A 54,262-nucleotide genomic window follows, 5' to 3' on the forward strand; every position below is an offset into this window, starting at 1 on the left:
AGCACTGGTCCGTCCACTCCGGACACCGCGGCCGCGAGTTCCTCAGGCACGCGAACGGATCCCCACAGATGCGCCAACCGATGTGCGCTGTTCGCCCGTGCGCTCGGCCCACCGGTACGTATCTCACCCAGCAGCGGCAACCGTCCGATCGCCGCGATCCGCGCACCGAAACTTGAGACCAAGTTCGGCCTGCTGCCGGACGCGATCGTCACCACGCCCACCGGCCGCTGCTCCCAGTCCCACGCCGACAACACCTTCACGCACGCGTCGAAAACGTCGTCCGGGATCGGGGCGTCCTCGCCCGCGAAGACGTCCCGCAAACGATTGCCCCAGCCGATGTCGGTGAGCCTGCCGAGCGCGCGCCCGGCCGCCGCTTTGTGGCCCGCCTTGATGTTTCCCGACAGCGACACACCCAGCGTCGCCATGCCTGTCGGCCACTGCTTCTTCGGGGTGATCTCCACACCCGGCCTGCGCAGCCGTTCCCGCGCGGCGTCAACGTTGGCGCCGGAGACCTCGTCGCTCCAGCGCTCACCCGTGCAGTTGTCGCACCGGCCGCACGGCGCCGCGTGCGGGTCGTCCAACTCGCGCAGCAGGAACTCCATCCGGCAGCCGTCGGTGTCCTGGTAGTCCAAGATCGCCCGCTGCTCGGACTCCCGCGCGGTCGCGATCCGCGAGTAGCGCTCCTCGTCGTACTCCCAGGGCTGCCCGGTCGACTCCCAGCCACCGCGCACCCGCCGGACCGCGCCGTCGACGTCCAGCACCTTCAGGACCATCTCCAGCCTGCCCCTGGCCAGGTCGACCCTGGGTTCGAGCGCCTGCGTCGACAGCGCCTTGCCCGCGTCGTCCAACGCTGCCAACACTTCCCGCACGACCCGTTCCGCCGGGAACGCGAGGGAGGCGAAGTACGACCAGATGTCCTTGTCCTCGCGGCCGGGCAGCAGCACCACATCCGCCCGCTTCACACCACGGCCCGCGCGGCCGATCTGCTGGTAGTACGAGATCGGTGACTGCGGGGCGCCGACGTGCACGACGAATCCCAGGTCCGGCTTGTCGAACCCCATGCCGAGCGCCGACGTCGCGACCAGCGCCTTCACCCGGTTGGCCAGCAGGTCGTCCTCGGCCTGCTGCCGTTCCGCGGTGTCGGTCCGGCCGGTGTACGCCGCCACCTCGAACCCGCGGTCGCGCAGGAACGACGCCAACTCCTCGGCCGCGGCCACGGTGAGCGTGTAAATGATGCCCGACCCGGTGAACCGCTCCAGGTTCTCCGCCAGCCACGCCAAGCGGGCCTGCGCGGTCGGCAGGCGCAGCACGCCCAGCCGCAGGCTCTCCCGGTCGAGCGCGCCGCGCAGCACCATCGAGTCGTCGGTCAGTCCGAGTTGCTGCGCGACGTCCTGGACCACCCGGTTGTTCGCCGTCGCGGTGGTCGCGAGCACCGGCACGCCTTGCGGCAACTCGGCGATGAGCGTCCGAAGCCTGCGGTAGTCGGGCCGGAAGTCGTGCCCCCAGTCGGAGATGCAGTGCGCCTCGTCGACCACGAGCAGACCGGCCGACGCCGTCAGCTTCGGCAGCACCGCGTCGCGGAAGTCCGGGTTGTTGAGCCGTTCCGGGCTCACCAGCAGCACGTCGACACTGCCGTCGGCGACGGCCTCGTGCACCGCCTCCCAGTCCTGCATGTTGGCCGAGTTGATCGTCGCCGCGTGCACGCCTGCCCGCGCGGCCGCGTCGACCTGGTTGCGCATGAGGGCGAGCAGCGGCGACACGATCACCGTCGGCCCCTCACCCAGCTCACGCAGCAGCGCGGTCGCGACGAAGTACACCGCCGACTTGCCCCACCCGGTCCGCTGCACCACCAAGGCGCGTCCGCGGTCGGCGACCAGACCGCGGATCGCGGTCCACTGGTCCTCCCGCAGTTGGGCGTCCGGACCCGCGAGGGCGCGGAGACGCTCCTCGGCTGATGCGCGCAATGCCTGCTCGTCCACGTCTACCTGCTTACCCCATTCGGCCGACAGAACCGAACTCAGATCCCCAGCCTGGCCTGAAGCTGTGGATAACTCACGGCCGTCGTCACCGGTTTCGCACCCGTCCGAGCGCAGTCCGCGACCGCCAGGGCCGCGGCCAAGGCGTGCCGGTAGAGCGCCGACCCGGTGCTGATCCGCGCGACACCAGGGGTGGTTTCCAGTCCCGGCTGCCACAGGACGTTGAGCGGAAGCCCGACCCGCTCGGCCACCGCGGCGATCTCGGAGGGATCGGACAGCCCGGGGACGAACACACCGGAGGCGCCCGCGTCCCGGTACGTGAGCAGGCGGGGGATCGTCTCGTCCCGCCGCCCGTCGTCGAGCCAGTAGGTGTCGGTTCGCGCGTTGATGAATAACCCCGGGGCGGCGTCCGCGACCGCGCGGATGATCGCGGCGTGCACCTCGACGGGCCGCGTGCCGTCCTCCAGGTTGATCCCCGCGGCACCGAGCTCGGCCAACTCGACGGCGAGGGCCGCGACCGCGCCCGGGTCGTCGGAGTAGCCGCCTTCGAGGTCGACCGTCAGCGGCACGCTCAGCCTGCCGACCAGCGCCCGGGCCAGGCCCATCGTGAGGTCGGGACTGGTGTTGGTGCCGTCCGGCAGGCCCGCCGCCGCGGTCACGCCGAGGCTCGTCGTGCCGATCGCGGCGAAGCCCGCGTCGGCCAGCAGCAGCCCGGAGGCGACGTCCCAGGCGTTCGGGAGGATGAGCGGGCTCGGACCGTGGTGCAGGTCGGCGAAGGTCATCGGGTCCTCACGATCAGTCGGGCGGGCAGGCGCATGTTCGGCCGTGACTCGTACTCGACGGCCACGACGCTGACCTCGCCGAGTGCGTCCAGCACGCCGTGAGCCAGGGCGGTGGCCAACGCGGAGCCGGGGCAGGCGTGTCGGCCCGCGCCGAACGTCCCGGTCTCCGCGAGCGACACCCACAGCGCGCTACCGGCGGGCAGGACAACGCCGCCGAGGACCGTGTCCTCGACCGTACGGCGCTGCGTGCGGTGCACGGGCGCGCTGCGCACGGCTTGTTCGACTCCGCCCTCCAGCACCGCCGCGGCGATGAGCGCCGCCGTCGCGTCGTGGGCTTGGAACAGCACGCTGACAGCGGCCGGGTCGGAGAGCAGCGCCGCCAACGCGAGGAACGCCTCGTCGGAACGCGACTCGCACAGTTCGCGGGTCAGCCGGACAGCCGCGGCGACGTCCTCGACGTCCAGCGCCTCGGCCAGCACCGCGACCGGCACACCAAGGGCGATCGGCATGAGGTCGAACTCCCCACGCGGGGTTCCTGTCCGCGCCGCCGCAGCCGATCTCAGACCCGACACCTCGGGCAGCACGGCTTCGACCTGGGCGCGCCGACACGCGTGGTCCGCACCGTCGGAGAACCGGGCCATTCGGCCGACCAGCCCGCTCGGCCCCGCGACGCTCAGCACGTCGAGCGCGACCGCCGCATCAGCGGGCTGGTCGACCAGCCAGGTCCCGTCCGTTGATTTCCGCATTCCGCCACGCTAGGCGGAGATCCGTTCGGCGCCCGCCGAACAGTCAGACCCGCACCATCACCTGGTCGAGGTCCTTGCGCACCAAGTCCGGGACGACCGCGTCCTCGGCCGGGTAGCCGACCGGGATCACCGCGAACGCCTTCTCGTTGCGCGGCCTGTTCAACACCTCGGAGAGGAACCGCATCGGGCTCGGTGTGTGCGTCAGCGCCGCGAGACCGGACAGGTGCAGCGCCGTCAACAGCATGCCCACGGCGATGCCCACCGACTCGTCGACGTAGTAGTGCTTGTGCTGCTTGTCGCCGTCGAGGAAGTACCGCTGCTCGAAGACCACGATCAGGTAGGGCGCGTCGGTCAGGTGCGGCTTGTGCTCGTCGGTGCCCAGCGGACGCAGGGCCGAGAGCCACTCGTCGCCGAGCCTGCCGTCATAGGAGATCCGTTCCTCCTCCTCGGCCGCCTCGCGGATTCGCGCGCGAACCTCGGGGTCGGTGACGACCACGAACGTCCACGGCTGCTGGTGGGCACCCGAGGGCGCGGTCGCGGCGATGGCGATCGCGTCGATGATCACCTGCTCCGGGACGGAGTCGGACGAGAACGCGCGCACGGTCCGCCGCGTCTGCATCTTCTCCCGCATGGACGCGGCCGTGCGCAGCGCCTCATCCGCACTGATCCGCTCCGGCCGGTAAGGGACGGGGGTGTACGGGAAATCGTGAATCGGAGCCCAAGCCATGCCCCTGAGTCTGCCGGTCCGGAAGTGTCGGCGGTCATACCGGAAAGGTCATCCAAACCGCGTCATGGACCAGCCCAGGGCTCGTTTCACCAGTGCGCGGCCGCCGCAGGGGAGCGGGCCGTGCCCGGTGGTAACCCCCAGCCCACCGGTCCCCACAGTTGTGCGGCGGCGTCTCACGAACCCCCCTCGCGAGACGCCGCCCACACATCTCAGGACTTTCCCGATACCTGTCCGTACGCTGATCAGCTATGTCGCGGCGAATCGGGATCATGGGCGGGACGTTCGATCCCATCCACCACGGCCACCTGGTCGCGGCCAGCGAAGTCCAGTCCCGGTTCGATCTCGACGAAGTGATCTTCGTGCCGACCGGCCACCCGTGGCAGAAGAGCGACCGCGAGGTCAGCGCCGCCGAAGACCGCTATCTGATGACGGTCGTCGCCACCGCGTCCAATCCCCGGTTCTCAGTCAGCCGCGTGGACATAGACCGGGCAGGCGTGACCTACACCGTCGACACCCTGCGCGACCTTCGCGCGAAATTCCCCGACGACGAGCTGTTCTTCATCACCGGCGCCGACGCGATGCAGCAGATCCTGTCCTGGCGCGACGCGGACGAGCTGTTCCGCCTCGCGCACTTCGTGGGGGTCACGCGACCCGGCTACCACCTTGAGGGCACCCACCTGCCGTCCGGCTCGGTCAGCCTCATCGAGGTCCCGGCCATGGCCATCTCGTCGACCGATTGCCGCACACGCGTGGCCGACGGCGAGCCGGTCTGGTACCTCGTGCCCGACGGCGTAGTGCAGTACATCTCGAAACGCCACCTCTACGTCGCGGAGGCCTGAGCGCCTCCAGGTACCCTCGACGGGTTGTAGTACCCGTTATCACTTGAGGGAGAAACGTGACAGCCACGCACGCCGCACGCGAGTTGGCACTGGTCGCGGCCACCGCGGCCGCGGACAAGAAGGCCAGCGACGTGATCGTGCTGGACGTGTCCGACCAGCTCGTCATCACCGACTGCTTCGTGATCGCCTCCGCGGCGAACGAACGCCAGGTCGGCGCGATCGTCGAGAACATCGAGGAGAAGATGCGCGAGGCGGGCACCAAGCCCGTCCGCCGCGAGGGCGCCCGTGAGGGCCGCTGGGTGCTGCTCGACTTCGTCGACGTCGTCGTGCACGTCCAGCACACCGAGGAGCGGGTCTTCTACGGTCTCGAGGGCCTCTGGAAGGACTGCCCCCGGATCGAGTTCGACGCGGCTCCACCCGCCGACGAGGACGGGGACGCGTGAGTCTGCGGACTCTCGTGCTCTGGCGGCACGGAGAGACCGATTACAACGCCTCCGGCCGGATGCAAGGCCATCTCGACTCATATCTGACCGATGTGGGGTGGAACCAGGCCCGGTTCGCGGTCCCCGCGCTGGCCCGGTTCTCCCCGGACATCATCGTCGCCTCCGACCTGCGCCGCGCCACCGACACCGCCACGGTGTTCAGCGAGGCCATGGGCATCCCGCTGCGCATCGACAAGCGGCTGCGGGAGACCAACCTCGGCCTCTGGCAGGGCAAGACCAGCGTCGAGGTCGACGACGGCTGGCCGGGCGTGCGCAGGCGCTGGCAGACCGACGCGACGGTCACCCCGCCTGGTGGTGAGACCCGGGTCGAGGTGGCCGCCCGCGCCGCCGAGGTCGTCGCCGAACTCGACACCGGCGTCGAGGAGACGGCTGTCCTGTGCGCGCACGGCGGCCTGATCACGGCGCTGACCGGCAGGCTCCTCGACCTGCCCGTGGCCAACTGGTCTCAACTCGGGGGCATCAGCAACTGCCACTGGACGGTCCTCGCGCGCCGGGAGACCAGCGGCCTGTCCTGGCGCCTGATCGCGTACAACGCGGGCATCACCGGATAGCCCCGTGCCCACCGTGCTGATGTTCGGCGACTCGCTGAGCTTCCACGGCCCGGATGGCCCCCATCCGGCCGACGACGCGCGCCTCTGGCCCAACGTGGCCGCCTCGGCCATCGGTGGCCACACCGAACTCTTCGCAGGCTTCGGCTGGACCGCGCGAGACGCCTATTGGTCTCTTACCGGTGATCCCCGTGTGTGGGCGCAGCTGCCGAAGGCCGACGTGCTCGTCCTGGCCGTCGGCGGCATGGACACCCTGCCGTCGCCGCTGCCGACCTACCTGCGCCAGGGCATCCGCTACCTGCGGCCCGACGGCCTGCGCCGTGGCGTGCGCAAGGGGTACAGCGCCGCCCAGCCCATTCTCGCGCGGCTCACCAGGGGACGGCCGGTGGCGCTTCCCTCCGCGCTGACCGTCCGCTACCTGGACATGATCGTCGTGGCGATTCGGTCCCTGCGGCCAGACCTCCCAGTGATCGCCCTGCTTCCCGGGTACCACCGCGCCGCGTCCTATGGCTTCGTCCACACCGGCCGTGAGGCCGCGGTTCGCGCGATGCGGCAGTGGGCGGAGGAAGCCGGGGTGAGCCTGCTCGACTCGGCTGAACTCGTCGGCGCGCACGTGCTGGAGGGCCATGGAAACCCGGATGGCATGCATTGGGGCTGGTCCGGGCACGCCGACGTGGGCAAGGCCCTGGGCGCGCTCATCGCGTCGCTGGTCGAGCCGAACTCGCACTGACTCTTTCGCCCGGTCGGCGTAGCGCCGCGCAGCGGTTGTCGTAGGTTCGAGCGGTCCGTCCGATTAGGCTCCCGTGTCGTGCCGTTCGCCGTTGTCACCGACTCGACCGCCTACCTCCCTGAGGGTTTCGCGGACCGGCACGCGGTCCATGTCGTGCCGCTGTTCGTGCACATCGACGACAGCGAGGGCCGCGACGGCATCGACATCGGGCCCGCCGAACTAGCCGCCGCGCTCAAGGACCACCGCGTGGTCACCACGTCCAGGCCGAGCCCCGCCGAGTTCGCCGCCGAATACCGCAGGCTGCTCGACGAGGGGGCGGACGGCGTGCTGTCGGTGCACCTGTCCAGCGAACTCTCGGGGACCTGGGAATCCGCGCGCCTCGCCGCCGAGGAGGTCGGCTCGGATCGCGTCCGCGTCGTCGACTCCCGCACCACGGCGATGGGCCTGGGCTTCGCCGCCCTCCGTGCCGCCGCCGTCGCCGCGGACGGCGGTGACGGAGCCGCGGTCGAGGCCGCCGCCGTGGAAGCCGCCGCGCACACGAAGAGCTTCATGTTCGTCGAAACCCTCGACTACCTCCGCCGAGGCGGCCGGATCGGGGCCGCGGCGGCCTTTCTTGGGACCGCGCTGTCGGTCAAACCGATCCTGCACGTCCACGACGGCCAGATCGTCCCGCTGGAGAAGGTGCGGACGACCAGCCGGGCCCTCGCCCGGCTGGTGGACCTCGCCGCGGAAGCCGCCGGGGACCAGCCGGTGCAACTCGCCGTCCACCACCTCGCCGCACCCGACCGCGCCGCCGAACTCGCGACGCGCCTCGACGAGCGAATCGGCTCGTCATCGGGGTGCGTGGTGTCCGAACTCGGCGCGGTCATCGGCGCCCACACCGGCCCCGGGGTGCTCGGTGTCGTGATCTGCCCCGGCAGGCTGTAACCGCCCAACATCGCACACGAGCCCGACAATCCGGCCCGCCGCCGACGGTTCATCCACACCCTCCGGCGGGCTGTCCACAGCTCGACCGCGGGGTCTGCCGAAGCCGAGTCGGCGTCCCTAGCGTCGAATCCATGTTCGACACCAAGCACTCCCGGCCATCCCGCACCGACCACATCGACGACGTCCTGCACCGCCTGACCGCGGCCGCCGACCGCCCATGGGACGCACCCGACGCCGGCTATCGCGTTGTCTCCGACGATCCGGAACCCGCCGAGAGCCCCACACCCCGACATCGCCGCGCGGCCCCGGTGTGGTGGCGCGCGGGCAGACTCGGCCGTCTGATCACCCGTTGGACCAGCGCGGAGGGCACGCCTTGGTGGCGCCGACCCGCCATCCGCGACTTCAGCCCGGACGACCGGCCACGCAGGCGTTTCCCGATCGCCATGGTGATCGCCGCCGTGCTCGTCGGCGGGGTGATCAGCGCCTTCGTCGCGTTCTCGGGCAGCCCGACGGTCGAGCTGCCACCGGAGCTCCCGGTGGCCGCGGCGGTCGACCGGGTGAGCAGCCCGGCGAAACCGGGGGTCGTGGTCGACGTGGTCGGCAAAGTCGCTGCGCCCGGCCTGCGGACCCTGCCGGAGGGATCGCGGGTCGCCGACGCCATCCAGGCCAGTGGCGGAACGCTGCCCGCGACTGACGTGACCGGGCTCAACCTGGCCCGCCGCCTGGTCGACGGCGAACAGCTCCACGTCGGAGTCCCGGTTCCGCCCGCCGCCGCGGCCCAGCTCGCGCAGCCCGGGCCGATCGACCTGAACACGGCCTCACCCATCCAACTCGACACGCTCCCCGGGGTCGGGTCGGTCACCGCTCTGCGGATCGTCGAATGGCGGACGAAACATGGTCGGTTCAGCAAGGTCGACCAGCTTCGCGAGGTGGACGGAATCGGTCCCGCCAAATACGAATCCCTGCGCGAACTCGTCACCGTCAGGTAGCGGGGGCCGATCCGATGCCGCCGTCGCCCGTCCGTCCACACGCGACACACGACTGGAGGCTGATCCTCGCGGCGGTCGCATTGTGGCTCAGTGCCGCTCTGGGCTTGTTGGTCCATTGGGTGTGCACGGTCGTCGTCGGCGGCGTGATGCTCTTGGCGGCCATCGCGATCCTGGCGGTGGTCCCGAGAACGAAGCGTCAGGTCTCGCCGGGCGGGTGGCCGGTCCGGCAGGCGGCGTGGCCCCTGTTGCTCTGCGGGGTGCTCGCTTTGTGGCCGGTGACGGGACAGATCCGGGACGCGGCAACTGATCCCTTGCACGAACTGGCCGCCCGAGGTCAGGCGGTGGTGCTCCACGTCGAGGTGCGGGAGCGGCCGAAACCGGTGCGGACGGCGGGATTCGGCGGGATGCAACCGGGAATCGGGTCCGTGGTCATCCCCGCGACAGTCGTCGGCGCCGAGGGCGTCGACAGCCACGCGCAGGTGCTCGTCCTGGCCCCGGTCGAACCGTGGTCACACCTGCTGCCCGGCCAGACCCTCACCGCGCGGGGGACACTTGCCCCTGCTGCGTCTGGTCAGCTGACGGTGGCTGTCCTGCGGGTGCGTGGACCGCCGACATCGGTGGGCGCGGCGCCCGGTTGGCAGCAGACCGCCGACTCGCTGCGGGCCGGGCTGCGGCGGGCGGCAGGCGTGCTCGACGCGGAGGCCGCCGGCTTGCTGCCCGCGCTCATCGTCGGCGACACCGACGGCCTCTCGCCGACCGTGGTCGACGAGTTCCGGGTGGCCGGTCTGGCCCACCTTCTTGCTGTAAGCGGGGCGAACCTGGCGATCGTGTGCCTCACGATCCTGTTCCTTCTACGGGCGGTGCGGGCAGGCCCGTACGGCTCGGCGGCCGGAGCGCTGCTCGGGCTCGTCGGGTTCGTGATCCTGGCCGGACCGGAACCGAGCGTCCTGCGCGCCGGTGTCATGGGCGCGGTCGGCCTGTTGGCCCTCGCGCTGGGCCGTGACCGGTCAGCGCTGCCCGCGCTCGGGACGGCCGTGATCGTGCTGGTCGCGGTCGACCCGGGGATGGCCACCGCGTTCGGGTTCGTGCTATCGGTGCTGGCCACGGGCGCCCTGGTCCTGCTGGCGCCACGGTGGGCGGACGCCCTGGCCCGGAGACGGGTGCCGCGGGGGCTGGCTGAAGCCCTCGCCGTGCCGGCGGCGGCGCATGTGGTGACGGCACCGGTGGTGGCGGGGATGAGTGGCCAGCTCAGCCTGATCGCGGTCGCGGCGAACCTCGTGGTCGCGCCGGTCATCGCCCCGGCGACCGTGCTCGGTGTGCTCGCGGCCGTGGTGATGCGGGTGTGGCCGTGGGCGGCGCACTGGTGTGTCCGGCTGGCGGGCCCGGAACTGGACTGGGTGATCACGGTCGCCAGGCACGCCGCGGACTTCCCCGGTGCGGCGGTGGCGTGGCCGGACGGCTGGTGGGGTGGCGCGCTGCTGGTGGTCGTCGTGATCGCTATTGCTGTGGCGTGGCGTTCTCGACGGGGCCGGTCGGTGCTGGCCTTGGCGCTGGTGGCGGTGCTGGTCGTGGTGGTCCCGGTCCGCGTCCTCACGCCCGGCTGGCCACCTGCTGACTGGGCGGCCGTCGCCTGCGACGTGGGTCAGGGAGACGCCATCGCGCTGGCGGCGGGGGAGGCCGACCGCGCGGTCGTGGTCGACACCGGACCGGAAGCGGGGCCGGTCGACGACTGCCTCGACCGGCTCGGGGTCACCCGGGTGCCACTGGTGATCCTGAGCCACCTCCACGCCGACCACGTCGGCGGCCTGGCGGGTGTCCTCTCGGGACGGTCGGTCGGCGCCATCGCCGTCGGCTCGGGCCGAACCCCGGACTGGGCGTGGCGACAAGTGCGCCGCGAAGCCGAGCAGGCGGGGGTGCCGCTGGTCGACCTGGCGGGCGGTCAGCGGCTGAGCTGGCCCTCGCTGACTATCGAAGTGTTGTCCCACAACAGAAAGGAGAGAGCTGACGACGAGACGACCGGAACCGCGATCAACAACCGCTCACTGGTGTTCCGCGCGTCCACTGCCGCCGGACGGGTCCTGCTGACCGGCGACGTCGAACTAGCCGCGCAAGCCGACCTGATTTCGTCCCAAGTGGACATCTCGGCTGACGTTGTGAAGGTGCCTCACCATGGTTCCCGCACAACGTCGCCGGAATTCCTTGCGGCGGTGGGGGCTCGGGTCGCGTTGGTGAGCGTGGGGGCGCGGAACCGGTATGGGCATCCGAGTCCGCGGACTATGGAGGTGTTGCGGGATCTGGGGACTCTTGTGGCGCGTACCGATCGGGAGGGTGATAGCGCGGTTGTGCCGGGGCCGGGGATTCGGCGGCGGGGTGCTCGTGGGCCGCCTGGATCTCGTTGCTGGGCGCCGGTTTGGGGTGGTTCGCAGGCTGGCTTCGCGGGGTGCCTGTTTGGGCGGCTGGCTGGCTGGCCGGCCGGCGCGGGGTGCCTGTTTGGGTGGTTCGCCTTGATTCGGGGACCCCGCCAAATGGGCCTGGCGCGGGCTCAAAAGGTGGGCACAGTACAGCCCACCCGCGCCGAAAGTTTAGGCCCATTTGCCCCGAATCAAGGCGAACCACCCAAACAGGCCGTTCTGTTCTGCCCCTTGCGTTCTGTGGATGGTGGGATCAATCGGCAGGCTTGGTGAGGGAGCGGTGATCGCGGTCAATGGGGCCTGGGGCCGTGCTCTGGGGATCGAGCGTGCTCGATCCCCAGAGCATCGGAATCACCTACGAGACAGGGCCTCGCGCACGGCGGCGGCTGAGGGTGGGACGGTGGCGAGGGGGCCGATCTTGTCCTGGACGGCGTCCAGGGTCTTGAGGCCGTCGCCGGTGATGAGGAGGACTGTTTCCGCGTCGGGGTCGAGTTTGCCGTTCTCGACGAGCTTCTTCGCGGTCGCGACGGTCACGCCGCCGGCGGTCTCGGCGAAGATGCCCTCGGTGCGGGCCAGCAGGCGGATGCCCTCGACGACCTCTTCATCGGTCACGTCCTCCACGGCGCCGTTCGTGCGGCGGACGGAGTCGAGGACGTAGGGGCCGTCGGCGGGGGCGCCGATGGCCAGGGAGCGGGCGATGGTGTCCGGCTTGACCGGGCGGATCACGTCGCTGCCCGCCTTGTAGGCCGTCGACACCGGGGAGCAGCCGGTGGCCTGGGCGCCGAAGATGCGGTACGGGGTGGCCTCGACCAGGCCGAGGTCGCCGAACTCGCGGAAGGCCTTGTCGACCTTGGTGAGCTGCGAGCCGGAGGCGACCGGGATCACGACCTGCCCGGGGAGGCGCCAGCCGAGCTGCTCGGCGACCTCGTAGCCGAGGGTCTTGGACCCCTCGGCGTAGTACGGGCGGACGTTGACGTTGACGAACGCCCAGTCCTCGTGTTCGGCGGCCAGTTCGGTGGCGAGCCGGTTGACGTCGTCGTAGTTGCCGTCGACGGCGATCAGGGCGCCGTCGTACACGGCGGTGGTGAGGATCTTGGCGCGCTCGAGAGAGGAGGGGATCAGCACGACCGAGTCCCAGCCCGCGCGGGCCGCGGCGGCGGCGACGGCGTTGGCCAGGTTGCCGGTCGACGGGCACGCGAGCACGGAGAAGCCGAGCTGGCGGGCGGCGGCGAGGGCGACGGCGACCACGCGGTCCTTGAAGGAGTGCGTGGGGTTGCCGGTGTCGTCCTTGACCCAGAGGTTCTTGATGCCGAGCGCGGCGCCGAGGCGGTCGGCCTTGACCAGGCGGGTCATGCCGGGCTCGGTGTTGGGGTGGGTGTCGACATCGGCGGGCACGGGAAGGAGCCCGCGGTAGCGCCAGATGGACTGAGGGCCCGCTTCGATGTCCGCACGAGTGATCTTGCCGAACTCGTAGGACACCTCAAGCGGGCCGAAACACTCGGCACAGGCGAATTCCGCGGCGAGCGGGATCTGGTGGCCGCACTCACGACACGACAGAGCGCGCGCGGAACCGAGGTCGAGGGTGGTGGGACGCTGGGCGTCGACTGCCGATGTCATCGCGAGGTATCTCCTCATCTATCCCGCAAGCGGGTCGGAATTGGCACCGTGATCGCGCACACGTCTCCCTTGTGGAAGACATGGCTCACGCCGGTTGCCGGGGCTTCTTCGGGCCGATCCCTCTGCCCCTCTGGATGAGCGGTATTCAGTTATGCCAACGACGCTACGGCACCGTGTCCGGCAGGTGCCACCGAGCGTCCAGTATCCGAGAGTGGTTGCGCGCCCGCGGGTGTCGTCCGTACATGGCAGGATTCCCAGCGTGAACTCGCCCGCGGTCACCCCGGCACCTCTGCAACTCGCGCTGGGGGAGGAGGAATTGCTGGTCGAGCGCGCGATCCGCGCCGCACTCGACTCGGCTCGGCTCGCCGACCCCTCGGCCGACCTCACCCGGGTGCGCGTGGCCGACCTCACATCCCCTGAGCTGGCCGAACTGGTCTCGCCGTCACTGTTCGCCGAAGGCCGGGTGATCGTCGTCGACGCCGCGCACGAGGCCACCCAGGACATCGCGGCGGTGATCATCTCGTACGTGAAGAACCCCGCCGAGGGCATCGTGTTCGTCGTCGTCCACAACGGCGGCGGGCGCAAAGCGGGCAAAGACATCGTCGCCGCGATGCGCAAGGCAGGAGCAGTCGTCACCGAGTGCGCGAAGATCACCAAGCCCGCAGAGCGGGAGGCGTTCGTCCGCAACGAGATCCGCCGGGCGGGCGGCAAGACCGACGCGGCCGCCGTCGCGGCCTTGGTGGACTCGGTGGGCTCGGACCTCCGTGAACTCGCCGCCGCCTCCGCGCAGCTGGTGGCGGACACCGCGGGCGCGGTGACGGAGGAGGCGGTCCGGCGGTACCACCGGGGCCGCGCTGACGTGACCGGCTTCGCGGTCGCCGAGAAAGCCGTGACCGGCGACGTCCCCGGCGCCCTTGAGGCGCTGCGCTGGGCGATGCACCTCGGGGTGCCGCACGTGCTGGTGGCCGACGCGCTCGCCGACGCCGTCCGAACTGTCGCGCGGGTGTCCGGGGCGGGCCGGGCCGACCCGTTCCGGTTGGCCGGCGAGCTGGGAATGCCCGCATGGAAGGTGAAGAAGGCGCTGGCCCAGAGTCGCGGGTGGAAACCCGCCGGCTTGGTCGAGGCGATGCGGGTGGTCGCCGAGGTCAACGCCGACGTGAAGGGCGTCGCCGCCGACGCGGACTACGCCCTGGAACGCGCCGTCCTCCGACTCGCCAAGGCACACCGCCGAGAGTGACCTGAACGCCCCACCCCGGCCAGGTGCCGCCCACCCCACCCGCGAGTCGCCCCTTCCGGCAAGCGAGTCGCCCCTTCCAGCAAGCGAGTTCGACATTCGCGCATCGCGAATGTCGAACTCGCTTGCCTGGTGGGGCGACTCGCGGGGTGCCTGGTGGGGCGACTCACCTTGCCTGGCGGGGTGGCTGGCGGGGTGGCGCGGTTCGATCAGGAAGGCCGCGGTGCGGACGAACCATGGGTGCCGCAGGGTGCATTCGAGCAGGCGGCGGTGGCTGGGCTACTCCGCCGTCGGGGGCTTGGGGGTTCGGCTGGCGAGGATCTCGTCGCGGCGGGCCAACCGGTTCTTGCGCCGGATCTCGGCCTCGACACCGCGGCGTTCGTCTTCCGGGGTTTCGGGCAGCACCGGGGGAACCGCCCGGGGGTTGCCGTCGCCGTCCACCGCGACGAAGACCAGGTACGCCGTGGCCACCCTGGTGGGTGGGACGCCCGCGCGGTCCCACGGCTCCGCCAGGACGCGCACCCCGACCTCCATGGAGGACCGGCCCGCCCAGTTGACCTGCGCGTGGGCGTGGACCAGGTCGCCGACGCGGACCGGGTGCAGGAACGTCATGCCGTCCATGGCGGCGGTGACCGCCGGGCCGCCGGAGTGGCGTTGGGCGACCGCCCCGGCGACGTCGTCGACGAGTTTCATGATGACGCCGCCATGCACCGTGCCCAGGAGGTTCGTCTCCAGCGCGGTCATGATGTGCGACAGCGACGTGCGGGCCGCGGAGGTGGGCTTCGGGTCCAGATCCATGGGGCGAAGTGTGCCCCAGCCGCCGACAGCGCCGCCCACCAGGAAGCGAGAAGGCCAGCCCAGCCTCAAACGCCGACAGCGCCGCCCACCAGTGAGGTGGACGGCGCCGTCGAGAAGGCTTGGGTCAGCCGAGCTTGTTGACCGCCAGGGCCATCGCCGACTTCTTGTTGGCGGCCTGGTTGGCGTGGATGACGCCCTTGCCGGCGGCCTTGTCCAGCTTGCGGCTGGCGTCCTGCAGCAGCTCCTGGGCCTTGGCCTTGTCGCCGGCCTCGGTCGCCTCACGGAACTTGCGGACCGCGGTCTTGACCGAGGACTTGACGGACTTGTTGCGCTGACGCGCCTTCTCGTTCGTCTTGATGCGCTTCATCTGGGACTTGATGTTGGCCATGCGTAACTCCTCGATTCAAAAACGCGGATTGCGCGCCGCTGACTTCGTGTGGCCCTGCTCGCGCAGGTCTCCTCCAGGGCGGAGTGCCGCACGGCGCGTCGAGCAAGGTTAACAGGCCTGGTCCTGGGCTCACCCATCGGCTCTTCCGGTTGCGAGATGACGATCAGTCCCCCGAAATGTCACACCAACAAGTGGCATTCGAGAGGAGACGGTCAGTGAAGGGCCTGTGGAGTGAATTCAAGGCGTTCGCGCTCGGCGGGAACATGTTCGACCTGGCGCTCGGCTTCATCATCGGCACCGCGTTCGCCGCGCTAGTGGAGAGCCTGGCGGGCAACGTGCTGATGCAGCTGGTCGCGGCGATCTTCGGCAAGCCCGACTTCAGCAGCCTCATGTTCACCGTCAACGGCGCCGAGCTCAAATACGGTGCGTTCCTCACCGAGCTGTTGAACTTCCTCCTGCTCGGACTTGTGCTGTTCGGCCTGGTCAAGCTCATGAAGAAGGCGGGCCTGGGCAACTTCCGGGCGCAGGGCAGCCGCGAGTGCCCCTACTGCAAGGAGTTCGTCCCGATCGACGCGCTCAAGTGCAAGTGGTGCACCGCCGACATCGAGCCCGCGCTGCTCGACGAGGAGGACACGGAGCTCATCGCCTCGCGGACGAAGGTCGCCGAGTAGTACTCACTCCGCGTCCTTGGGCGGGCGGCCTCGCCGGGGGAGGCCGCCCGCGCCGTCGGGCAGCCGCCCGGCCTCGGCGAGGGCCCGGCGGAGCATGAACTCGATCTGCGCGTTGGTGCTGCGCAGCTCGTCGTTCGCCCACCGGGCCACCGCGTCGTGCACGGCCGGGTCCAACCGCAGGAGGACCTTCTTGCGCTCGGCCATCAGTGGTAGAGCGACCCGGCGTTCACCACGGGCTGGGCCTCGCGGTCACTGCACAGCACGACCATCAGGTTGCTGACCATCGCCGCCTTGCGCTCCTCGTCGAGGTCGACCACGTCGTTCTCGGCGAGCCGGGCCAACGCCATCTCCACCATGCCGACCGCTCCCTCGACGATCCGTGAGCGGGCCGCGACCACCGCGCCCGCCTGCTGCCTGCGCAGCATCGCCTGCGCGATCTCCGGCGCGTACGCCAGGTGCGTGATGCGCGACTCGATGACCAGCACACCGGCCGCCTCGACCCGGGCGGCGATCTCCGCGGAGAGCTGCCGGGTGATCTCGTCGGCGTTGTCCCGCAGCGACATCGCGTCCTCGCCGTGGACGTCGTACGGGAACGTGTTGGCGATGTGCCGGACCGCGGTCTCGGTCTGGATGGCGACGAAGGCGATGAAGTCGTCGACCTCGAACACCGCGCGGGCGGTGTCCTCGACCTTCCAGACCACCACGGCGGCGATCTCGATCGGGTTGCCGTCGGCGTCGTTGACCTTCATGACCGCGGTCTCGTGGTTGCGGATCCTGGTCGAGACCTTGCGCCGGGTGGTGAACGGGTTCACCCAGCGCAGGCCGTCGATCCGGACCGTGCCCGTGTAGCGGCCGAGGAACTGCAGCACCCGGGCCTCGTTGGGCGCCACCATCGTGAGCCCGCCCGCCGCGATGCCGGCGGCGATGACGGCGACGACGCCCAGGACGATCGCCCCCGCCGCCACCGGCGTGCTGATGTCCACGCCGTGCGCGAGCCCCCCGATGCCGACGCCGATCAGCCCCAGCCCGGCGACCGTCAGCACGAACGCGGCCCCGGCCAGCGGCAGCCCGGTCGCGCCGAACGCCTCCTTCTCGCGCACTCGCGGCGATGGCAGCACTGGGCGCTCGAAGTCCGGTGGTGTGGTCATAGCGTCCTCCCCTGGATATCTATTGCTAAGCAAAGTGATATCACTTTTTCGGGGAGCGTGTCCAGTCAGCGCCAGCCGTAGCGCTCCCGCAGGGCGGCGGCGACGAGGGTGAACCGGTCCGCTTCGAGGATCGAGCCCTCACGCCGGAGGTCGTCCTCGCCGAGGTCGAAGAGCCGGTCCAGCCGCAGGTACGACACCCGGGCGTCGCGGTCCCAGCTGCCGGAGCCGACTTCGAGCCAGTCGTCGCGCTCGCGATCGTGCGGAGTCTTGCTCGACAGCATCAGCGCCCGCAGCCGCGATCCCTCCCGTCCGACGACCAGCAGCGGCCGGTCCTTGCCGCGTTCCGGATCGTCCTCATAGGGCACCCAGGCCCAGACGATCTCGCCCGGATCAGCGTTCCCGTCGAGATCCGGGGCGTAGTCGATGGTGGCGGGACGGTCGGTGGACGCCTCCCGGACCGCGCCGCGGGCGGGTCGGGGGTCATCAGAGGTAGCTCGCACGGGGCGCGAGCGTAGTCGCGCGCGAGCCGGATCCCCGGTAGGACTTGTGGTGTGGAGTTCCTGACGAGCCGCGTGATCATCCATCCGCGTGACCCCGAGCGGTCCATGGCGTTCTACCGCGACGTCCTCGGCCTCGCGATCTTCCGCGAGTTTCCCGGCGGGACGGTGTTCTTCCTCGGCGGCGGACAACTGGAGCTCTCGTCGAAGGGGTCCGAGCCCGCGTCGCCCGACCTCGCGCTGTGGCTGCAGGTGCGCGACCTCGCGGGCGCCGTCGCCGAACTCCGCGAGCGCGGCGCCGAGTTCACCCGCGAGCCGCGGCTGGAGCCGTGGGGCCTGCACGAGGCCTGGCTCGCCGATCCGGACGGCGTCCGGATCGTCCTGGTGCAGGTTCCGCCCGACCACCCCATGCGGCGGGACTCGCGCACACCCTGACCGTCCTCAACCCGTAAGGACTTTCACGGGCCGCCGTGCTCGATGATTCGTGCCCGACGACGTGGAGGTTTCCCAATGCGCCGCCCTGCCTTGGTGCTCGCCGCCCTTCTCTTGCTGGCGGGGTGCGGCGGCACACCTGCTCCGGCCGGTCAGCCCGAGCCCGGCACGACCGCTCCGAGGACCACGTCCGCGACCGCGACCGGGGGTTCGTCGAGCCCGGCGCCCGCGGCGGCGGTCCCGGAGAAGCTCCAGTTCACCGCCATGACCGTCGACGGCAAGGACTTCCGCGGCGAGTCGCTCGCGGGCAAGCCCGCGGTGCTGTGGTTCTGGGCGCCGTGGTGCCCCAAGTGCCGGCGTGAGGCGTCAGGTCTCGCCGAGGTCGCCAAGCGGCACGAAGGCAAGGTCACCTTCGTCGGCGTCGCTGCCCAGGACCGGGTCGAGGCCATGCGCGACTTCGTCCAGAAGCGCGGCGTCGGCGGGTTCACCCACCTCGCCGACACCGAAGCCGCCCTGTGGAAGCGCTTCGGCGTGACCTACCAGCCCGCGTACGCCTTCCTCTCCGCTGACGGCACGATCGAGACCGAGACCAAGCAGCTCGGCAAGGACGCCCTCGCCGCCAGGGTCGCGGGCCTCGCGGGCTGATGGGCGACCTGGGGCTCGCGCTCGTCGCGGGCATGTTGGCCACGGTCAACCCGTGCGGATTCGCGATGCTGCCCGGCTACCTGGCGCTCGTCGGCGGCGCCAAGGTCGGCCGGGCGCTGGCCGCCGCCGCGCTGATGACCGCCGGGTTCATCGCGGTCTTCGGGATCTTCGGCCTGCTCACCGCCCCGTTCGCGTCGACGCTGCAGCAGTACCTGCCGGTCGTCACCGTCGTGATCGGCGCCTGCCTGGTCATCGCGGGTGGGGTGCTGCTGTCCGGCCGCGAGTTGCCACTGCCGATCCCCAAGCCCAGCCGCGGCGCGCCGAGCGCGCGGATCGTGTCCATGATCGGCTACGGCGTGGCATACGCGGTCGCGTCGCTGTCGTGCGCGGTCGGGCCGTTCCTCGCCGTCGCGGGCATCGCTCTTCGCGGGGGCAGCGTCGTCCCGTTCGTCACCTATGGCCTCGGGATGGGCCTGGTCGTCGCGGTGCTCGCGGTGGCGGCGTCGATGACGTCGCCGGTGCGCCGGATGCTCCCGTACGTCAACCGGGTCGGCGGCGTGCTGCTCGTCGTCACCGGCCTCTACGTCGGCTACTACGGGATCTACGAGCTGCGGCTGTTCCACGGCGACGGAGACCCGGCCCATCCGGTGGTCGAGGCGGCCTCGGAAGTGCAGGGTTGGCTGGTCGGAGTGCTCGACGACCTTGGTCCGGTGCCCTTGGTGGCGGCGTTGGCGGCACTCACGCTGGGTGCCGTACTCGTCGCACAGCGGCGCCGGAAAGCGCCGGATCAGTCGTGACCTTGGGGCATGGGACGATGTACGCATCCATTGACCATGCGAGGACCTGAGTGGCTACGTTCGCTGACAAGACCTTCACGACACCGGAACTGATCCGGAACTTCTGCATCATCGCGCACATCGACCACGGCAAGTCCACGCTGGCCGACCGCATGCTGCAGATCACCGGCGTCGTCGAGGCCCGGGACATGCGCGCGCAGTACCTCGACCGGATGGACATCGAGCGCGAACGCGGCATCACGATCAAGGCGCAGAACGTGCGCCTGCCGTGGGTCGTCGACGGCACCGAGCATGTCCTGCACATGATCGACACGCCCGGCCACGTCGACTTCACCTACGAGGTCTCCCGCGCGCTCGACGCCTGCGAGGGCGCCGTCCTGCTGGTCGACGCCGCCCAGGGGATCGAGGCTCAGACGCTGGCCAACCTCTACATGGCGCTCGACCGCGACCTGACGATCATCCCGGTGCTCAACAAGATCGACCTGCCCGCCGCAGACCCGGACAAGTACGCCGCCGAGATCGCGCACATCATCGGGTGCGAGCCCGACGACGTGCTGCGGGTCTCGGCGAAGACCGGCTTCGGGGTGAAGGAGCTGCTCGACGAGGTCGTCAAGATGGTCCCCGCGCCGGTCGGCAACGCGGACGCCCCGGCCCGGGCGATGATCTTCGACTCGGTCTACGACACCTACCGCGGCGTGGTCACCTACATCCGCGTGGTCGACGGCAAGATCACCCCGCGCGAGCGGATCAAGATGATGTCCACCGGCGCGACGCACGAGCTGCTGGAAGTCGGGATCATCTCCCCGGAGCCCAAGCCCAGCGTGGGCCTCGGCGTCGGCGAGGTCGGCTACCTGATCACCGGTGTGAAGGACGTCCGCCAGTCGCGAGTCGGCGACACCGTGACCTCGGAGCGCAAGGGCGCCACCGAGGCGCTTGCCGGCTACCGCGAACCGCGGCCGATGGTCTACTCGGGGCTCTACCCGGTCGACGGCTCGGACTACCCGGACCTGCGTGAGGCCCTCGACAAGCTGCAGCTCAACGACGCCGCGCTCACCTACGAGCCGGAGACCTCCGCCGCGCTCGGCTTCGGCTTCCGCTGCGGCTTCCTCGGCCTGCTGCACCTGGAGATCACCCGCGACCGGCTCGAGCGCGAGTTCGGCCTCGACCTGATCTCGACCGCGCCCAACGTGGTCTACCGGGTGGTGCAGGACGACGGCACCGAGCTGACCGTGACGAACCCGTCGGACTGGCCCTCGGGCAAGATCTCCGAGGTCTTCGAGCCGATCACCAAGTGCACGATCATCGCGCCCAGCGACTACATCGGCGCGATCATGGAGCTGTGCCAGGGCAAGCGCGGCCAGCTCGGCGGCATGGACTACCTGTCCGAGGACCGCGTCGAGCTGCGCTACACGATGCCCCTCGGCGAGATCATCTTCGACTTCTTCGACAACCTGAAGTCCCGCACCCGCGGGTACGCCTCGCTCGACTACGAGGAGTCCGGCGAGCAGGCCTCCGAGCTGGTCAAGGTCGACATCCTGCTGCAGGGCGAGGGCGTCGACGCGTTCAGCGCGATCGTGCACAAGGACTCGGCGTACGGCTACGGCACCCGGATGGTCACCAAGCTGCGCGAGCTCATCCCGCGCCAGCAGTTCGAGGTGCCCATCCAGGCCGCCATCGGCTCCCGGGTGATCGCCCGCGAGACCATCCGCGCCATCCGCAAGGACGTCCTCGCCAAGTGCTACGGCGGTGACATCAGCCGTAAGCGCAAGCTGCTCGAGAAGCAGAAGGAAGGCAAGAAGCGGATGAAGATGGTGGGCCGGGTCGAGGTCCCCCAGGAAGCCTTCGTCGCCGCCTTGTCGACCGACGACTCGGCGACCAAGAAGAAGTAGCGCTCAGACCTCGTAGTCGAACGTGTAGGTGTGGCTGCCGTCCTCGTGGCGGGTGATCACGAACTCCCCGGTCAGCCCGGCGAGTTCGTTGGTCCCCGTCCCGGGGACGACGGTCACCTTCGCCGACTGCTCGTCGGGGGACGCGGTGGCGGTGTGCTGCAGCACGAAGCTGCCCGCCCGGCCGTTCAGGTCGCCGTGGACCCGCTCGATCGCCACGTACGCCCCGGTGCCCGTCTCCGGGTTCTGCGCGCCGATCATGTGCACCTCGCTGGTGCCCACGAGCGCGCCCGAGAACGTCTTGGTCAGCGTGACGTGGCCCAGGTGGGTTCCGCCATCGTCGTCATACGGGTCCTCCGCCTTCCACTCGTCGATCACGAACTCGCCGCTGACATGCTCGGACATGCTGCTCCTCTGAACTGTCGTGCACCACCGGCATCATGGCACCCATGACCGACACGCGTGATCCGCTGGCAGCGCTGCGCGCTCTGTGTCTCGCGATGCCCGAGGCCACCGAGCGGGTCAGCCACGGCGAGCCGACGTGGTTCGTCCGGGACAAGAAGACGTTCGTGACCTACGCCGCCCACCACCACGACGACCGTGTCGCCTTCTGGTGCGCGGCGCCGCCGGGGGTGCAGGAGGAGCTGGTCGCCGAGGACCCGGAGCGGTACTTCCGGCCGCCCTACGTGGGTCACCGGGGCTGGCTCGGCGTGTATGTCGACGTCGAGGTGGGCTGGGACGAAGTCGCGGAGATCGTCGAGGAGGCCTATCGGATGATCGCGCCGAAGCGGCTGGTGGCCGAACTCGACGCGCGCGGCTAGGAGGCGCCGAGGAAGGCCAGCGCGGCCGTGTACTTGGCGCGCAGCCTGCGCTGGGTGTGCTCGTCGAGCTTGGCGAGTCGGTCGGGAGAGGTGTTGTCGGCGATGTCGGCGAACTTGACCGCCAGCGCGATCGGGTTGGCCGCGACCCGGCCCAGGTAGGTCTCCTGGTCCTCGCCCGCCACCTTGCTGATCGCGACGACGGCCGCGACCACCTCGGGCGGACAACCTTGCGCCACGAGATCCGCCGCGGTCACCTCGGTGTCCTCGATGACGTCGTGCAGCACGGCGGTCATCCGCTCGTACTCGCCGTCGACGTTTTGCATCACCCGCAAGGGATGCCCGATGTAGGGTCGGCCGGACTTGTCGACCTGGCCCTCGTGCGCGTCGCGGGCGATCCGGATGGCGTCATCGACGGTGAACATGCCGAGAATCTAACCGCCTCCGCTGGAACCGCACGTCGATCACGAACGTCCTGGAGACAACACCGCTTGAGGAGGCCGACGTGGATGAGCCCTGGGGATTGACCGGTCCGGAGTTCATGAACCTTTACTGGATCGCCGTCGCGTTCGCTGTCGTCGTGGTCATCGTGGCCAAGGTCCGCTCCCGGTCGGTGGCGCAGCCGCAGCCAGGTGACCGGGGTGACCTGAGCCCGTACGACCTGGCCCTGCTCGCCGCGGGCCCGACCCGGGTCGAGCACACCGCGTTGGCGGGTCTGCTCGCAGGCGGCGCGGTCCGGGTCAGCCGCGGCGGCAAGATCAGCCAGACCGTCGGCGGTCCGGGCCCGGCCGATCCCGTGCAGGACTTCGTCTACGTCCGGTTCCGCAAGGCAGCCAAGCTGGGTCCGCTCGGCTTCGCGAACAGCCCGCTGGGCAGGCAGATGATCGACACCCTCGACCAGCGTGGCTTCATCACCTCCATGCACCGGGCGGCCCGGCTGCGGCGGGTGCACTGGCTGTTCCTGGTCATCGTCGGCGTCGGTATCGCCAGGCTGGTCAACGGGCTCCAACTTGACCGCCGGGTCGGGCACCTGGTGGTCGCGCTGTTCATCACGCTCGTAATCTGGATCGTCTGCCGGATCATCCTGGGCAGGGCCAAGAGCAAGATCACTCCGCGTGGTCGCGAAGCGCTGAATTACCACCGGACGCAATCGCCGCGGATGGCCGCGACCGGGGCGATGGTCGGCTTCGCCGTCCTCGGCCCGATCGCGCTCTACGGCCTGACCGCGTTCCCGGACGAGGAACTCAACGAGATCCTCGCCATGAACACGGCTTCCGCCTCCACGTCCTCGAGCGACGGCGGCGGGTGCGGCAGCGGCTGCGGGAGCAGTTGCGGCAGCTCCAGCTCCAGCAGCTCGGACAGTTCCAGCAGCAGCGGTGGCAGCAGCTGTTCGAGCGGCAGCAGCTGTGGTGGCGGAGGCGGCGGCTGCGGCGGCTGATCGGCGGCTACTGTCGGAGGGGTGTTCGCTGACCTCGAAGTACCGGTGATCATCGCCCCCATGGCGGGTGGGCCCAGCACTCCCGCGCTCGTCGCGGGCGCGGTGGAGGCGGGCGCGTTCGCCTTCCTCGCGGCGGGCTACCTCAGCCCCGAAGCCCTGCGCGAGCAAATCGTGGCTACCCGCGCACTGACGTCGAAGCCGTTCGGTGTCAACGTGTTCGTGCCCGGCGCGGAGTCCGCGGCGGATCTGGGTGCCTATCGGGACCTCGTGTCAGGGGAGGCCCGCCGCCTCGGCGTCGAGCCGGGTGACCCGACCTGGGACGACGACCACTACCCGGCCAAGATCGACTTGTTGGTCGAGCTCCGGATCCCTTGTGTGTCCTTCACTTTCGGCCTCCCGAGCGCCGAGGACATCGCGCGTCTGCACGAGGTCGGCGCCACCGTTGTGGCGACGGTCACCACACCCGCCGAGGCGCGGGCTGCGGCCGGAGTGGACGCCTTGTGCGTGCAGGGATCGGCCGCGGGCGCCCACCGCGGCTCGTTCACCTCGGACGCCCCGGCGTACGACCTGCTGCCGCTGCTGCGGCTCATCGCGGCCGAGACGGACCTGCCGCTGATCGCCACCGGCGGTCTCATGCACGGCGCCGACGTCGCCGCCGTGCTCGCCTCCGGTGCCGTCGCCGCACAGCTGGGCACGGCGTTCCTGCGGTGCCCGGAAGCCGGAACCCAGCCCGCGCACCGGGAAGCGCTCGCGGCGGGGGAGCGGGAGACCGTGGTCACGCGCGCGTTCAGCGGACGGTCGGCGCGCGGCATGGCCAACCGGTTCATCGCCGAGTACGGCCCACACGTGCCCGCCGCGTACCCGGAGATCCACCACGTGACCAGGCCGATCCGCGCCGCCGCCGCGAAGGCCCGCGACCCGGAGGCCATGGCGCTGTGGGCGGGCCAGGGATACCCGCTCGCGCGGGAAGCATCGGTCGCCGAGGTGATCAGCACGCTCGCGGGAGAGCTCACGGCCGCGGTCACCCGACTGGCGCAGCGGCAGCCGGGAATCTGATGTGGACTGTTGTGCGGTTGCCCACAGAGAGGTCTACGGCGGACACGGTCGGTGTCTAACCTCGGCGTAAGCCACTTCGTCGAGGGAGTTCCCCCATGGTTGGACTTCCCACTCTGGGCACGGTCCGGGCCGCCGCCGAGAACGTCGCGCACAAGGCGCTGTTCGGTGGCTTCGCCGACTTCCGGCCGCTGCCGCGCACCGCGGTCGGCTCGGGCCGCACCCGGTCGGTGTTCGAGTACCACCTGCCGGAGGGAGTCGAGGCCACCGGCCTCCCCACCCTGCTGGTGCCGCCGCTGGCCGTCCCCGACTACTGCTTCGACCTGCGCCGCGGCTGCAGCGTCGTCGAGCACCTGATCTCGCAGGGGCGGCCGACGTATGTGGTCGAGTACGGCGGCATCGGCTTCGGCGACCGCGGTCTAGGCTTGGAACACTGGGTCGAAGAGGTGCTGCCCGCCGCTGTGCGGGCGGTGTACGAGCGGACCGGCAAGCCGGTGCACGTCGTCGGCTGGTGCCTGGGCGGCATCATGTCGGTGCTGACGGCGGCCCGCATGGGCGCCTTCCCGATCGCGTCTCTGACGGTGATCGCGAGCCCCTTCGATTTCAAGGCGATCCCTTTGGTGGCCCCACTGCGCCCGCTGATCGAGGCGACGGGCGGTCATGCGCTGACACCGCTCTACCAGGCGTTCGGTTCGATTCCCGCCCCGCTGGTGCGCAAGGCGTTTCAGCTCAGTGGGCTGGACAAGCAGGTGATGAAGCCGATCTCCATCGCCCGCAACCTCGCTGACCGCGACTATCTGGCGCAGATCGAGGCGGTGGACCGTTTCACCGACAACATGGTCGCCTACCCCGGCCGGACTGTGGCCCAGATCTACCACCGGTTCTTCCGCGCCAATGATTTGGCGAACGGTGCGATCGTGCTCGGTGGGACGCGGGTCGAGATCGGCCGGGTCAAGCAGCCGACGCTGGTGATCGCCGGCCGCGGTGACGCGATCGCGCCGGTGAAAGCGGTGCGCAAGCTGACGGAGTTGTTGCCGGAAGCCGCTGAGGTCCGCTTCGAAACGGCCCCCGGCGGGCATCTCGGTGTGTTGACCGGCCGCGGCGCTCGGCAGGGGACGTGGCCTTTGATCGACACCTTCCAAACCCGCCACGACAGCTGATCCGCGCGCTGGTTGGGGCGTCGGCAGGCTTGGGCTGTTGGTGCCTGTTTGGGTGGTTCGCCTTGATTTGGGGACTCCGGAGAAGGGCCTGCGCGGGTAAAGCGGGCAGGGTGAAGAAACTGCCCCGCGCTGCGAAAGTTTAGGTCTTTCTCCCCCGAATCAAGGCGAACCACCCAAACAGGCCGTTGGGATTGGCCCGTTGCGTTTTTTTGGGGGGCTGGGGTGCGCTGGGCTTCGCAGGCAGGCCGTTGGGATCTATCTCCTGCGACTCTTGGGTCGTTGGGCGGCTCTAGTCCCAGTAGTTGAAGAGCGCTTCGCCGAGGGTGTGGGGCTTCCAGTACTTGATGTCGCGGGCGTCGAGGTTCGGCCACAGCGAGGCGTCGAGCGGCCCGTTCAGCTCCGCCGTGGTGAGCACTTGGTACCGGTCTGCCAGAACGGCCAGCAGACCAGGGGCGTCCAGGAACGTCAGCGGGCCCGAATCCGCGCCGTCGGTGATTCTCGGCTCGGCGACGGCGGCCAGTGGCAAGTCGCGGCTGCACACCGCTGCGATCAGGTGATCCTGATACGCGATCACGCCCTGGTGGAAGTTCGGTGCCACACAGTCGGAGAACCGGAACTCGATCACCCTGCCGCCCGTCTGGTGAGCGGCCTCGTGGCAGGCCGTGCGGAATCCGCGGCGATCAAACACCGGCATCAGGTCGCGACCAGTGTCCTGCGGCGGGTGTTCGCGGTGAAGTTGGTGATCAGGTCGGCGGTCAGTGCGGGGTCGTCGAGTTGGGGGCAGTGGCCGCAGTCGTCGAGGATTCGCAGGGTGCTGTGTTCCACGTCCGCGTGTAGGCGCCTGCCTGCTTCGACGTCGACCAGACGGTCCCGCTTGCCCGCCACCACCAGCAGGGGGACGCGGATGTCCTGCGGCCGGTAGGCGTCGCGGAGTTCGGTCAGGAGGGTTTGGCCTCGGCCGAGTAGCTCCTTCGTCGAACCGTGGTCGCGGACCAGGGAGGCGAACCGGGCGACCGCTTCGGGGCATGCCGAGCCGGGTCGCGCGAACAGGATGCGGGGGATGACCGTCGACGCGATGGCGCGGACCGCCAAACCGGGGACCGGCACCGGCAGCCACGAGTACAGCCGCACCGGCAACGCGTTGTCGCTCAGGGCACGCAGGAGCCACGAGTCGCTGAAGCCGGGGGCGGCAATGGAGATGACGCCCGCCAGCGGCAGGGCCCGGTTCTGCGCTGCCCGGACCGCCGCCGTCCCGCCCATCGAGTTGCCTACGAGCACGACCTGGCCGGACCGGGCCTCCGACGCCACCAGTGCGGCCAGGAAAGCGTCGAGCTGCGGGAGGATCGGGCCCTCCGCCAGGTCGTCGGCCTCACCGAATCCGGGCTGGTCGACGGCGACGGCCGACAACCCGCGCGCGGCGAACTCGGTCAGGACGCCACGCCAGGTGTCGGCGGAGTCGCCGAAGCCGTGGAGGAGCACGACGCGGGGGCCGCGGCGGCGGGAGCCGACCGACAGCGCCCGCGTGCGCACTCCGCCATACGTGTGGCGCGTCACCCGAATGGCGTCCGACATAGCGTCAGAATGTAGGCGACGAACGCGAGAAATCCTCGATACGCGCCGGTAACGAAGTGGTGCCGGTTTACCCGGTGAAGACGATCTTTCCGGCCGTCTCGCCGTCGAGCATCTGCTGGAAACCGTCCCTGGCCTGCTTGAACGGCATCTCCGCGCCGATCCGCGGCTTGATTCCGGCGGTGTCGCAGAACCGCAGCAGGTCCGCCAGTTCGTCGCGGGTGCCCATGGTCGAGCCGACTACGCGCAGTTGCAGGAAGAACAGCCGCTGCAGGTCGGCGCTCGGGTCCGGGCCGCTGGTGGAACCGGAGACGACGATGATGCCGCCGGGCTTGAGCGCGCGCATCGAGTGCGACCAGGTGGCCTTGCCGACGGTCTCGAACACCCCGTCGACCTTCTCGGGCAGCCGGGCGCCGGACTCGAACACCGCGTGCGCGCCCAGTTCCGTGGCCAGCGCGCGCTTCTCCTCGGTGCGGCCGGTGACCCACACCCGCAGGCCCGCGGCCTTGCCGAGCTCGATCAGGGCCGTCGACACACCGCCGGACGCGCCCTGGACCAGCATGGTCTGGCCGGGCCGCAGCCCGGACTTCACGAACAGCATCCGGTAAGCGGTCAGCCACGCGGTCCCCATGCAGGCGGCCTCGGCGAAGCTGAGCCCCTCGGGCTTGGGCAGCGCGTTGCGGGCGGGCACGATCACCGTGTCGGCGAAGCTGCCCTGGTGCTTTTCCGTCAGCAGCGTCCGCGTCGGGTCCAGGGTCTCATCACCCGCCCACGCCGGGTCGCCGATCACCGAGTGCAGCACCACCTCGGTGCCGTCGGCCAGCACCCCGGCCCCGTCGCAGCCGAGGATCATCGGGAACCGCTCGGCCTTGATCCCGACGCCGCGCAGGGTCCACAGGTCGTGCATGTTGAGGCTGGCGGCCTTGACCGAGACGGCGACCCAGCCGTCGGGCACCTCGGGCTCGGGCCGGTCCCCGATCTCCAGGGCGGCTAGCGGGTCATCCGGGCTGGGCGCGGTGGCGTAGACGGCGAACATGGTCGTCAACTTATCCACCGGCGGCGGCCGGTGCCGCGCGGAAGTGGCCAAGGTCTACTGTCGGAGCGTGCTTGATGGGTTGTCGGACTGGTGGAACGACGTGGAGCTGTGGGTCATCCAGCTCCCGTTCGCGGCGCAGTTCGCCCTGGTGATGGCGGTGCTGCTGCCCCTGTGCGTGGTGGTGGCCTGGGCCATCGACCGGGTCGTGGACTACGCGTCGGCCCGGTTCGGCACCTCCCGCGACGAACGCCCGCTGGGGTCGCGCGCGAATCCCGACCCGGGTTCGTAGGCTGACCGGGTGGGTTCGAGAAAACGCATCACCGCCGCCCTTGTCGGCCTTGTCGTGCTGGTCCTCGCCGGGTGGCTGATCCGGGAGGTCGGCTCCGGCGACGCCGCGGCTCCGGCGCCGCCAAGCAGCTCGGCCGTTCCTGGTGTGGAATCAGGGCTGGACGTTCGGCCGCTGTCGCAACTGCCCAAGGAGGCCGCCGACACCTGGCGGCTCATCCAGCGCGACGGGCCGTTCCCCTATCCCCGCAACGACGGCACGACGTTCCAGAACCGCGAGAAACTGTTGCCCGCCAAGAAGTCCGGCTATTACCGGGAGTACACCGTGCCCACCCCTGGCAGTCCAGACCGAGGCGCCCGCCGCCTGATCCACGGCAGCGGGAAAGAGCTGTTCTACACCGGCGACCACTACGCGTCGTTCGTGCTCGTGGACCCGACCCGATGATCGAACACGTGTTGGACGGCTCCGGTGTGCGCAGCAAGCGCACGATGTACACCGCGATCGCCAAGACCCTGTCGTTCCCCGACTGGTTCGGCCACAACCTCGACGGGCTCTACGACTGCCTGACGGATCTGTCGTGGCTGCCCAAGGGCGAGCACGTGCTGATCTGGACGCACTCGGAGGTCCTGGCCAAGGCCGACCCGTCCGGCTACCGCGCGATCCGCGAGGTCCTCGACGACGCCGTCGAGGGTGCGACCGATCCCAGCCGCACCCTCTCCGTCGTGCTGGCCAAGCCTCAGTCCTGAGGAACCCAGTTCGGCTTGCGCTTCTGCGCGAACGCGGTGATCCCCTCCTGGCCTTCCGGGCTCGCGAAGAACCCGGCGGACAGCTTGAGCATCTCCTCGAAGTCCGTGGACAGGTCCGCGGCCGGGGTGCGGCGCAGCATCTCCTTGGTGGCGGCCAGGGCGAGCGGGCCGCCGAGGGCGAGCATCCCGGTGTAGCGGTCGACCTCGGCGTCGAGCCGCTCGGCGGGGACCGCGGAGTTGATGAGCCCGATCTGCACGGCGCGCTCGGCGTCGAAGCTCTCACCGGTCAGGAACAGCTCGTGCGCGGCCCGGGGGAGCAGGCGCGGCAGCACGGTCACCGAGATGATCGCGGGCACGACACCGATGCGGACCTCGGTGAACGCGAAAGTGGCGTCCGAGACGGCGATGGCGATGTCGGCCGCCGCCACGATGCCCACGCCACCCGCGCGGGCAGGTCCGGCCAGCTTGGCGACGACCGGCTTCGGGCTCGTCCAGATCTGCTCCAGGATCGCCGGGAACTCGTTGACCCCCTGGTCGCCGGACGACGCGCCGCCCGCCTCCTTGAGGTCCATGCCCGCGCAGAACACGGGCCCGGTGTGGTCGAGGACGATCACCCGCACCGCGTCGTCGGCGAGCGCCGCGGACAGGTGGTCACGCAGCTCGCCGCGCAACTGCCGCGACAGCGCGTTGCGGTTGTGCGGGGAGTCCAAAGTGATCCGCGCGACGCCTCGGGAAACCTCGTAGTGCACCAACTCGTCAGCCATGCCGACCAGACTATCCACGCCTCGCCGACGCCAGGATCTCGCCAAGCCGAGTCGCCAGCCGCGGGTTGTCGGCGGGCGACAGCGTGGTCCAGTCGTTGCCGTCGCGGCCCCGCTTGACGCTCAGCAGGTAGCGGCCCTGGTCGTTGTCCAGCCAGGTGAGCCCGGGCAGCCGCCGCGGCTTGCCCTGCCCGTCGCGCAGCGAGACGCCGAGCATGCCCGCACGGAGAATCGGGCGTTCCATGATGGCGGCGAGCTGGCGCATTTCGGCCTGACCGGCGCCTTGGGCGGTCATGGGTCGGGTGAGCCGGATGTCGCTTTGATTGTGCCGTGCGGGCGCGGCGGGGGCTGGGAGGGTGACCGAGCGCCCAGGACCTGGCCGGTAATGGGGCAGGAGGTCGATCAGGGAGGTGATCACGGCGGTGTCGCGCACCTCGGTCAGTCCGATCGTGCGCTCACGCTGAACCGCGATAACGGCTTGCCGCCCGCGGCAGGCGACAACCGCGTTGGCGGGCATCGTGCCGCTCTGGTCTTGCATCACGACCAGGCTGACACCCAGCTCCGGCGCGGCCAGCAGCCGCAGCGCGTCCTCCAGTTCCGGCGCCGGTCGGCCCCGGTGGAACAGCCGCCGCCGCGTCAGCTCGTCGCGCACCGCCGCCTTGATGCGGGCGCGTTCGTCCAGCGTCTCGCCGTGACTGGGGACTTCGAGCGGGAACGGCATCCCACCCAGCTTCAAGTCGTCCCACAGCACGTCGAACGCGGCCAGGGCGAGTTCGGCTACCGGTCGCAAGTCAGCCGCCGATCACCGGGGGTGCGGTGATCTCGTCGGAGCCGAACAGCGCGTCCGGATCGGCCTCCTGGAGGAAGGACGCGCGCGTGTGCTCCTCGTCCTCACCACCCTGGCCGCGACCGCCGCCACCGCCACCACCCATGCCCGCCGCGCCGCCGCGGCCACCACCGGCGCCGCCCGCGCCACCGCCACGGGAACCGGCGTCGGCGCCGAACGCACCGGCGCCCGCGCGTGCCCCCGAGCCGGGGCCGCCGCCATTCCCGGCGCCTGATCCCGCGCCGCCGCCGCGTCCGCCGGTCGAACCACTGCCACCGCCACCGCCGCCTCGGGGGCCGCCGCCGCGTGGGTCGCCGGGGCCGTAGCCTCCGCCGCCGGGGAAGAAGTTGTTGCCCGCGTTGTTGGGGCCGCCTTGGCCTGGCCCGGGGACACCCGGGTAGGGGCCGTTGGGGCCGCCGCCATTCGTCGTCGGGGGCACCCAACCGCTGGCGGTGGTGCCGGTCGAGTTGCCGGGGCCGCCTTGACCGGCCACGCCGCTGCTGCCTTGGCCCGTGCCCACGCCGGAGGTGCCGGTGGTCGCGCTGCCACCAAGGTCACCGGTCCACGACCCGCGATCGTGGTTGCGCCGGTCACCCATGCCGGAGTCGGCGTCCTCTCCGGTCCCGCCACCACCTTCGAGCGTCGGCGGCGGCGCGAACGGAGGCACCGACGCCGCCGCGGCGATCATCGACACGTCACGGTGCGCCACCACCTCGGCCGCCTCGGCGTGCGCGGCTTGGTGCTTGTCGTACTGCTGCGGGATCTCCCAGGTGAGCGCCGCCATCTTGAACGGGTTGGGGGCGGCGTCGGAGAACATCTGCTTGGGGTCGTACGGAACCGGCTCGGGCATGGCGTTCTTGGCGTCACCGGCCGACTCGGCCTGCCTGGTGATGGCCTTGCTCGCCTCGGTGAAGTTGTCGCCGGACTTCACACTCCACTCGGCGACCTGACTCAACCGATGCCGCATCGCATCAGCGGCCGGACCCGTCCAGCCGGCTTCTGACCCGAATACTGCTTGCTGCAGCAGAATCCCGGCTTGGTTGAGCTGAGTGCCCAACTGCTGCCATCCGTCGGCAACCTCCTGCACCGCACCCGCATCCGCCGGATCGGTCATGCCTTTCAGCGACTCATGGCTCTGCCCGGCATAGTGCATATTCGGCGGCGGTAGGTGCCGCCCATCTGATCCAGCCACACCCGCCCCCTACGGCAGTTTCGGGTCGATGGTCTTCGCGACCGCCAAGGCCTTCGCGCACGCTTTTGGCGTATCTGACGCACCGCTCGAGGTGGCGGTTATGTGCACCATGGACGACTCGGTGATCGCGATGTAAATATCGCACGCCCCGTCACCACCGCCCATGTTCTCCAAGGTCGTGGCCTCGTGCTTGCCGATGTCGATCGGCCGTGGTGTTCCGCCTTGATAGTTCGCGTCCTTTAGGCCGATGTCGCCGTTGAGGCCGATGCTGAACCCGAAGTCGCCCGACTTGTTCCAATCGCAGCCTCGCGATTTCCCGATATCGCGTTTCCTGCCTGCGGGGATCCCGAGGCTGGTCTGGTCGGAGTCTGAGAGGAGCCCGCACGGATCGACGTTTGCCAGCGGCGATGACGGTTTCGAGGTGGTGGGCTTGGGCTTGGGCGTCGTTCGTGATTCGGATGTCCGTGGAGTGGATGTGATGCCGTCCGACGGTCGCGGCGTACCGGGTTCCTGAGTAGAGCAGCCCACCAGCGGAATCGCCAACAGGGATACCACGGCGACGCCGAAGCACTTGGTCCACTTGCTCACGTATTGCCTCCAGCGGATCGAATCGTGCCCGCGTTGCCCGAGTCGGTGCGGCCGTAGTTGGCCATGCTCGCGGTGACGGCCTGTTTGAGGGCGTCAATTTCCTTGATGAACTTGGTTAGTACCTCTTGCGCGGAGTTACCGCCACCAGAGGCGAGTTGCTCGTTGAACCGGCTGATTTCCTCGGCGTATCCGCCGCCGAGTGGAGCGCGAAGCGCGACTCGGCGTGCATCTCGGCTCATTACGTCGGCTGAGTCCTGGACCGCGGCGAGCTGTTTGATGATGGCGTCGCCCACGTCGGGGGCGATGCTGATCTGGCCCGCGCCCGCGGCGGCGACCAGTGACTGGACGGTGGCGCCGATCTGGAAGATGCCGCCGAGTGGACCGGAACCGGCGGGCGTCTGGTTCTGCGCCTCCATCCACTGCCGCATCTTCTCCTGAGCCTGTTGCTGCGCAGGCGTCAGTGGCGGCGTGCCCTCCGGCATTGCTCCCCCTGGACGTAAGTGGTCTACCAAGAGAAGCCTATCGACCACTCAGCGTTCGTTTCAGGCGGTTCGGCGTATTCACTCGGTGGGGCCGCGGAAGTTGAGTAGTACTACGTAAAGCGCGATGCCGAGCCGTCGCAGGGGCGGCTCGGCATCGCGGTGGGGCTAGGCGATGGTCGTGGTGGTGATGACCGGGTTGGGGTTCGGGTAGCACTTCGTCGGCACGTTCATGTCACCGAAGATCGACCCGACCACGGCGGTGAACGTCAGGCCCGGGTTGCTGTAGCTGGTCCCGTACAGCTTGGTCTGGATGGTGCCGGACGCCCCCGCGGTGAGGTTCGCCGTGACCGTGGGCAGTTCGAAAGTCGAACCGCCCGCGATCGGGCCGGACGCGGTGATGGTCGCGATTCCGTTGGCGACACTGATCTTCGTGGTGCCCACGTTCGACCCGCCGGACAGGGTGGCGGAGACGTACGTGGAGTTCGCCGGGATCGGCACCTTCAGCGCCATGGTGTGCACGCGCTTGACGGTGTAACCGTTGACACTGGCCGGAATTGTGTTCGGCGCCGGGTCGATCACGATGGTCAGCGCGCCGCCCGGGGCGACCGTGGCGGGCGCGGTCACCTCCGCGCCTTGCTGCAGGGAGAAGTACTGCGCGCCTGCCGGGCTGCTGCCTTGGCAGTCGAAGTTGACTGTCGTCGGCACGGCGGCCGCGACCGGTGCGAACGCCACGATCGGCACCACCGCGAGCGCTGCGATGGAAAGGGCTCGACGTAAGGTCGATTTCATCTCTGGTCACCTCGAATGTGCTGGGTGGACAACGGTTCGGGGTTGATCAGCCGCGGCAACGAGATAGTTACTTTTGAGTAGGCTTACGGTCAAGTTTTCACGTTCAGCACAAAATTGTGGTCGGCAACTATCCGACGACGGTGTGTTTTGATCACCGGCGAACAGTTGCGCCACTCGGGTGGTGCCCGCTGACGAACGGCGTGGGCCATCACCCGACCGGCCCACGACAGCTGGCGCACGGCTATCGGTCTAAGGCCAGGTGGGTGGATATGTGTTACGCCCGATTACCCGAACCTGTTCAGGCCGTCCGGAGGCTCGCCAACCGCGATTCGTCGTAGCGGTCCAACACCAGCTCGGCCACCTCGACGGCCGATCCGAGCGGCGCGGCGATGACGGCATCCGGGTCGACGGCCCGAGCCTGGGCCGTCACGCGGTCCGGTAGCAGACCCGGCGCCAGGAACCAGGACGCGACGGCGATCCGCTCGGCTCCCCGCGCGCGCAGCGCGGCCATGGCGGCGGGCACACCGGGTTCGGTTCCGGACGCGAAAGCGGTCCGCACGCCGGACCAGCCCATGACCCGGGCCCACCGGTCGGCCACCTCGTGCACCCGGGCGTTGGCGGGCGCGTGCGAGGACCCGGTCGCCGCGAGCACGACGCCCACGGCCGGATCATCAGGCAGCACACCGGTTTCGGCGAGCCTGCGCAACGCGGCGGCCTCCAGCCGGGCGTCCGGCCCGAGCACGTCCGACACGGTCACCGACAGCCTCGGCAGCCGCCCGCACGCCTCATCGATCAGCGCGGGCAGGTCGACCCGGGCGTGGAAGGCCCGACCGAGCAACAGCGGCGACACCACGACCTCGCGGTGCCCTTCGCCGTGCAGTCGAGCCAGGACGTCGGTCAGCAGCGGGCTGGACAGATCCAGGAAGGCGCCGTGGACGTCCAGTTCCGGCCGCCGTGCGCGCACGACGTCGAGCAGCTCGGCGACCGTGGCGGCCGAGCGCGGGTCACGACTGCCGTGCGCGACGGCGACCAGGGGTGTCATCTAGTGGGCGCCCGTCAGTCCGCGTGACCGCAGCACGGACCGCTCCAGCGGCCGGAACAGCAACAGCTCGATGCCGACACCGACGAAGAAGATCAGCAGGATGCCCGCCATGACCATCGACATGTCCGACAGCGCCATCCCGTTGTGCAGGTACTGCCCCAGGCCGAAGCCCAGCTGCGGCGAGGTCGCGATCAGCTCGGCGGCCATCAGCGAGCGCCAGGAGAACGCCCAGCCCTGCTTCATTCCCGCCAGATACCCGGGAAGTGCTGCGGGAAGCAGGATGTAGCGGGCGCTGTCGATCCGTCCCGCGCCGAGGACCTTGCCGACGCGCGGCAGGATCGGTGGTATCTGGTCGATTCCGGCGACGAGTCCATTCGCGATCGACGGCACCGCACCGAGCAGCACGACCGTGTAGATCGTGGCGTCGGTGAGGCCGAACCACAGCACCGCCGCGGGCACCCACGCCACCGACGGCAGGCTCTGCAGACCCGAGATCAGCGGCCCGAAGGCCGCCCGGAAGAGCCGCACCTTGGCCAGCAGCAGCCCCAGCGGGGTCGCCACGGCCAGAGAGATCAGGAACCCGATGACGGCCCGGTGCACGGAGACCCAGAGGAACTCCCAGACCTGGCCGCTGTCGATCAGCGTCTGGATCTGGTCCCACACCGCCAGCGGCGCGGGCAGCTGGAATTCCGGCCAGATCGCCCGGGACCACAGGAACTGCCACAGCCCGACTATGGCGACGAGCGCCACGACCGGCGCCAGCACTTGGCGCAGCAGGTCGCGGCGGGCGGCACCGCGTGCGGTTCCGGCCGGGGTGTCGAGCGCGTCGAGTCCGGCCTCGACGGCGGCTTCGTCCTCACGCAGTTGCGTTTCATGCTGCGGCATGACTGCTGATCACCTCGCGCAGGCGGGCGTTGATCTCGTCGATGCGGGCGGACTCGGCGGCCTGCGACAGCCCGTCGACGTCCCATTCCTGCACGACCCGACCGGGCTTGGACGACAGCAGCACCACGCGCTGGCCAAGGCGGACGGCCTCACGCACGTCGTGGGTGACGAACACGACCGCCGTGCCCGTCGCCTTCCACACGCGCAGCAGCTCGCCCTGCAGGACGTCGCGGGTGATGGCGTCGAGCGCGGAGAACGGCTCGTCCATCAGCAGCAGCGAGGAGGCCTCGCCGCCGTTGCCGGAGATCGCCGACGCCAGCGCCCGGGCCAAGGCGACGCGCTGGCGCATGCCGCCGGACAGCTCGTGCGGGCGCTTGTCGCCCACGCCGCCCAGCCGCACCAGTTCCAGCAGCTCCAGCGTCTTGGTCTGCCGCTCCGCGCGCTTGACGCCCGCGAGCCGCAGCGGCAGCTCGATGTTGCGCGCGGCCGTCAGCCACGGCATGAGCGCCGCTTCCTGGAACATCACCGCGGGGCGGGTGGTGGTCAGCTCGATCGAGCCCGAGCTCGGCTTGTCCAGCTTCGCGATCAGGTTGAGCACGGTCGTCTTGCCGCAGCCGGACGCACCGAGGAGGCAGACGAACTCGCCGGGGGCGACCGTCAGGTCGATCCCGTCCAGCGCGGTCACGGCACGGGGACCGTGACCGAACGACTTGCGGACTCCGCTGAGTCGTACGGCGGCGTCGATAGCGGTGGGCACGGGTGCCTCAAGCGTCGCGGTCATCGTCCTCGCCTGCCTTCCTCGGTTGTCCATCTACTTCTTGTCCAGGCCTGCTGCGTCAGCCGCGGGCTTGCCCGCCGCCTTGAGCACCGCGTTGAGCGCGGTCAGGTCGACGAACCCGGCGAGGTCGGTCTCCTTGGGCGCGACGCCCGCGGTGACCGCGTCCTTCGACAGCTGCGGGAAGGTGCCCGCGAGCGGGTCCGGGTTCAGCTCGATCGAGGTGAACGCGCGGTCGATCACCGGTGCGGCCAGACCCTTGCCGGTCAGCGACTGCAGTTGCGTGTTGACGGCCGTCTTGGCGCCCGCCACGTCGGTCTTGGCGAAGTCGTTGGCGGCGAGCAGGCCGCGCAGCAGTGCCTGCACGGTCTGCGGGTGGTCCTTGAGGAACTGGGTGCGGACCAGCAGGACCGTGGTCGGGAACTTGCCGTCCTTCCACAGGTCCTTCTCGTCGATCAGGACCTTGGCGCCCGCGTCGAGGACCAGCCGCGAGGACCACGGCTCGGGCAGCCAAGCCGCCTGCACCTCGCCCTTCTTGAACGCGTCGAAGGTCTGCGGGTTCTCCCGGTTGGTCACCTGGACCTTGTCCTCGAGACCCTTCTCGACCAGCCACTTCTTCAGCGAGACGTCCTGCGTGTTGCCCAGCGCCGGGGTGACGACGGTCTTGCCTGCCAGGTCCTCGGGCTTGGTGATGTCGCCGCTCACGACGAGCTGCGCACCACCCGACGTGCCGCCCGCGATCAACCGGACCGCCTCGCCGTTCGACTTGGCGAAGGCGTTGATCGCCGGGCCGGAGCCGATGAAGCCCGCGTCCAGCGAGCCGCCGAGGAACGCACTGACCTCGGTCGGGCCGTCGTTGAACTTGGTCGGGACGAGCTTGGTGTTGCCCAGTTCCTTGGCGAACAGGCCCTTCTCCAGGCCGATCAGCGCCGAGGCGTGCGTGACGTTCGGGAAGAAGCCCAGCCGCAGTTCGGCTGCGGGGCCCTTGTCCGTGCTCGGTCCGTCCGCCGCGGCGTCCTTCGGTCCTTCGGTGCGGGAGCAAGCGGCGGCGAGGAGGGAGAGAGCGACTGTTCCGGCCAGTGCGAGTCGGGACAAGCGGGTCTTCACGGTAGGGCCCTTTCGGTGGGGGAGGGGTTTACGGACCGGGCGAGACGGCGGCGTTACCGCCGCCGGTACAGCTCGGGTCCGTCTCCAGTGCCGACAGGCCTGCCCCGACAAGGCCGGCCGCGAGGGTGGAACCGTCCGCCGCGTCGATCACCAGGAAGGCCCCGGTGCGCCGGTTGACGGAGTAGTCGTCGACCGGCAGCGGCTCGGCGGTGCGGATGGTCACCTGCCCGATCTCGTTGAGCTGCAACGCGTCGGGAGTGGCCACAGTGGACAGCTTCTGCTCGTCGAACCGGGCGTGCAGGTCGGCGACGATGGCCTGGACCGTGCTCGCGCCGTGCTTGACCAGCACCCGCGCACCCGGCTTCAGCGCCTTCTCCGACAGCCACGCCAGGGTCGCGTCGAACTCGTCGGTGACCGCGGGCGCGTCGACCGCCGCGGCGATGAGGTCGCCCCGGGAGATGTCGATCTCGTCGGCCAGCACCAGCGTCACCGAGCGACCGGCCTCGGCCTCGTCCAGCTCACCGTCGTGCGTGTCGATCCGCGCGACCGTCGTGCGGAGACCGGCCGGGAGGACGACGATCTCGTCGCCCTTGGTGACCGTGCCCGCCGCGACCAGGCCCGCGTAGCCGCGGTAGTCGGTGTGCTCGGCGGTGTTCGTGCGTATCACGTACTGCACGGGGAAGCGGAACGGGACGTGGTGCGGGTCGGGCTCGACCGGCACGTTCTCCAAGTGCTCCAACAGGGTCGGGCCGGAGTACCACGGCGTGTGCGCGGACCGGTCCACGACGTTGTCGCCGACCAGCGCCGACACCGGGATCGACAGCACGGAACCGATCGGGTAGCCCAGGGCCGTGGCGTGGTCGGTGAACTCCTTGGCGATGACCTCGAAGATGCCCTCGTCGTAGTCCACCAGGTCGATCTTGTTGACCGCCAGCACCAGCTGCGGCACACCCAGCAGCGCCAACACGGCCGCGTGCCTGCGGGTCTGCTCCAGGACACCCTTGCGCGCGTCGACCAGCAGCACCGCGAGCTGCGCGGTGGACGCGCCGGTCACGGTGTTGCGGGTGTACTGCACGTGCCCGGGGGTGTCGGCGAGCACGAAGGACCGCTTGGGCGTGGCGAAGTAGCGGTACGCCACGTCGATGGTGATGCCCTGCTCACGCTCGCTGCGCAGGCCGTCGACCAGCAGTGACAGGTCCGGGGTGGACAGTCCCTTGTCGACGCTCGCGCGGTGCACGGCGTCGAGGGTGTCGGCCAGGACCGACTTGGTGTCGTAGAGCAGACGCCCAACCAACGTGGACTTACCGTCATCCACACTTCCGGCGGTGGCAAGCCTAAGAAGATCGCTCATCAGAAGTAGCCCTCTCGCTTGCGGTCTTCCATGGCTGCCTCGGAAAGGCGGTCGTCGGCGCGGGTGGCGCCGCGTTCGGTGAGCCGGGACGCGGACACCTCGGCGATGACAGCTTCGATGTCGGCGGCGTCGGACCGGATGGCGCCGGTGCACGAGCCGTCGCCGACCGTGCGGTACCGGACCGTCAACTCCTCAACGGTCTCGTCCGCGTTCGGCCCGAACCACGGGCCGGCGGTCAGCCACATGCCGTCGCGCTGGAACACCTCGCGCTGGTGGGCGTAGTAGATCGACGGCAGGTCGATGTTCTCGCGCTGGATGTAGCGCCACACATCGAGTTCGGTCCAGTTCGACAGCGGGAACACCCGGACATGCTCTCCCGCGCGGTGCCTGCCGTTGTACAGGTTCCACAGTTCGGGACGCTGCCTGCGCGGCTCCCACTGGCCGAACGAGTTGCGCAGGCTGAAGATCCGCTCCTTGGCCCGCGCCCGCTCCTCGTCACGCCTACCGCCGCCGAAGACCGCGTCGAACTTGTTGCTGGTGATGGAATCCAGCAGCGGCACGGTCTGCAGCGGGTTGCGCGTCCCGTCGGGGCGCTCCTCGAGCCGACCGTCGTCGATGAAGTCCTGCACGCTGGCCACGACCAGGCGCAGGCCGTAGCGCTCCACGGTGCGGTCGCGGAACTCGATGACCTCGTCGAGGTTGTGCCCGGTGTCCACGTGCAGCAGCGGGAACGGCACCGGCGCGGGCCAGAACGCCTTGACCGCCAGGTGCAGCAGGACAGTGGAGTCCTTGCCGCCGGAGAAAAGAATCACCGGCCGGTCGAACTCGCCCGCGACCTCGCGGAAGATGTGGATCGCCTCGGACTCGAGGCGATCGAGTGCGTCAAGTGTCTGTGTAGTCATGATCCCTTACCCGTGCAATCCGCACTCGGTCTTCGACTGGCCCGCCCAGCGGCCACTGCGCGCGTCCTCGCCCGGCTTCGGCAACGAGGTGCACGGCGCGCACCCGATCGACAGATAGCCGATGCTCACCAAGGGGTTCTCCAGGATCCCGTGGTCGGCGATGTAGCCGTTGAACTTCTCGTCCGACCACGCCGCGATCGGGTTGATCTTCACCAGGTTGTTCCGGTCGTCCCACTGCACGATCGGCGTGTTCGCCCGCGTCGGCGCGTCCACCCGGCGCACACCGGTCACCCAGGCGTCATACCCCGCAAGGGTTTTCTGCAGCGGCACGACCTTGCGCAGGAAGCAGCACTGGGTCGGGTCGGTCTTGTTCAGCAGGCCGAACTCGGCTTCCTGGTCGGCAACCGACTGCTCGGCCTCGGCGTTGACGATCCGGACCTCCGGGTACACCGCCGCCACCGCGTCGCGGGTGCCGATGGTCTCGGGGAAGTGGTAGCCGGTCTCCAGAAACAGGATGTCGATCTCGCGCTTCGCCTGGTAGGCCAGGTCGATCAGCACCGCGTCCTGCATGTTGGACGCGACGATGAAGCGGTCGCCGAAGGTGTCCCGGGTCCAGGCCAGCGCTTCCTCAGCGGAGACCTCGGCCAGCTCCTTCTCGGCCCACTGGGCGAGTTTCTTCAACTCGGTCATTTCGCAACCCCCTGTGGCAGGTTCAACCCGACGAACTTGACCGTGAACACGCGCCTGCAACTCGCGCAGAGCCAAGCCGACTGCGGCTCCTCCTGCGGGCGAAGATCTTCATCGCCGCAGTAGGGGCAGTGGAACGGCGTCGCGCGCTCGGTCATCGCAAGTCACCCTCATCCGCGCGGGTGACCCACTGGGCGAACCGCTCGTCCTGCTCGCGCTTGGCGACGAAGTTGCGGACCACGCGCTCGACGTAGTCCGGCAGCTCGGTCGCGGTGACCTTGTGGCCACGCAGCTTGCGGCCGAAGCCCGCGTCGAGCCCGAGCCCGCCGCCGAGGTGCACCTGGAAACCCTCGACCTGGGCGCCGTCGTCGTCGGTCACGATCTGGCCCTTGAGGCCGATGTCCGCGGTCTGGATGCGGGCACACGAGTTGGGGCAGCCGTTGATGTGCACCGAGATCGGGGCGGTGATGCCATCGGTGATGTCGGTGAGCCGGGTCTCCAGCTTGGCGACCAGGTCCATCGCCCGGTCCTTGGTGTTGACGATCGCCAGCTTGCAGAACTCGATGCCGGTGCACGCCATCACGCCGCGCCGCCACACCGACGGCTCGGTCTGCAGACCCAGCTTGGCCAGCTCCGTCTGCAGCGCCGCGACCTCGTCCTCGGGAACGTCGAGCACGACCAGCTTCTGCTGCGGGGTGAAGGTGACCCGGTTCGACCCGGCGCGCTCGGCGGCCTTCGCCACCTCGACCAGCACCGAACCCGACACCCGGCCGACGACCGGGGCGGCGCCGACGTAGAACTTGCCGTCCTTCTGCTTGTGCACGCCCACGTGGTCATAGGGGACCGCGGGGACCTCGGGCGCGGGGCCGTCGATCATCTTGCGGTTGAGGTACTTCTCCTCCATGACCTCACGGAACTTCGCCGCGCCCCAGTCCTTGACCAGGAACTTGATGCGCGCGCGGTGACGCAGGCGGCGGTAGCCGTAGTCACGGAAGACGCTGATCACCGCGCCGTAGACGTCGGCCACCTCGTCGAGCGGCACCCACGCGCCGAGACGCTGGCCGATCATCGGGTTGGTGGACAGGCCGCCACCGACCCAGACGTCGAAGCCGGGGCCGTGCTCGGGGTGGTTGACACCGACGAACGCGACGTCGTGGATCTCGTGCGCCACGTCCGGCAGCCCGGAAACGGCCGACTTGAACTTGCGCGGCAGGTTCGAGAACGCCTTGTCGCCGATGAAGCGGCGCTTGATCTCCTCGATGGCGGGGGTGCCGTCGATGATCTCTTCCTCGGCGATCCCGGCGACCGGCGAGCCCAGGATGACGCGCGGGCTGTCGCCGCAGGCCTCCATCGTGGTCAGGCCCGCGCTCTCGAGCTTGTTCCAGATCGTGGGCATGTCCTCGACCCGGATCCAGTGGTACTGGATGTTCTGCCGGTCGGTGATGTCGGCGGTGTCGCGGGCGTAGGTCTGCGACACCTCACCGATCACCGCGAGCTGCTGGGTGGTGACCGCGCCGCCGTCGATGCGGATGCGGAGCATGAAGTACTCGTCGTCGAGCTCTTCGGGTTCGAGAGTCGCGGTGCGGCCGCTGTCGATCCCCGGCTTGCGCTGGGTGTAGAGGCCGTACCAGCGGAAACGTCCCCGCAGGTCGCCCGGGTCGATGCTGTCGAAGCCACCGTGGGCGTAGATGTTGACGATGCGGTCCCGCACGTGCAGCGGGTTGTCGTCCTTCTTGGCGCGCTCGTTCGGATTCAGCGGCTCGCGGTAGCCGAGCGCCCATTGCCCCTCACCCCGGCGGGCCTTGGGGCGGGCCGGGGTTGAAGTGGTCGACTCCGTGGTGGTGGGAGACACCGGCTGTCCTCTAGGGTCGGGGCGCTCGAGCGCACCGTCACGGACCCCGGAGATCAGAGGGGCTCAGCGGCGCGTCCGACGCCTGCTGAATTCGAGATAGGCGACGACGGGTCAGGTGTACCGACGGCACATCGCGCTGGAGACGCGACGGAGGTCGACGTGGCGGCGGGCCACCAGGAAGACTTCGGTCGCTGACATGGGTCCAGAGTCCCACGCGTCCACGGTGTGGTCCACCTCCATCCGCATGCTGGGACGGACGTCACGCGGTTCTCCCTGCCGGAATAAATCCCTGCTAGGGAGCCTGGGAGGATGGTGGCGTGCCCTCCGTACTGCCTGACGGCGAACCCGCCCCCGTCGACGGCTCCCTTCCGCCGTCGGCGCTCGCGGGCCTGGGCGCGCGCCCATTCGGCGTCTACGTGCACGTCCCGTTCTGCGCCACGCGCTGCGGGTACTGCGACTTCAACACCTACACCCCGGGCGAACTCGGCTCGTCCGCGTCGCCGGATTCCTGGCTCGAGGGGCTGCGCCGGGAACTCGACCTCGCCGCCCGCGTGCTGGGATCGCCGCCGAGGGTTGACACCGTCTTCGTGGGTGGTGGGACGCCGTCGCTGCTGGGCGCGGACGGACTGGGGGAGGTGCTCGGTGCCGTCCGGTCGACTTTCGGTCTCGCCCCGGGCGCCGAGGTGACCACCGAGTCCAACCCGGAGTCGACCTCGCCCGAGTTCTTCGCGGGCCTGCGGGAGGCCGGGTACAACCGGATCTCCCTGGGGATGCAGTCCGCGGCGCGGCACGTGCTGAAGGTCCTCGACCGCACCCACACTCCGGGACGCGCGGTCGCCGCCGCGCTCGAAGCGCGGGCGGCGGGGATCGATCACGTGAACCTCGACCTCATCTACGGCACGCCAGGGGAGCGGCCCGAGGACCTGGCGGCTTCCCTGGACTCGGTCCTCGCCGCGGGCGTCGACCACGTGTCGGCGTACGCGCTGATCGTGGAGGAAGGCACCGCCCTGGCCCGCCGCATCCGCCGCGGCGACCTGCCCGCACCGGACGACGACGTGCTGGCAGACCGGTACGAGCAGGTCGACGAGACGCTGTCGGCGGCGGGTCTGACCTGGTACGAGGTGTCGAACTGGGCGTCCTCGGAGGACGCGAGGTGCAGGCACAACCTGGGCTACTGGCTCGGCGGCGACTGGTGGGGCGCCGGTCCCGGCGCGCACAGCCACGTCGGCGGCGTGCGCTGGTGGAACGTCAAGCACCCGGCCCGCTACGCCGATCTTCTCGCCGAGGGCAACTCGCCGGCGGCGGGCCGCGAACGCCTGTCCGTCGACGATCAGCGGGTCGAACGGGTCCTGCTGGAGCTGCGGCTGTCCGATGGTTTGGCGCTGTCCGCCCTGGATGAGGCCGGCCAGGCGGAGGCACGCGAAGCGGCGAGCGATGGCCTGCTCGACGGCCCGTCACTGGCCGCCGGCCGCTGCGTACTCACCTCGCGCGGCAGGCTACTGGCCGACGCCGTGGTCCGTCGCTTGACCTGACCTCAGCCCGCCGACAATCCGCGCAGCATGCGGCGGACCATGTCGGCGTACTCGTCGCGTAGCCGCTGCTGGTCCTTCGCCGGGCTCTCGGCCAGCGTCGTTCCCGCTGATCCCAGCATGGAGAAGGTGATCCGGGTGGCCGTGTCGAGCGGCACCGGCTCGATGTGCCCGCTCGCGACCAGCGCGGTCAGCAGCTGGTGGATGATCCCGTAGGCGTAGGTCTCCTCGGCCCGGTGCCACTCCTGCCACCCCAGCGCCACCGGGGCCTCGCGCCACACGATCCGGCTGTAGACCGGGTCCAGGCACTGGTCGAGGAACGCGTCCAGCGCGTCCAGCGCTCCGGTCCACGGGTCCGCCGCGGCCGCCGCGATCTCCGTGACCCTGGCGACGGCGGCGGACTCCAGTTCCTCATGGACGGCCTTGAAAAGCGCACGCTTGTTGCTGAAGTGGTGATAGACCGCGCCCCGCGTCGCGTCGATGTCGGAGGCGATGTCCTCCAGCGCTGTCGCGGCGAACCCAAAAGTCGCGAAACGCCTGGTGGCGGCGTCGATGAGCGCGGCCCGAGTCGCCTCGGAGTACTGCTCGCGCCTGCTTTTGGTGGCCGACATGCTGTACAACTTAATGACATACGCGGTGTATGTGACCAACGCAGAGAAGGTGAACGATGACGGAGACCCTGTTCAACCCCTTCGCGCCGGGGTTCAGCGAGAACCCGTACCCGCACTACGCGGAAATCCGGGAGGAGACCGCGGTCCACGAACACCCGTTGGGCTTCTGGTACGTCTCCCGATACGACCTCGTCACCGCGCTGCTCCGCTCCGGCCAGTCCGTCGAGACCCGCCACCTCGCCCCGCACCCGGTCCGCGACGAGATGCGCAAAGCCGCGGGCGGGGACGACTGGCGCTTAGGCGGTCTGTCCATGCTCGACCGCGACCCGCCCGACCACACCCGGCTGCGCTCCCTGGTCGCGAAGGTCTTCACGCCGCGCGCGATCAACGCGCTGGCTCCGCGAATCACCGAGCTGGTGGACGCCTCCCTGGACCGCATGGCCGAGGCGGGCCGGTGCGACCTCGTCGACGAACTGGCCTTCCCGCTGCCCTTCACCGTCATCGCCGACATGCTCGGCATGCCGCCGACCGACGAGGACCGCCTGCGCGAACTCACCGGAACCCTGGTCCGGTCCCTGGAACCGGTCGGCGACCCGGACCTGGCCCGCCGCATCGGCGAGGCGGACGCGGAGTTCACCCGGCTCACCGCCGACATGATCGAGTGGAAGCGCGCCAACCCGGCCGACGACCTCCTCACCGCGCTGATCGACGCCGAACACGAAGGCGACGTCCTCAGCGACGACGAGCTGATCGCCCAGGTCGGCCTGCTCTATGTGGCGGGTCACGAGACCACGGTCAACCTGATCTCCAACGGGGTCGTCGCCCTGCTGTCCAACCCCGACCAGCTCAAGGCGCTGCGCGCGGACCCGACCCTGATCGACAACGCCGTCGAGGAACTCCTGCGCTACGACAGCCCGGTCCAGATGAGCCGCCGCATCACCACGGCCCCGGTGGAGATCGGCGGACAGGAGATCCCCACGGGCAGTTTCGTCATCGCCAGCCTCGCCTCGGCCAACCACGACCCGGCCTTCTGGGGCGAGGACGCCGCGGACTTGGTCCTGAACCGCCCCAACGCCCGCCACCACGTCTCGTTCGGCGCGGGCCCCCACCACTGCCTGGGCGCGGCCTTGGCCCGCCTCGAAGGCCGGATCGCCCTCGGCAGGCTGGTCGAGCGGTTCCCGGACCTGGCGCTGGACGGCGCGGTGGAGTGGAACGGCCGCATCAATCTCCGCGGCGCGGCGAAGGTCCCGGTGCGAACCTGAAGCCCTACTGACCGCCGCTGTCCGCGCCTGAGGTAGCCGAGTCCGGCGCGGCGGCGGCGGCGGTCCGGCGGGTGATCCACCACGCGAGCAGGCCCGCGGGGAAGAACATGAGCACGCCGTACACCGCCGCGGGCACGGCCATCTGGGCGTTGTTGAGCAGGGCCGGGCTCAAAGCGATCGTGATGGCCAACGTGCTGTTGTGGATGCCGACCTCGAACGACGAAGCGATCGCCTGCTTCTCGCCCACCTTGGCCAGGCGGGGGATGAAGTAGCCCAGCGCCAGGCTGATCACGCACAGCAGGACAGCCGCGATGCCGACGTCTCGCAGGTACCCGGCGAGGTTCGCTCGCTCGGCCAGCAGCGCACCCAGGATCACCAGTACCAGCACCACGATCGACGCGATCTTCACCGGCTTGCGCATCCGCGCGGTGAACTCCGGAAACCGCCGGTTCACCGCCATGCCGATGGCGACCGGGATCAGCACGATCGCGAACACCTGCAGCATCTTCGCGGGCTGCAGCCCGAGCGACGCGTCACCGTCGAGGAAGCCCGCGATCGCCAGGTTGACCACGATCGGCAGCGTCACCACCGCGAGAACCGAGTTGATCGCCGTCAGCGTGATGTTGAGCGCGACGTCCCCACCCGCGAGGTGGCTGAAGATGTTCGCCGTTGTCCCACCCGGCGACGCCGCCAGCAGCATCATGCCGACCGCGAGCACCGGCGACAGGTCGAACGCCAGCACCAGCCCCAGCGCCACGGCGGGCAGCACCAGCACCTGCACCGCCAGCGCCAACAGGGCCGCCTTGGGGAACTTCGCCACCCGCGTGAAGTCGTCGACCGTGAGCGACAACCCCAGCCCGAACATGATGATCGCGAGCGCGATCGGCAAGAACACCGTGGTCAACACTGACGACGCCATGAGGGCTCCCAGTTACCGTCGGGTAGTGCCAGCATGATTCAGACGAACCGCGCAAACCCGCAAGACCCATGCTCAAAACGTGATAGCCGTACCGATTGCCCCCACGCGGCGGTCCGCTCCGTAAACTCTCACTAGAGGGAGGTGCCACGTGGTCAGTTCGGACGAACGCAGGCTCGACGTCCTGCGCGCCATCGTCGCCGACTACGTGCACAACCAGGAGCCGGTCGCGTCCAAGGCGATCGTCGACCGGCACAACCTGGGTGTGTCGAGTGCGACCGTGCGCAACGACATGGCATCGCTGGAAGAGGACGGCTACATCACCCAGCCGCACACCAGCGCCGGCCGCATCCCGACCGACAAGGGGTACCGCCTCTTCGTCGACCGCCTCAGCGACGTCAAACCGCTCAGCTCCGCCGAGCGCCGGGCCATCCAGAGCTTCCTCGAGGGCGCGATCGACCTCGACGACGTGATGCGCCGCAGTGTCCGGCTGCTGGCCCAGCTGACCCGCCAGGTCGCGGTCATCCAGTACCCGACGCTGACCACGTCGACCGTCCGCCACGTCGAGTTGGTCAGCATCACCCCCGCGCGCGTGATGATGGTCCTCATCACCGACACCGGCCGCGTCGATCAGCGCATGGTCGACCTGGGCGACCTCGTCGGCGAGGAGTCCGTCGCCCGGCTGCGCACCATCCTCAACTCCACCCTCGCGGGCAAACGGCTCACCGACGCCGCCGCGAAGGTCGCCGAGCTGCCGGAGTCCGCGCCCAACGACCTGCGCGACCCGCTGACCAGGCTTTCCACCGTGCTGGTCGAGTCACTGGTGGAACACCCCGAGGAGCGGCTGGTCCTCGGCGGCACCCCCAACCTGACCCGCAACGCCGCTGACTTCCCGCACTCCCTGCGCCAGGTGCTCGAGGCGCTGGAGGAGCAGGTGGTGGTGCTCAAACTGCTCGCCGCGACCACCGACTCGGGCAAGGTCGTGGTCCGGATCGGCGAGGAGAACGAGGCCGAGGAGATGCGCAGCACCTCCGTGGTTTCCATCGGATACGGCACTCGTGCGACCCTGCTCGGGGGCATGGGCGTGGTCGGGCCGACTCGCATGGACTACCCCACCAACATCGCCGCCGTCCGCGCGGTGGCGAATTACGTCGGGGACATCCTCGGCCGTTAACGCAAAGCAACGAAGTGATCCCCCGACGTGCTCGGGGCAGGAGGACTGGACAAGGTGGCGAGGGACTACTACGGCGCTCTCGGGGTGCGGCAGGACGCGACCTCGGACGAGATCAAGCGCGCCTACCGCAAGCTGGCGCGCGAGCTGCACCCGGACGTCAACCCGGAGGAGGCCGCGCAGCAGCGCTTCCGCGACGTCACCGCCGCCTACGAGGTCCTGTCGGACCCGCAGAAGCGCAAGATCGTCGACATGGGCGGCGACCCGCTGTCCAACGGCGGCGGCGGTGGCGGCGGCCACGACCCGTTCGGTGGCGGCTTCGGGCTCGGCGACATCATGGACGCCTTCTTCGGCGCCGCGGGCGCGGGCGGCGGGCGCGGTCCGCGCAGCCGTGTGCAGCCTGGCTCCGATGCCCTGCTCCGCATCCAGATGACGCTCGAGGAGTGCGCCACCGGCGTCAGCCGGGAGATCGCCGTCGAGACGGCCATCCTGTGCGACCTGTGCCGCGGCTCCGGCTGCGCGGCGGGCACCTCGCCCACCACCTGCGACACCTGCGGCGGCCGCGGTGAGGTCCAGTCCGTGCAGCGCTCGTTCCTCGGCCAGGTCGTCACCGCCCGGGCCTGCCCGGTGTGCCGCGGCCTCGGCGAGGTCATCCCCGACCCGTGCCGCCAGTGCGCGGGGGAGGGCCGGGTCCGGGCCCGCCGCAACATCACCGCGAAGATCCCGCCCGGCGTCGCCGACGGCATGCGCGTGCGGCTTTCCGGCCAGGGCGAGGTCGGCCCCGGCGGCGGCCCCGCGGGCGACCTGTACGTCGAGGTCGAGGAACTGCCCCACGCGACCTTCGAGCGCGCGGGAGCCGACCTGCACTGCACCCTGCGGGTTCCGATGACCACCGCCGCCCTCGGCGCGGTCGTCCCGCTGGAGACCCTCGACGGGCCGCTCGACATCGAACTCGAACCGGGCACCCAGCCCGACACCGAGCTGGTCATGGCGGGCCGCGGCCTGCCGCGCCTGCGGTCGACCGGCCGCGTCGACGGCCGGGGCGACCTGCACGTGCACATCGAGGTCGAGGTCCCGACGAAGCTTGACGCGCGGCAGACCGAGTTGCTGCGCGAGTTGGCCGAACTGCGCGGCGAAGAGGAGCACACGCTCGCCATCGCGAGCGCGCGCCAGGGCGGACTGTTCTCCCGCCTGCGCCAGCGCCACGCCCGATGACCCTGGCGCTGTTCCTCGCCGAGGCACTGCCCTCCGGCCCGTCGTTCACCCTCGACGGACCGGAGGGCCGCCACGCGGCGGCGGTGCGGCGGCTGCGCGTCGGCGAGGAACTGCTTGTCTCCGACGGCAAAGGGTCAGTCGCCCACTGCGTCGTCGAGGCGGCGGCCAAGGACTCGCTCGACTTGACGATCACCAGACGGTGGTCGGAGCCGCAGCCCGCGCCGCGGGTGATCATCGCCCAGGCGCTCGCCAAGGGTGACCGCGGCGAACTCGCCGTCGAACTCGCGACCGAGGCGGGCGCCGACGCGATCATCCCGTGGCGCGCCTCGCGCTCCATCACCAAATGGGATGACGGACCGCGCGGCGACAAAGCACTCAACCGTTGGCGCTCTACCGCCCGAGAGGCCGCGAAACAAGCGCGACGCGCCTGGATTCCCGAAGTCACGGATCCGATGTCGGTGCGCGAACTCATTGCGGTGGCAAAGAAGTCCGCGCTCACTCTGGTATTGGAAGCCGGACGCGCCACCCGAATGGCGGATATCGCTCTCCCTTCTTCGGGTGATCTTTTACTGATCGTCGGGCCGGAAGGCGGGATCACCGATGAGGAGATCAACGCCTTTGAACAGGCAGGTTCCCGAACCGTGCGGCTCGGTCCGTCCGTGCTGCGCACGTCTACGGCGGCCGCGGTCGCCCTAGGCGCAATCGGCGCGCTCACGACACGGTGGCGTTGACCCGCGCGAAGGGTCTACCCTTTCTCCTGCAACGCGATCCGGACTTTCGGACGCCCGCATGACTACCGCCGGACACCTCCCCCCTCGGTCCGGCGGAGCCGCGCGAGGCGGTGAGGCGACCCCCAGGCTTCACCGCCCGCGCGGCATCCTCCGCCCAGACCCGGCTCCCATTAATCTGGGCGCATGAATGCGGACTGCCTCTTCTGCAAGATCGTCGCCGGTGAGATCCCGTCGAAGCTCGTCCACGAATCCGAAACAACTTTTGCGTTTCGCGACATCAATCCGCAGTCCCGGGTCCACGTGATCGTCGTGCCGCGAGCCCACCACGAGGACGCCGCGGCGCTCGCCGAGGACGCCCAATTGCTTGCCGACGTGCTGAAAGCGGGCGCGGAGGTCGCCCGGATCGAGGGAATCGACCAGTCCGGATACCGGTTTGTCTTCAACACCGGAGACGATGCCTGCCGCACGGTCTTCCACGCCCACCTGCACGTTCTCGGTGGTGAGCAGTTGGCGGGCTTCGGTCGCTGAGCGTGTTTTTCCAGTGCGCTGTGTCGGTGGCTGGGTCTAGCATCGAACGAGACACCGACCCACAGCGCGTGGCGCAGAAGGCAGGACCGAAAGCAACGTGACCGGCACCGATCCCCGACCTTCCGACGCGCCAACTCCACAGCACGACGCCCAGTCGCGGTTCTCCATCCCCGAAGGTGCCGTTCTCGCCCTGCTCGGGTCGCGAGACGAGAACCTCCGCCTCGCGGAGGAACTGCTCGACGCCGACGTCCATGTCCGCGGCAACGAGGTCACGCTGACCGGCGCCCCCGCCGATGTGGCCTTCGCCGAGCGGGTGTTCACCGAACTCGCCACCCTCGCCACCCGCGGGCAGCAGGTCGGCCCGGACACGGTCCGCCGCACGGTCGCGATGCTGTCCGTCGACTCGGCCGAGTCGCCCGCGGACGTGCTCAGCCTCGACATCCTGTCCCGGCGCGGCCGCACGATCCGCCCCAAGACGCTCAACCAGAAGCGCTACGTCGACTCGATCGACGCCAACACCGTCGTGTTCGGCATCGGGCCCGCCGGCACAGGCAAGACGTACCTGGCGATGGCGAAGGCCGTGCAGGCGCTGCAGGCCAAGCAGGTCAGCCGCATCATCCTGACCCGCCCGGCGGTCGAGGCGGGGGAGCGGCTCGGCTTCCTGCCCGGCACGCTGTTCGACAAGATCGACCCATACCTGCGCCCGCTCTACGACGCGCTGCACGACATGATCGAGCCGGAGTCGATCCCGCGGCTCATGCAGGCGGGCACCATCGAGGTCGCGCCGCTGGCATACATGCGTGGGCGCACGTTGAATGACGCGTTCATCATTCTCGACGAGGCGCAGAACACGACGCCCGAGCAGATGAAGATGTTCCTGACCCGACTGGGCTTCGGCTCCAAGATCGTGGTCACCGGCGACATCACCCAGATCGACCTCCCCGGCGGGCAGCGCAGCGGCCTCAAGGTCGTCAAGGAGATCCTCGACGGCGTGGACGACGTGCACTTCGCCCTGCTGACCAGCTCCGACGTGGTGCGCCACAAGCTCGTCGGCGACATCGTCGACGCCTACGAGCGCTGGCAGGTCGTGCAGGACGAAGCCGAGGAAACCCACCGAGGCCCGGTCCGTGCGGGTGGCCGCAGGCAGGGCCGCTGAGCCGACCAGGGACAATCAGCCCGTGAGTATCGAGATCGCCAATGAGTCAGGGGTGGCGGTCGACGAGGCGTCCATCGTCGCGGCGGCCCGCTTCGCCTTGGACCGGATGAACGTCAGCAAGCTGGCGGAGCTGTCGGTGCTGCTCGTGGAGTTGGACGTGATGTCCGACCTGCACGAGCGCTGGATGGATCTGCCCGGCCCGACCGACGTCATGGCGTTCCCCATGGACGAGTTGGAGAACGCCCGGCGCCCCGACGCGCCCGAGGCCGGTCCGGCGCTGCTCGGCGACATCGTGCTGTGCCCGGCCTTCGCCAAGGATCAAGCGCGCAAGGCGGGCCACAGCCTGATCGATGAGCTGCACCTGCTGACCGTGCACGGCGTGCTCCACCTGCTGGGCTACGACCACGCGGAGCCCGCGGAGGAGCGTGAGATGTTCACGCTGCAGAAGCGCATCCTCGCCGACTTCCGCACGGCGGCCGCCGAGGCCAAGCGCCGCGCGGCGCAGCGGGTCGAGGACGACAAGCTGCTCGGCGCGGTGGGGCTCAGCGAGTCGGACAAGACCGGGGAACACTGAGCACCGTGTCAGCCGACTCGGCCGGTCTTCTGGTCATCGCGGTCCTGCTGATCTTGGCCGCGGGGTGTTTCGCCGCCGCCGACGCGGCCCTCTCGGCCGCCTCCAAGGCGCGCGTCGAAGGCTTGCTCCGCATGGGCAGACGGGGCGCGCGACAGCTTCTGGCCGTCGTCAACGACCGGCCGCGCCACATCAACCTGCTGCTCCTGCTCCGGCTGAGCTGCGAACTGGCCGCGACCGTCCTGGTGGCCGTGATCTGCCTGCGCTCGATCACGCCGGGCTGGTTCGCCGGGTTCGTCGCCGCGGTCGGGATGATCGTCGCCTCCTACGTCCTCGTCGGCGTCGGACCGCGCACCATCGGCCGTCAGCACCCGTACGGAGTCGGTTTGGTAGCCGCGGGACCGGTAAGGGCTCTAGGGACTGTCCTCGGGCCGTTATCCCGGCTGCTGATCCTTATCGGTAACGCGATAACCCCCGGTAAGGGCTTCCGCGAGGGCCCGTTCTCCTCCGAGGTCGAACTGCGCGAGCTGGTCGACCTGGCCGAGGAACGCGGAGTCGTCGACGCCGACGAGCGCGAGATGATCCACTCGGTGTTCGAGCTGCGCGGCACGATCGCCCGCGAGGTCATGGTGCCCCGCACCGAGATGGTGTGGATCGAGCAGACCAAGTCGGTCCGCCAAGCCCTCGCGCTGTCCTTGCGCACCGGCTACACGCGGCTGCCGGTGATCGGGGAGACCGTCGACGACATCGTCGGCGTGGTCAACCTCAAAGACCTGGTCCGCGCGTCCATGGAGTCGGCCGCCGAGCTGCAGAAGACCGCGGACGTGATGAGCGTGGCGGCGTTCGTCCCCGACACCAAGCCTGTCGACGACTTGCTTCGCGAGATGCAGAAGTCCAAGAACCACTTGGCCATCGCGGTCGACGAGTACGGCGGCACCGCGGGTCTGCTGACGATCGAGGACATCCTGGAGGAGATCGTCGGCGAGATCACCGACGAGTCCGACACCGACGACCGCCCGCCGGTGGAGCACCTCGAAGACGGTGCCTGCCGGGTCAGCTCCCGGCTCGCCGTGGAAGACCTTGGGGACCTGTTCGGCCTCGAACTCGACGGCCAGGACGTGGAGACCGTCGGCGGCTTGCTTGCCCAGCGACTGGGACGTGTGCCACTGCCCGGTGCGGAGGCGGAGATCGCCGGGCTACGGTTCCGGGCCGAGGGCGGGAAAGACGCGCGCGGTCGGATGCGGATCACCTCGGTGGTCGTGCGGCGCGCGGAGTCCGACGCCGAATCCGAGCAGGAGAGGAGCCCCGAGCGTGGCTGAGCTGGACCCTGAGGACGCCAAGATCGTGACCCTGGCGCGGTCGAGCAGGGCCCGGACCGGTGCCGCCGAGGGCGCCGCCGTCCGCGACACCGACGGCCGGACCTACGCCGCCGCGACCGTCGCCCTTCCGTCGCTCAAGCTGACCGCGCTGCAGGCCGCCGTGGCCGCCGCGGTGTCCAGCGGCGCCGAAGGCCTCGAAGCCGCCGCCGTCGTCACCGAATCGGGTGACATCGATCCCGACTCGCTGGCCGCTGTGCGCGACCTCAACGCCGACGCGCCCGTCTACCGCGCGGACCCGTCCGGCGCCGTCGCGCGGTGAGCAAGCTGCGGATCACGGTCTGCCGCGACTGCTGCTGCGGGACGGTCAAGAAGCACCCCACCGTCGACCACGGCTACCAACTGGCCCGGCTGCGCGTCGTCGCCGCCGAGGTCGGCGCCACGGTCCGGGTCGCCGAGTGCCTCGACACCTGCGAGACGTCCAACGTGGTCGTCGTGCAGGCGAAGGGCGGCAAGCCGGTGTGGCTGGGCTTCGTCCTCAGCGACGAGGCCGTCGACGACATCGAGGCGTGGCTGAAAGCGGGCGGACCTGGGGTGGCACCGCTGTCGGACACCCTTGA

At 69.9% G+C, this 54,262-nt stretch carries 64 protein-coding genes and 1 riboswitch (2 of these 65 only partly in view); of the genes, 31 read left to right on the forward strand and 33 right to left on the reverse strand.

Annotated features, from left to right (window positions below):
* The 4 genes in view from C8E96_RS17530 to C8E96_RS17545 are tightly spaced (at most 43 nt apart) and all read right to left on the reverse strand, a layout consistent with a single transcriptional unit that may run on beyond the window.
* Positions 1–1,979 carry the 5' portion of a RecQ family ATP-dependent DNA helicase gene (locus C8E96_RS17530; RefSeq protein ID WP_091372415.1) on the reverse strand. It extends 112 nt beyond the left edge of the window, so the window shows 1,979 of its 2,091 coding nt (coding positions 1–1,979); it begins with the start codon at positions 1,977–1,979; the stop codon falls past the left edge of the window.
* Between the two features lie 38 nt (positions 1,980–2,017).
* Positions 2,018–2,758, reverse strand: coding sequence for an isocitrate lyase/PEP mutase family protein (locus tag C8E96_RS17535; protein ID WP_091372410.1), 741 nt, complete (start codon positions 2,756–2,758; stop codon positions 2,018–2,020).
* The gene (locus tag C8E96_RS17540) at positions 2,755–3,504 is read right to left on the reverse strand and encodes a cytochrome P450 family protein (protein WP_091372404.1); all 750 of its coding nucleotides are present in this window, start codon (positions 3,502–3,504) and stop codon (positions 2,755–2,757) included. Before C8E96_RS17540 ends, C8E96_RS17535 begins: the two co-directional genes overlap by 4 nt.
* Before the next feature lie 43 nt (positions 3,505–3,547).
* Entirely contained in the window at positions 3,548–4,231 is a 684-nt protein-coding gene (locus C8E96_RS17545; protein WP_091372401.1) for a nitroreductase family protein, read from the reverse strand.
* A 248-nt stretch (positions 4,232–4,479) separates the two neighbouring features.
* Here C8E96_RS17545 and nadD point away from each other — a divergent pair, with 248 nt between their 5' ends.
* The 7 genes from nadD to C8E96_RS17580 all read left to right on the forward strand — a co-directional run bounded on the left by nadD (position 4,480) and on the right by C8E96_RS17580 (position 11,451).
* On the forward strand, positions 4,480–5,070 hold the full coding sequence (gene nadD, locus C8E96_RS17550) for a nicotinate-nucleotide adenylyltransferase (protein WP_091372397.1): 591 nt from the start codon (positions 4,480–4,482) through the stop codon (positions 5,068–5,070).
* A 56-nt stretch (positions 5,071–5,126) separates the two neighbouring features.
* Entirely contained in the window at positions 5,127–5,513 is a 387-nt protein-coding gene (gene rsfS / locus C8E96_RS17555; RefSeq protein ID WP_091372392.1) for a ribosome silencing factor, read from the forward strand.
* Positions 5,510–6,124 (forward strand): histidine phosphatase family protein, encoded by a 615-nt coding sequence (locus tag C8E96_RS17560; protein WP_091372389.1) that lies wholly within the window; start codon positions 5,510–5,512, stop codon positions 6,122–6,124. Before rsfS ends, C8E96_RS17560 begins: the two co-directional genes overlap by 4 nt.
* 19 nt (positions 6,125–6,143) lie before the next feature.
* Positions 6,144–6,851 (forward strand): diglucosylglycerate octanoyltransferase, encoded by a 708-nt coding sequence (gene octT, locus C8E96_RS17565; protein ID WP_091372963.1) that lies wholly within the window; start codon positions 6,144–6,146, stop codon positions 6,849–6,851.
* Positions 6,852–6,929: 78 nt separating this feature from the next.
* The gene (locus C8E96_RS17570; protein WP_091372386.1) at positions 6,930–7,778 is read left to right on the forward strand and encodes a DegV family protein; all 849 of its coding nucleotides are present in this window, start codon (positions 6,930–6,932) and stop codon (positions 7,776–7,778) included.
* A gap of 131 nt (positions 7,779–7,909) precedes the next feature.
* Entirely contained in the window at positions 7,910–8,767 is an 858-nt protein-coding gene (locus tag C8E96_RS17575) for a ComEA family DNA-binding protein (RefSeq protein WP_091372381.1), read from the forward strand.
* Between the two features lie 14 nt (positions 8,768–8,781).
* Entirely contained in the window at positions 8,782–11,451 is a 2,670-nt protein-coding gene (locus C8E96_RS17580; RefSeq protein WP_091372378.1) for a ComEC/Rec2 family competence protein, read from the forward strand.
* A 78-nt stretch (positions 11,452–11,529) separates the two neighbouring features.
* On the opposite strand, the gene thrC is transcribed toward C8E96_RS17580, so the two are convergent.
* The gene (gene thrC, locus C8E96_RS17585) at positions 11,530–12,795 is read right to left on the reverse strand and encodes a threonine synthase (RefSeq protein ID WP_091372373.1); all 1,266 of its coding nucleotides are present in this window, start codon (positions 12,793–12,795) and stop codon (positions 11,530–11,532) included.
* Between the two features lie 11 nt (positions 12,796–12,806).
* A riboswitch (SAM riboswitch) is annotated at positions 12,807–12,936 on the reverse strand.
* Between the two features lie 118 nt (positions 12,937–13,054).
* Here thrC and holA point away from each other — a divergent pair.
* Positions 13,055–14,032, forward strand: a complete 978-nt coding sequence (gene holA, locus C8E96_RS17590) for a DNA polymerase III subunit delta (protein ID WP_091372370.1) — start codon at positions 13,055–13,057, stop codon at positions 14,030–14,032.
* 276 nt (positions 14,033–14,308) lie between these two features.
* Here holA and C8E96_RS34405 read toward each other — a convergent pair whose 3' ends face one another.
* Both C8E96_RS34405 and rpsT read right to left on the reverse strand, forming a co-directional pair.
* Positions 14,309–14,827 (reverse strand): acyl-CoA thioesterase, encoded by a 519-nt coding sequence (locus C8E96_RS34405; protein ID WP_091372364.1) that lies wholly within the window; start codon positions 14,825–14,827, stop codon positions 14,309–14,311.
* A gap of 124 nt (positions 14,828–14,951) precedes the next feature.
* Positions 14,952–15,215, reverse strand: a complete 264-nt coding sequence (gene rpsT, locus C8E96_RS17600) for a 30S ribosomal protein S20 (protein ID WP_091372360.1) — start codon at positions 15,213–15,215, stop codon at positions 14,952–14,954.
* Between the two features lie 215 nt (positions 15,216–15,430).
* Here rpsT and mscL point away from each other — a divergent pair, with 215 nt between their 5' ends.
* On the forward strand, positions 15,431–15,886 hold the full coding sequence (mscL, locus tag C8E96_RS17605) for a large conductance mechanosensitive channel protein MscL (RefSeq protein WP_091372357.1): 456 nt from the start codon (positions 15,431–15,433) through the stop codon (positions 15,884–15,886).
* Between the two features lie 3 nt (positions 15,887–15,889).
* Here the strand turns inward: mscL and C8E96_RS17610 are convergent, their stop codons facing one another.
* The 3 genes from C8E96_RS17610 to C8E96_RS17620 all read right to left on the reverse strand — a co-directional run bounded on the left by C8E96_RS17610 (position 15,890) and on the right by C8E96_RS17620 (position 17,534).
* Positions 15,890–16,090 carry a hypothetical protein gene (locus tag C8E96_RS17610; protein WP_091372352.1) on the reverse strand — a complete coding sequence of 67 codons (201 nt, stop codon included), beginning with the start codon at positions 16,088–16,090 and terminating at the stop codon, positions 15,890–15,892.
* Positions 16,090–17,034, reverse strand: a complete 945-nt coding sequence (locus C8E96_RS17615) for an SPFH domain-containing protein (protein WP_091372348.1) — start codon at positions 17,032–17,034, stop codon at positions 16,090–16,092. The genes C8E96_RS17610 and C8E96_RS17615 overlap by 1 nt, the downstream gene beginning before the upstream one ends.
* A 65-nt stretch (positions 17,035–17,099) precedes the next feature.
* Positions 17,100–17,534 (reverse strand): type II toxin-antitoxin system PemK/MazF family toxin, encoded by a 435-nt coding sequence (locus C8E96_RS17620; protein ID WP_228769764.1) that lies wholly within the window; start codon positions 17,532–17,534, stop codon positions 17,100–17,102.
* A 51-nt stretch (positions 17,535–17,585) separates the two neighbouring features.
* Between C8E96_RS17620 and C8E96_RS17625 the strand changes: the two genes are divergently transcribed.
* The 4 genes from C8E96_RS17625 to lepA all read left to right on the forward strand — a co-directional run bounded on the left by C8E96_RS17625 (position 17,586) and on the right by lepA (position 21,294).
* Positions 17,586–17,966 carry a VOC family protein gene (locus tag C8E96_RS17625; RefSeq protein WP_091372339.1) on the forward strand — a complete coding sequence of 127 codons (381 nt, stop codon included), beginning with the start codon at positions 17,586–17,588 and terminating at the stop codon, positions 17,964–17,966.
* A 75-nt stretch (positions 17,967–18,041) separates the two neighbouring features.
* Positions 18,042–18,608, forward strand: coding sequence for a redoxin domain-containing protein (locus C8E96_RS17630; RefSeq protein ID WP_091372336.1), 567 nt, complete (start codon positions 18,042–18,044; stop codon positions 18,606–18,608).
* Entirely contained in the window at positions 18,608–19,405 is a 798-nt protein-coding gene (locus C8E96_RS17635; RefSeq protein WP_091372332.1) for a cytochrome c biogenesis CcdA family protein, read from the forward strand. Before C8E96_RS17630 ends, C8E96_RS17635 begins: the two co-directional genes overlap by 1 nt.
* A 50-nt stretch (positions 19,406–19,455) precedes the next feature.
* On the forward strand, positions 19,456–21,294 hold the full coding sequence (gene lepA / locus C8E96_RS17640; protein ID WP_091372329.1) for a translation elongation factor 4: 1,839 nt from the start codon (positions 19,456–19,458) through the stop codon (positions 21,292–21,294).
* Between the two features lie 3 nt (positions 21,295–21,297).
* On the opposite strand, the gene C8E96_RS17645 is transcribed toward lepA, so the two are convergent.
* Positions 21,298–21,696, reverse strand: coding sequence for a DUF3224 domain-containing protein (locus tag C8E96_RS17645; RefSeq protein ID WP_091372326.1), 399 nt, complete (start codon positions 21,694–21,696; stop codon positions 21,298–21,300).
* 44 nt (positions 21,697–21,740) lie between these two features.
* Here C8E96_RS17645 and C8E96_RS17650 point away from each other — a divergent pair, with 44 nt between their 5' ends.
* Positions 21,741–22,112 carry an MmcQ/YjbR family DNA-binding protein gene (locus tag C8E96_RS17650; protein WP_091372323.1) on the forward strand — a complete coding sequence of 124 codons (372 nt, stop codon included), beginning with the start codon at positions 21,741–21,743 and terminating at the stop codon, positions 22,110–22,112.
* Here the strand turns inward: C8E96_RS17650 and C8E96_RS17655 are convergent.
* The gene (locus C8E96_RS17655; RefSeq protein WP_091372320.1) at positions 22,109–22,534 is read right to left on the reverse strand and encodes an HD domain-containing protein; all 426 of its coding nucleotides are present in this window, start codon (positions 22,532–22,534) and stop codon (positions 22,109–22,111) included. The two genes, C8E96_RS17650 and C8E96_RS17655, sit on opposite strands and share 4 nt — an antisense overlap.
* Positions 22,535–22,614: 80 nt before the next feature.
* On the opposite strand from C8E96_RS17655, the gene C8E96_RS17660 reads away from it, so the two are divergent.
* From C8E96_RS17660 to C8E96_RS17670, 3 genes are all read left to right on the forward strand, one after another.
* Positions 22,615–23,547: a TIGR04222 domain-containing membrane protein gene (locus tag C8E96_RS17660; protein ID WP_133794546.1), complete on the forward strand. Its 933-nt coding sequence runs from the start codon at positions 22,615–22,617 to the stop codon at positions 23,545–23,547.
* A gap of 21 nt (positions 23,548–23,568) precedes the next feature.
* Entirely contained in the window at positions 23,569–24,603 is a 1,035-nt protein-coding gene (locus C8E96_RS17665) for an NAD(P)H-dependent flavin oxidoreductase (RefSeq protein WP_091372312.1), read from the forward strand.
* A gap of 95 nt (positions 24,604–24,698) precedes the next feature.
* On the forward strand, positions 24,699–25,760 hold the full coding sequence (locus C8E96_RS17670; protein ID WP_091372309.1) for an alpha/beta fold hydrolase: 1,062 nt from the start codon (positions 24,699–24,701) through the stop codon (positions 25,758–25,760).
* A 289-nt stretch (positions 25,761–26,049) separates the two neighbouring features.
* Here C8E96_RS17670 and C8E96_RS17675 read toward each other — a convergent pair whose 3' ends face one another.
* The 3 genes from C8E96_RS17675 to C8E96_RS17685 form a co-directional block, all read right to left on the reverse strand.
* Positions 26,050–26,454: a hypothetical protein gene (locus C8E96_RS17675; protein WP_091372306.1), complete on the reverse strand. Its 405-nt coding sequence runs from the start codon at positions 26,452–26,454 to the stop codon at positions 26,050–26,052.
* Complete coding sequence (locus C8E96_RS17680) at positions 26,454–27,332, reverse strand: alpha/beta fold hydrolase (protein ID WP_091372303.1); 879 nt, start codon at positions 27,330–27,332, stop codon at positions 26,454–26,456. Before C8E96_RS17680 ends, C8E96_RS17675 begins: the two co-directional genes overlap by 1 nt.
* Positions 27,333–27,399: 67 nt before the next feature.
* Positions 27,400–28,365, reverse strand: a complete 966-nt coding sequence (locus tag C8E96_RS17685; RefSeq protein ID WP_091372300.1) for a zinc-binding dehydrogenase — start codon at positions 28,363–28,365, stop codon at positions 27,400–27,402.
* On the opposite strand from C8E96_RS17685, the gene C8E96_RS17690 reads away from it, so the two are divergent.
* From C8E96_RS17690 to C8E96_RS17700, 3 genes are read left to right on the forward strand one after another with little or no spacing between them, the layout of a single operon-like run.
* Positions 28,364–28,654 carry a hypothetical protein gene (locus C8E96_RS17690; protein ID WP_324187118.1) on the forward strand — a complete coding sequence of 97 codons (291 nt, stop codon included), beginning with the start codon at positions 28,364–28,366 and terminating at the stop codon, positions 28,652–28,654. The two genes, C8E96_RS17685 and C8E96_RS17690, sit on opposite strands and share 2 nt — an antisense overlap.
* A 9-nt stretch (positions 28,655–28,663) precedes the next feature.
* Positions 28,664–29,095 (forward strand): ribonuclease domain-containing protein, encoded by a 432-nt coding sequence (locus C8E96_RS17695; protein WP_091372297.1) that lies wholly within the window; start codon positions 28,664–28,666, stop codon positions 29,093–29,095.
* Entirely contained in the window at positions 29,092–29,397 is a 306-nt protein-coding gene (locus C8E96_RS17700) for a barstar family protein (RefSeq protein WP_091372294.1), read from the forward strand. The genes C8E96_RS17695 and C8E96_RS17700 overlap by 4 nt, the downstream gene beginning before the upstream one ends.
* On the opposite strand, the gene C8E96_RS17705 is transcribed toward C8E96_RS17700, so the two are convergent.
* The 16 genes from C8E96_RS17705 to C8E96_RS34655 all read right to left on the reverse strand — a co-directional run bounded on the left by C8E96_RS17705 (position 29,388) and on the right by C8E96_RS34655 (position 43,041).
* Positions 29,388–30,161 carry an enoyl-CoA hydratase-related protein gene (locus tag C8E96_RS17705; RefSeq protein ID WP_091372290.1) on the reverse strand — a complete coding sequence of 258 codons (774 nt, stop codon included), beginning with the start codon at positions 30,159–30,161 and terminating at the stop codon, positions 29,388–29,390. The genes C8E96_RS17700 and C8E96_RS17705 overlap by 10 nt on opposite strands.
* Positions 30,162–30,171: 10 nt before the next feature.
* Positions 30,172–30,948 (reverse strand): ESX secretion-associated protein EspG, encoded by a 777-nt coding sequence (locus tag C8E96_RS17710; RefSeq protein ID WP_091372287.1) that lies wholly within the window; start codon positions 30,946–30,948, stop codon positions 30,172–30,174.
* A gap of 1 nt (position 30,949) precedes the next feature.
* Complete coding sequence (locus C8E96_RS17715) at positions 30,950–31,951, reverse strand: hypothetical protein (RefSeq protein WP_091574700.1); 1,002 nt, start codon at positions 31,949–31,951, stop codon at positions 30,950–30,952.
* A gap of 234 nt (positions 31,952–32,185) precedes the next feature.
* Positions 32,186–32,764 (reverse strand): DUF3558 domain-containing protein, encoded by a 579-nt coding sequence (locus tag C8E96_RS17720; protein ID WP_166658034.1) that lies wholly within the window; start codon positions 32,762–32,764, stop codon positions 32,186–32,188.
* On the reverse strand, positions 32,761–33,246 hold the full coding sequence (locus tag C8E96_RS17725) for a hypothetical protein (protein WP_133794550.1): 486 nt from the start codon (positions 33,244–33,246) through the stop codon (positions 32,761–32,763). Before C8E96_RS17725 ends, C8E96_RS17720 begins: the two co-directional genes overlap by 4 nt.
* Positions 33,247–33,411: 165 nt before the next feature.
* The gene (locus C8E96_RS17730) at positions 33,412–34,035 is read right to left on the reverse strand and encodes a cyclase (RefSeq protein WP_091372272.1); all 624 of its coding nucleotides are present in this window, start codon (positions 34,033–34,035) and stop codon (positions 33,412–33,414) included.
* Between the two features lie 298 nt (positions 34,036–34,333).
* Complete coding sequence (locus C8E96_RS17735) at positions 34,334–35,077, reverse strand: sirohydrochlorin chelatase (RefSeq protein WP_091372269.1); 744 nt, start codon at positions 35,075–35,077, stop codon at positions 34,334–34,336.
* Positions 35,078–35,962 carry an ABC transporter permease gene (locus C8E96_RS17740; protein ID WP_091372265.1) on the reverse strand — a complete coding sequence of 295 codons (885 nt, stop codon included), beginning with the start codon at positions 35,960–35,962 and terminating at the stop codon, positions 35,078–35,080.
* Positions 35,949–36,743, reverse strand: coding sequence for an ABC transporter ATP-binding protein (locus C8E96_RS17745; protein WP_091372956.1), 795 nt, complete (start codon positions 36,741–36,743; stop codon positions 35,949–35,951). The genes C8E96_RS17740 and C8E96_RS17745 overlap by 14 nt, the downstream gene beginning before the upstream one ends.
* A 30-nt stretch (positions 36,744–36,773) precedes the next feature.
* Positions 36,774–37,844 (reverse strand): ABC transporter substrate-binding protein, encoded by a 1,071-nt coding sequence (locus C8E96_RS17750; protein WP_176926741.1) that lies wholly within the window; start codon positions 37,842–37,844, stop codon positions 36,774–36,776.
* 28 nt (positions 37,845–37,872) lie between these two features.
* Positions 37,873–39,195 (reverse strand): sulfate adenylyltransferase subunit 1, encoded by a 1,323-nt coding sequence (locus C8E96_RS17755; RefSeq protein WP_091372261.1) that lies wholly within the window; start codon positions 39,193–39,195, stop codon positions 37,873–37,875.
* Positions 39,195–40,097, reverse strand: coding sequence for a sulfate adenylyltransferase subunit CysD (cysD, locus tag C8E96_RS17760; RefSeq protein ID WP_091372258.1), 903 nt, complete (start codon positions 40,095–40,097; stop codon positions 39,195–39,197). The genes C8E96_RS17755 and cysD overlap by 1 nt, the downstream gene beginning before the upstream one ends.
* A 6-nt stretch (positions 40,098–40,103) precedes the next feature.
* On the reverse strand, positions 40,104–40,787 hold the full coding sequence (locus C8E96_RS17765) for a phosphoadenylyl-sulfate reductase (RefSeq protein WP_091372255.1): 684 nt from the start codon (positions 40,785–40,787) through the stop codon (positions 40,104–40,106).
* A complete protein-coding gene (locus C8E96_RS34110; protein ID WP_091372251.1) occupies positions 40,784–40,942 on the reverse strand; it encodes an Insertion element protein in 159 nt (52 codons plus the stop codon). The genes C8E96_RS17765 and C8E96_RS34110 overlap by 4 nt, the downstream gene beginning before the upstream one ends.
* Positions 40,939–42,636: a nitrite/sulfite reductase gene (locus C8E96_RS17775; protein ID WP_091372247.1), complete on the reverse strand. Its 1,698-nt coding sequence runs from the start codon at positions 42,634–42,636 to the stop codon at positions 40,939–40,941. The genes C8E96_RS34110 and C8E96_RS17775 overlap by 4 nt, the downstream gene beginning before the upstream one ends.
* Positions 42,637–42,747: 111 nt before the next feature.
* Positions 42,748–43,041 carry a putative leader peptide gene (locus C8E96_RS34655; protein WP_407642630.1) on the reverse strand — a complete coding sequence of 98 codons (294 nt, stop codon included), beginning with the start codon at positions 43,039–43,041 and terminating at the stop codon, positions 42,748–42,750.
* On the opposite strand from C8E96_RS34655, the gene hemW reads away from it, so the two are divergent.
* The gene (gene hemW, locus C8E96_RS17780; RefSeq protein WP_091372244.1) at positions 42,954–44,168 is read left to right on the forward strand and encodes a radical SAM family heme chaperone HemW; all 1,215 of its coding nucleotides are present in this window, start codon (positions 42,954–42,956) and stop codon (positions 44,166–44,168) included. The genes C8E96_RS34655 and hemW overlap by 88 nt on opposite strands.
* A gap of 2 nt (positions 44,169–44,170) precedes the next feature.
* Here the strand turns inward: hemW and C8E96_RS17785 are convergent, their stop codons facing one another.
* Positions 44,171–44,776, reverse strand: a complete 606-nt coding sequence (locus C8E96_RS17785; protein WP_091372241.1) for a TetR/AcrR family transcriptional regulator — start codon at positions 44,774–44,776, stop codon at positions 44,171–44,173.
* Between the two features lie 56 nt (positions 44,777–44,832).
* Between C8E96_RS17785 and C8E96_RS17790 the strand changes: the two genes are divergently transcribed.
* Positions 44,833–46,038, forward strand: coding sequence for a cytochrome P450 (locus C8E96_RS17790; RefSeq protein WP_091372238.1), 1,206 nt, complete (start codon positions 44,833–44,835; stop codon positions 46,036–46,038).
* Positions 46,039–46,042: 4 nt separating this feature from the next.
* On the opposite strand, the gene C8E96_RS17795 is transcribed toward C8E96_RS17790, so the two are convergent.
* Positions 46,043–46,957 carry a bile acid:sodium symporter family protein gene (locus C8E96_RS17795; RefSeq protein ID WP_091372234.1) on the reverse strand — a complete coding sequence of 305 codons (915 nt, stop codon included), beginning with the start codon at positions 46,955–46,957 and terminating at the stop codon, positions 46,043–46,045.
* A 148-nt stretch (positions 46,958–47,105) separates the two neighbouring features.
* On the opposite strand from C8E96_RS17795, the gene hrcA reads away from it, so the two are divergent.
* From hrcA to C8E96_RS17840, 9 genes are all read left to right on the forward strand, one after another.
* On the forward strand, positions 47,106–48,128 hold the full coding sequence (hrcA, locus tag C8E96_RS17800) for a heat-inducible transcriptional repressor HrcA (protein WP_091372230.1): 1,023 nt from the start codon (positions 47,106–47,108) through the stop codon (positions 48,126–48,128).
* Between the two features lie 54 nt (positions 48,129–48,182).
* Complete coding sequence (gene dnaJ / locus C8E96_RS17805) at positions 48,183–49,340, forward strand: molecular chaperone DnaJ (protein WP_091372227.1); 1,158 nt, start codon at positions 48,183–48,185, stop codon at positions 49,338–49,340.
* Positions 49,337–50,071, forward strand: coding sequence for a 16S rRNA (uracil(1498)-N(3))-methyltransferase (locus tag C8E96_RS17810; RefSeq protein ID WP_091372224.1), 735 nt, complete (start codon positions 49,337–49,339; stop codon positions 50,069–50,071). Before dnaJ ends, C8E96_RS17810 begins: the two co-directional genes overlap by 4 nt.
* Positions 50,072–50,254: 183 nt before the next feature.
* A complete protein-coding gene (locus tag C8E96_RS17815) occupies positions 50,255–50,599 on the forward strand; it encodes an HIT domain-containing protein (protein WP_091372221.1) in 345 nt (114 codons plus the stop codon).
* Positions 50,600–50,696: 97 nt separating this feature from the next.
* Positions 50,697–51,755, forward strand: a complete 1,059-nt coding sequence (locus tag C8E96_RS17820; RefSeq protein ID WP_091372218.1) for a PhoH family protein — start codon at positions 50,697–50,699, stop codon at positions 51,753–51,755.
* Positions 51,756–51,777: 22 nt separating this feature from the next.
* Positions 51,778–52,329, forward strand: coding sequence for an rRNA maturation RNase YbeY (gene ybeY, locus C8E96_RS17825; RefSeq protein WP_091372215.1), 552 nt, complete (start codon positions 51,778–51,780; stop codon positions 52,327–52,329).
* 5 nt (positions 52,330–52,334) lie between these two features.
* Positions 52,335–53,645 (forward strand): hemolysin family protein, encoded by a 1,311-nt coding sequence (locus tag C8E96_RS17830; protein ID WP_091372210.1) that lies wholly within the window; start codon positions 52,335–52,337, stop codon positions 53,643–53,645.
* On the forward strand, positions 53,638–53,964 hold the full coding sequence (locus tag C8E96_RS17835; RefSeq protein ID WP_091372207.1) for a cytidine deaminase: 327 nt from the start codon (positions 53,638–53,640) through the stop codon (positions 53,962–53,964). Before C8E96_RS17830 ends, C8E96_RS17835 begins: the two co-directional genes overlap by 8 nt.
* Positions 53,961–54,262, forward strand: partial view of a hypothetical protein gene (locus C8E96_RS17840; protein WP_091372203.1) — the 5' portion only. The gene runs 43 nt beyond the window's last position; 302 of the gene's 345 nt are visible here — the first part of the coding sequence; its start codon is at positions 53,961–53,963; the stop codon falls past the right edge of the window. Before C8E96_RS17835 ends, C8E96_RS17840 begins: the two co-directional genes overlap by 4 nt.

Source organism: Actinokineospora alba (genome assembly GCF_004362515.1).
GTDB lineage: Bacteria > Actinomycetota > Actinomycetes > Mycobacteriales > Pseudonocardiaceae > Actinokineospora > Actinokineospora alba.

What these genes read in the sequence shown, in the direction of transcription:
- C8E96_RS17535 (WP_091372410.1), bottom strand. Translation starts at nt 2,758, where the DNA reads ATGACCTTCGCCGACCTGCACCACGGTCCGAGCCCGCTCATCCTCCCG.
- C8E96_RS17540 (WP_091372404.1), bottom strand. Translation starts at nt 3,504, where the DNA reads ATGCGGAAATCAACGGACGGGACCTGGCTGGTCGACCAGCCCGCTGAT.
- C8E96_RS17545 (WP_091372401.1), bottom strand. Translation starts at nt 4,231, where the DNA reads ATGGCTTGGGCTCCGATTCACGATTTCCCGTACACCCCCGTCCCTTAC.
- nadD (WP_091372397.1), top strand. Translation starts at nt 4,480, where the DNA reads ATGTCGCGGCGAATCGGGATCATGGGCGGGACGTTCGATCCCATCCAC.
- octT (WP_091372963.1), top strand. Translation starts at nt 6,144, where the DNA reads ATGTTCGGCGACTCGCTGAGCTTCCACGGCCCGGATGGCCCCCATCCG.
- C8E96_RS17575 (WP_091372381.1), top strand. Translation starts at nt 7,910, where the DNA reads ATGTTCGACACCAAGCACTCCCGGCCATCCCGCACCGACCACATCGAC.
- C8E96_RS17580 (WP_091372378.1), top strand. Translation starts at nt 8,782, where the DNA reads ATGCCGCCGTCGCCCGTCCGTCCACACGCGACACACGACTGGAGGCTG.
- thrC (WP_091372373.1), bottom strand. Translation starts at nt 12,795, where the DNA reads ATGACATCGGCAGTCGACGCCCAGCGTCCCACCACCCTCGACCTCGGT.
- C8E96_RS34405 (WP_091372364.1), bottom strand. Translation starts at nt 14,827, where the DNA reads ATGGATCTGGACCCGAAGCCCACCTCCGCGGCCCGCACGTCGCTGTCG.
- rpsT (WP_091372360.1), bottom strand. Translation starts at nt 15,215, where the DNA reads ATGGCCAACATCAAGTCCCAGATGAAGCGCATCAAGACGAACGAGAAG.
- C8E96_RS17610 (WP_091372352.1), bottom strand. Translation starts at nt 16,090, where the DNA reads ATGGCCGAGCGCAAGAAGGTCCTCCTGCGGTTGGACCCGGCCGTGCAC.
- C8E96_RS17615 (WP_091372348.1), bottom strand. Translation starts at nt 17,034, where the DNA reads ATGACCACACCACCGGACTTCGAGCGCCCAGTGCTGCCATCGCCGCGA.
- C8E96_RS17630 (WP_091372336.1), top strand. Translation starts at nt 18,042, where the DNA reads ATGCGCCGCCCTGCCTTGGTGCTCGCCGCCCTTCTCTTGCTGGCGGGG.
- C8E96_RS17635 (WP_091372332.1), top strand. Translation starts at nt 18,608, where the DNA reads ATGGGCGACCTGGGGCTCGCGCTCGTCGCGGGCATGTTGGCCACGGTC.
- C8E96_RS17645 (WP_091372326.1), bottom strand. Translation starts at nt 21,696, where the DNA reads ATGTCCGAGCATGTCAGCGGCGAGTTCGTGATCGACGAGTGGAAGGCG.
- C8E96_RS17650 (WP_091372323.1), top strand. Translation starts at nt 21,741, where the DNA reads ATGACCGACACGCGTGATCCGCTGGCAGCGCTGCGCGCTCTGTGTCTC.
- C8E96_RS17655 (WP_091372320.1), bottom strand. Translation starts at nt 22,534, where the DNA reads ATGTTCACCGTCGATGACGCCATCCGGATCGCCCGCGACGCGCACGAG.
- C8E96_RS17670 (WP_091372309.1), top strand. Translation starts at nt 24,699, where the DNA reads ATGGTTGGACTTCCCACTCTGGGCACGGTCCGGGCCGCCGCCGAGAAC.
- C8E96_RS17675 (WP_091372306.1), bottom strand. Translation starts at nt 26,454, where the DNA reads ATGCCGGTGTTTGATCGCCGCGGATTCCGCACGGCCTGCCACGAGGCC.
- C8E96_RS17680 (WP_091372303.1), bottom strand. Translation starts at nt 27,332, where the DNA reads ATGTCGGACGCCATTCGGGTGACGCGCCACACGTATGGCGGAGTGCGC.
- C8E96_RS17690 (WP_324187118.1), top strand. Translation starts at nt 28,364, where the DNA reads ATGGTCGTCAACTTATCCACCGGCGGCGGCCGGTGCCGCGCGGAAGTG.
- C8E96_RS17685 (WP_091372300.1), bottom strand. Translation starts at nt 28,365, where the DNA reads ATGTTCGCCGTCTACGCCACCGCGCCCAGCCCGGATGACCCGCTAGCC.
- C8E96_RS17700 (WP_091372294.1), top strand. Translation starts at nt 29,092, where the DNA reads ATGATCGAACACGTGTTGGACGGCTCCGGTGTGCGCAGCAAGCGCACG.
- C8E96_RS17705 (WP_091372290.1), bottom strand. Translation starts at nt 30,161, where the DNA reads ATGGCTGACGAGTTGGTGCACTACGAGGTTTCCCGAGGCGTCGCGCGG.
- C8E96_RS17715 (WP_091574700.1), bottom strand. Translation starts at nt 31,951, where the DNA reads ATGCGGCATCGGTTGAGTCAGGTCGCCGAGTGGAGTGTGAAGTCCGGC.
- C8E96_RS17725 (WP_133794550.1), bottom strand. Translation starts at nt 33,246, where the DNA reads ATGCCGGAGGGCACGCCGCCACTGACGCCTGCGCAGCAACAGGCTCAG.
- C8E96_RS17730 (WP_091372272.1), bottom strand. Translation starts at nt 34,035, where the DNA reads ATGAAATCGACCTTACGTCGAGCCCTTTCCATCGCAGCGCTCGCGGTG.
- C8E96_RS17735 (WP_091372269.1), bottom strand. Translation starts at nt 35,077, where the DNA reads ATGACACCCCTGGTCGCCGTCGCGCACGGCAGTCGTGACCCGCGCTCG.
- C8E96_RS17740 (WP_091372265.1), bottom strand. Translation starts at nt 35,962, where the DNA reads ATGCCGCAGCATGAAACGCAACTGCGTGAGGACGAAGCCGCCGTCGAG.
- C8E96_RS17745 (WP_091372956.1), bottom strand. Translation starts at nt 36,743, where the DNA reads ATGACCGCGACGCTTGAGGCACCCGTGCCCACCGCTATCGACGCCGCC.
- C8E96_RS17755 (WP_091372261.1), bottom strand. Translation starts at nt 39,195, where the DNA reads ATGAGCGATCTTCTTAGGCTTGCCACCGCCGGAAGTGTGGATGACGGT.
- cysD (WP_091372258.1), bottom strand. Translation starts at nt 40,097, where the DNA reads ATGACTACACAGACACTTGACGCACTCGATCGCCTCGAGTCCGAGGCG.
- C8E96_RS17765 (WP_091372255.1), bottom strand. Translation starts at nt 40,787, where the DNA reads ATGACCGAGTTGAAGAAACTCGCCCAGTGGGCCGAGAAGGAGCTGGCC.
- C8E96_RS34110 (WP_091372251.1), bottom strand. Translation starts at nt 40,942, where the DNA reads ATGACCGAGCGCGCGACGCCGTTCCACTGCCCCTACTGCGGCGATGAA.
- C8E96_RS34655 (WP_407642630.1), bottom strand. Translation starts at nt 43,041, where the DNA reads ATGGGCGCGCGCCCAGGCCCGCGAGCGCCGACGGCGGAAGGGAGCCGT.
- C8E96_RS17785 (WP_091372241.1), bottom strand. Translation starts at nt 44,776, where the DNA reads ATGTCGGCCACCAAAAGCAGGCGCGAGCAGTACTCCGAGGCGACTCGG.
- C8E96_RS17790 (WP_091372238.1), top strand. Translation starts at nt 44,833, where the DNA reads ATGACGGAGACCCTGTTCAACCCCTTCGCGCCGGGGTTCAGCGAGAAC.
- C8E96_RS17795 (WP_091372234.1), bottom strand. Translation starts at nt 46,957, where the DNA reads ATGGCGTCGTCAGTGTTGACCACGGTGTTCTTGCCGATCGCGCTCGCG.
- C8E96_RS17810 (WP_091372224.1), top strand. Translation starts at nt 49,337, where the DNA reads ATGACCCTGGCGCTGTTCCTCGCCGAGGCACTGCCCTCCGGCCCGTCG.
- C8E96_RS17815 (WP_091372221.1), top strand. Translation starts at nt 50,255, where the DNA reads ATGAATGCGGACTGCCTCTTCTGCAAGATCGTCGCCGGTGAGATCCCG.